Origin of the sequence: Salipaludibacillus neizhouensis, from assembly GCF_002886185.1 — a bacterium.
Lineage (GTDB): Bacteria > Bacillota > Bacilli > Bacillales > Salisediminibacteriaceae > Salipaludibacillus > Salipaludibacillus neizhouensis.
This window is the reverse complement of the sequence record NZ_KZ614147.1, coordinates 637,872-695,542: the sequence shown is the minus strand read 5'-3', so window position 1 is coordinate 695,542 and position 57,671 is coordinate 637,872. Positions and strand designations below refer to the sequence as shown.

47 protein-coding genes (1 of these 47 only partly in view) are annotated in these 57,671 nt (G+C 40.9%); 17 read left to right on the top strand and 30 right to left on the bottom strand.

Features of this window, described 5'->3' with window-relative positions:
- From icmF to CEF18_RS20190, 7 genes are all read right to left on the bottom strand, one after another.
- Positions 1-2,906 carry the 5' portion of a fused isobutyryl-CoA mutase/GTPase IcmF gene (icmF, locus tag CEF18_RS20220; RefSeq protein ID WP_110938312.1) on the bottom strand. The gene continues 349 nt to the left of window position 1, outside the view, so the window shows 2,906 of its 3,255 coding nt (coding positions 1-2,906); the start codon lies at positions 2,904-2,906; its stop codon lies off the left edge, out of view.
- 143 nt (positions 2,907-3,049) lie between these two features.
- On the bottom strand, positions 3,050-4,006 hold the full coding sequence (meaB, locus tag CEF18_RS20215; RefSeq protein ID WP_110938311.1) for a methylmalonyl Co-A mutase-associated GTPase MeaB: 957 nt from the start codon (positions 4,004-4,006) through the stop codon (positions 3,050-3,052).
- Positions 4,007-4,080: 74 nt separating this feature from the next.
- Complete coding sequence (locus tag CEF18_RS20210; protein WP_110938310.1) at positions 4,081-5,220, bottom strand: acyl-CoA dehydrogenase; 1,140 nt, start codon at positions 5,218-5,220, stop codon at positions 4,081-4,083.
- Between the two features lie 456 nt (positions 5,221-5,676).
- Positions 5,677-6,819 (bottom strand): acyl-CoA dehydrogenase, encoded by a 1,143-nt coding sequence (locus CEF18_RS20205; protein ID WP_110938309.1) that lies wholly within the window; start codon positions 6,817-6,819, stop codon positions 5,677-5,679.
- Between the two features lie 19 nt (positions 6,820-6,838).
- On the bottom strand, positions 6,839-7,684 hold the full coding sequence (locus CEF18_RS20200) for a 3-hydroxybutyryl-CoA dehydrogenase (RefSeq protein ID WP_110938308.1): 846 nt from the start codon (positions 7,682-7,684) through the stop codon (positions 6,839-6,841).
- A gap of 58 nt (positions 7,685-7,742) precedes the next feature.
- On the bottom strand, positions 7,743-8,924 hold the full coding sequence (locus CEF18_RS20195) for an acetyl-CoA C-acetyltransferase (protein WP_110938307.1): 1,182 nt from the start codon (positions 8,922-8,924) through the stop codon (positions 7,743-7,745).
- 200 nt (positions 8,925-9,124) lie between these two features.
- Positions 9,125-11,230 (bottom strand): (Fe-S)-binding protein, encoded by a 2,106-nt coding sequence (locus tag CEF18_RS20190; protein ID WP_110938306.1) that lies wholly within the window; start codon positions 11,228-11,230, stop codon positions 9,125-9,127.
- Between the two features lie 422 nt (positions 11,231-11,652).
- Between CEF18_RS20190 and cls the strand changes: the two genes are divergently transcribed.
- On the top strand, positions 11,653-12,846 hold the full coding sequence (cls, locus tag CEF18_RS20185; protein ID WP_110938305.1) for a cardiolipin synthase: 1,194 nt from the start codon (positions 11,653-11,655) through the stop codon (positions 12,844-12,846).
- Positions 12,847-12,875: 29 nt separating this feature from the next.
- Here cls and CEF18_RS20180 read toward each other — a convergent pair whose 3' ends face one another.
- The 7 genes from CEF18_RS20180 to speE form a co-directional block, all read right to left on the bottom strand.
- Complete coding sequence (locus tag CEF18_RS20180; protein WP_183040949.1) at positions 12,876-13,661, bottom strand: alpha/beta fold hydrolase; 786 nt, start codon at positions 13,659-13,661, stop codon at positions 12,876-12,878.
- A gap of 187 nt (positions 13,662-13,848) precedes the next feature.
- The gene (locus CEF18_RS20175; RefSeq protein WP_110938303.1) at positions 13,849-14,019 is read right to left on the bottom strand and encodes a XapX domain-containing protein; all 171 of its coding nucleotides are present in this window, start codon (positions 14,017-14,019) and stop codon (positions 13,849-13,851) included.
- A 233-nt stretch (positions 14,020-14,252) separates the two neighbouring features.
- The gene (locus CEF18_RS20170) at positions 14,253-15,260 is read right to left on the bottom strand and encodes a Gfo/Idh/MocA family protein (RefSeq protein ID WP_110938302.1); all 1,008 of its coding nucleotides are present in this window, start codon (positions 15,258-15,260) and stop codon (positions 14,253-14,255) included.
- Positions 15,261-15,520: 260 nt separating this feature from the next.
- Complete coding sequence (argS, locus tag CEF18_RS20165) at positions 15,521-17,188, bottom strand: arginine--tRNA ligase (RefSeq protein WP_110938301.1); 1,668 nt, start codon at positions 17,186-17,188, stop codon at positions 15,521-15,523.
- Between the two features lie 6 nt (positions 17,189-17,194).
- Positions 17,195-17,632 (bottom strand): YwiB family protein, encoded by a 438-nt coding sequence (locus tag CEF18_RS20160; RefSeq protein ID WP_110938300.1) that lies wholly within the window; start codon positions 17,630-17,632, stop codon positions 17,195-17,197.
- Between the two features lie 132 nt (positions 17,633-17,764).
- Entirely contained in the window at positions 17,765-18,637 is an 873-nt protein-coding gene (gene speB / locus CEF18_RS20155; RefSeq protein ID WP_110938299.1) for an agmatinase, read from the bottom strand.
- Between the two features lie 14 nt (positions 18,638-18,651).
- Positions 18,652-19,479, bottom strand: coding sequence for a spermidine synthase (gene speE / locus CEF18_RS20150; RefSeq protein ID WP_110938298.1), 828 nt, complete (start codon positions 19,477-19,479; stop codon positions 18,652-18,654).
- Positions 19,480-20,007: 528 nt separating this feature from the next.
- On the opposite strand from speE, the gene CEF18_RS20145 reads away from it, so the two are divergent.
- Positions 20,008-20,871 (top strand): STAS domain-containing protein, encoded by an 864-nt coding sequence (locus CEF18_RS20145; RefSeq protein ID WP_183040948.1) that lies wholly within the window; start codon positions 20,008-20,010, stop codon positions 20,869-20,871.
- Positions 20,872-21,122: 251 nt separating this feature from the next.
- Complete coding sequence (locus CEF18_RS20140; protein WP_110938296.1) at positions 21,123-23,225, top strand: transglycosylase domain-containing protein; 2,103 nt, start codon at positions 21,123-21,125, stop codon at positions 23,223-23,225.
- Positions 23,226-23,717: 492 nt separating this feature from the next.
- Here the strand turns inward: CEF18_RS20140 and CEF18_RS20135 are convergent, their stop codons facing one another.
- Positions 23,718-24,254, bottom strand: coding sequence for a YwhD family protein (locus CEF18_RS20135; protein ID WP_110938822.1), 537 nt, complete (start codon positions 24,252-24,254; stop codon positions 23,718-23,720).
- A 253-nt stretch (positions 24,255-24,507) separates the two neighbouring features.
- Between CEF18_RS20135 and CEF18_RS20130 the strand changes: the two genes are divergently transcribed.
- Positions 24,508-24,696, top strand: a complete 189-nt coding sequence (locus CEF18_RS20130) for a 2-hydroxymuconate tautomerase (protein WP_259457900.1) — start codon at positions 24,508-24,510, stop codon at positions 24,694-24,696.
- 40 nt (positions 24,697-24,736) lie between these two features.
- Here CEF18_RS20130 and CEF18_RS20125 read toward each other — a convergent pair whose 3' ends face one another.
- The 3 genes from CEF18_RS20125 to CEF18_RS20115 all read right to left on the bottom strand — a co-directional run bounded on the left by CEF18_RS20125 (position 24,737) and on the right by CEF18_RS20115 (position 27,008).
- A complete protein-coding gene (locus CEF18_RS20125; protein WP_110938294.1) occupies positions 24,737-25,258 on the bottom strand; it encodes a YwgA family protein in 522 nt (173 codons plus the stop codon).
- 2 nt (positions 25,259-25,260) lie between these two features.
- Positions 25,261-26,565 (bottom strand): HD domain-containing protein, encoded by a 1,305-nt coding sequence (locus tag CEF18_RS20120; RefSeq protein ID WP_110938293.1) that lies wholly within the window; start codon positions 26,563-26,565, stop codon positions 25,261-25,263.
- A gap of 221 nt (positions 26,566-26,786) precedes the next feature.
- Positions 26,787-27,008 (bottom strand): YuzB family protein, encoded by a 222-nt coding sequence (locus CEF18_RS20115; protein WP_110938292.1) that lies wholly within the window; start codon positions 27,006-27,008, stop codon positions 26,787-26,789.
- Between the two features lie 149 nt (positions 27,009-27,157).
- Here CEF18_RS20115 and CEF18_RS20110 point away from each other — a divergent pair, with 149 nt between their 5' ends.
- Complete coding sequence (locus CEF18_RS20110; protein WP_110938291.1) at positions 27,158-27,994, top strand: lipoate--protein ligase family protein; 837 nt, start codon at positions 27,158-27,160, stop codon at positions 27,992-27,994.
- Between the two features lie 189 nt (positions 27,995-28,183).
- Here the strand turns inward: CEF18_RS20110 and ku are convergent, their stop codons facing one another.
- On the bottom strand, positions 28,184-29,044 hold the full coding sequence (gene ku, locus CEF18_RS20105) for a non-homologous end joining protein Ku (protein ID WP_110938290.1): 861 nt from the start codon (positions 29,042-29,044) through the stop codon (positions 28,184-28,186).
- Positions 29,045-29,396: 352 nt separating this feature from the next.
- On the opposite strand from ku, the gene CEF18_RS20100 reads away from it, so the two are divergent.
- Positions 29,397-31,217, top strand: a complete 1,821-nt coding sequence (locus CEF18_RS20100) for a DNA ligase D (protein WP_310793568.1) — start codon at positions 29,397-29,399, stop codon at positions 31,215-31,217.
- Positions 31,218-31,519: 302 nt separating this feature from the next.
- On the opposite strand, the gene pta is transcribed toward CEF18_RS20100, so the two are convergent.
- Entirely contained in the window at positions 31,520-32,488 is a 969-nt protein-coding gene (gene pta / locus CEF18_RS20095; RefSeq protein ID WP_407690437.1) for a phosphate acetyltransferase, read from the bottom strand.
- 350 nt (positions 32,489-32,838) lie between these two features.
- Between pta and CEF18_RS20090 the strand changes: the two genes are divergently transcribed.
- The 5 genes from CEF18_RS20090 to gerQ all read left to right on the top strand — a co-directional run bounded on the left by CEF18_RS20090 (position 32,839) and on the right by gerQ (position 38,035).
- Positions 32,839-34,767: an oxidoreductase gene (locus CEF18_RS20090; RefSeq protein ID WP_110938287.1), complete on the top strand. Its 1,929-nt coding sequence runs from the start codon at positions 32,839-32,841 to the stop codon at positions 34,765-34,767.
- Positions 34,768-35,136: 369 nt separating this feature from the next.
- Entirely contained in the window at positions 35,137-35,895 is a 759-nt protein-coding gene (locus CEF18_RS20085; protein WP_110938286.1) for an enoyl-CoA hydratase/isomerase family protein, read from the top strand.
- 184 nt (positions 35,896-36,079) lie between these two features.
- Positions 36,080-36,823: a hydrogen peroxide-dependent heme synthase gene (gene hemQ / locus CEF18_RS20080; RefSeq protein WP_110938285.1), complete on the top strand. Its 744-nt coding sequence runs from the start codon at positions 36,080-36,082 to the stop codon at positions 36,821-36,823.
- A gap of 214 nt (positions 36,824-37,037) precedes the next feature.
- Entirely contained in the window at positions 37,038-37,469 is a 432-nt protein-coding gene (locus CEF18_RS20075; RefSeq protein ID WP_110938284.1) for a cell wall hydrolase, read from the top strand.
- A 53-nt stretch (positions 37,470-37,522) separates the two neighbouring features.
- On the top strand, positions 37,523-38,035 hold the full coding sequence (gerQ, locus tag CEF18_RS20070; protein WP_223292410.1) for a spore coat protein GerQ: 513 nt from the start codon (positions 37,523-37,525) through the stop codon (positions 38,033-38,035).
- 128 nt (positions 38,036-38,163) lie between these two features.
- Here the strand turns inward: gerQ and CEF18_RS20065 are convergent, their stop codons facing one another.
- The 6 genes from CEF18_RS20065 to CEF18_RS20040 all read right to left on the bottom strand — a co-directional run bounded on the left by CEF18_RS20065 (position 38,164) and on the right by CEF18_RS20040 (position 43,952).
- Complete coding sequence (locus tag CEF18_RS20065; protein WP_183040947.1) at positions 38,164-38,535, bottom strand: DUF423 domain-containing protein; 372 nt, start codon at positions 38,533-38,535, stop codon at positions 38,164-38,166.
- A gap of 145 nt (positions 38,536-38,680) precedes the next feature.
- Positions 38,681-38,995 carry a YwdI family protein gene (locus tag CEF18_RS20060; protein ID WP_110938282.1) on the bottom strand — a complete coding sequence of 105 codons (315 nt, stop codon included), beginning with the start codon at positions 38,993-38,995 and terminating at the stop codon, positions 38,681-38,683.
- Positions 38,996-39,210: 215 nt separating this feature from the next.
- Complete coding sequence (locus CEF18_RS20055) at positions 39,211-39,900, bottom strand: NAD-dependent epimerase/dehydratase family protein (RefSeq protein WP_110938281.1); 690 nt, start codon at positions 39,898-39,900, stop codon at positions 39,211-39,213.
- Between the two features lie 89 nt (positions 39,901-39,989).
- Positions 39,990-42,140, bottom strand: a complete 2,151-nt coding sequence (locus CEF18_RS20050) for a sensor histidine kinase (RefSeq protein WP_110938280.1) — start codon at positions 42,138-42,140, stop codon at positions 39,990-39,992.
- 165 nt (positions 42,141-42,305) lie between these two features.
- Positions 42,306-43,175: an NAD(P)-dependent oxidoreductase gene (locus CEF18_RS20045; protein WP_110938279.1), complete on the bottom strand. Its 870-nt coding sequence runs from the start codon at positions 43,173-43,175 to the stop codon at positions 42,306-42,308.
- An 84-nt stretch (positions 43,176-43,259) separates the two neighbouring features.
- Positions 43,260-43,952 carry a uracil-DNA glycosylase gene (locus CEF18_RS20040; RefSeq protein ID WP_110938278.1) on the bottom strand — a complete coding sequence of 231 codons (693 nt, stop codon included), beginning with the start codon at positions 43,950-43,952 and terminating at the stop codon, positions 43,260-43,262.
- A gap of 324 nt (positions 43,953-44,276) precedes the next feature.
- Between CEF18_RS20040 and CEF18_RS20035 the strand changes: the two genes are divergently transcribed.
- Positions 44,277-44,639: a response regulator gene (locus tag CEF18_RS20035; protein WP_110938277.1), complete on the top strand. Its 363-nt coding sequence runs from the start codon at positions 44,277-44,279 to the stop codon at positions 44,637-44,639.
- A gap of 83 nt (positions 44,640-44,722) precedes the next feature.
- Here the strand turns inward: CEF18_RS20035 and CEF18_RS20030 are convergent, their stop codons facing one another.
- Both CEF18_RS20030 and CEF18_RS20025 read right to left on the bottom strand, forming a co-directional pair.
- The gene (locus CEF18_RS20030; protein ID WP_110938276.1) at positions 44,723-45,670 is read right to left on the bottom strand and encodes an aminoimidazole riboside kinase; all 948 of its coding nucleotides are present in this window, start codon (positions 45,668-45,670) and stop codon (positions 44,723-44,725) included.
- A 363-nt stretch (positions 45,671-46,033) separates the two neighbouring features.
- Positions 46,034-48,031, bottom strand: a complete 1,998-nt coding sequence (locus tag CEF18_RS20025) for a methyl-accepting chemotaxis protein (protein ID WP_110938275.1) — start codon at positions 48,029-48,031, stop codon at positions 46,034-46,036.
- A 267-nt stretch (positions 48,032-48,298) separates the two neighbouring features.
- Here CEF18_RS20025 and CEF18_RS20020 point away from each other — a divergent pair, with 267 nt between their 5' ends.
- Entirely contained in the window at positions 48,299-48,649 is a 351-nt protein-coding gene (locus CEF18_RS20020) for a YojF family protein (protein WP_110938274.1), read from the top strand.
- 454 nt (positions 48,650-49,103) lie between these two features.
- Complete coding sequence (gene bshB2, locus CEF18_RS20015; RefSeq protein WP_110938820.1) at positions 49,104-49,775, top strand: bacillithiol biosynthesis deacetylase BshB2; 672 nt, start codon at positions 49,104-49,106, stop codon at positions 49,773-49,775.
- A 226-nt stretch (positions 49,776-50,001) separates the two neighbouring features.
- Here the strand turns inward: bshB2 and CEF18_RS20010 are convergent, their stop codons facing one another.
- Both CEF18_RS20010 and CEF18_RS20005 read right to left on the bottom strand, forming a co-directional pair.
- Positions 50,002-50,520: a hypothetical protein gene (locus tag CEF18_RS20010; protein ID WP_110938273.1), complete on the bottom strand. Its 519-nt coding sequence runs from the start codon at positions 50,518-50,520 to the stop codon at positions 50,002-50,004.
- A gap of 91 nt (positions 50,521-50,611) precedes the next feature.
- Positions 50,612-52,465 (bottom strand): LTA synthase family protein, encoded by a 1,854-nt coding sequence (locus tag CEF18_RS20005; RefSeq protein WP_110938272.1) that lies wholly within the window; start codon positions 52,463-52,465, stop codon positions 50,612-50,614.
- Positions 52,466-52,746: 281 nt separating this feature from the next.
- Here CEF18_RS20005 and CEF18_RS20000 point away from each other — a divergent pair, with 281 nt between their 5' ends.
- From CEF18_RS20000 to CEF18_RS19990, 3 genes are all read left to right on the top strand, one after another.
- Entirely contained in the window at positions 52,747-53,985 is a 1,239-nt protein-coding gene (locus CEF18_RS20000; RefSeq protein WP_110938271.1) for an aminopeptidase, read from the top strand.
- A gap of 327 nt (positions 53,986-54,312) precedes the next feature.
- On the top strand, positions 54,313-55,677 hold the full coding sequence (locus tag CEF18_RS19995; RefSeq protein WP_110938270.1) for an alanine/glycine:cation symporter family protein: 1,365 nt from the start codon (positions 54,313-54,315) through the stop codon (positions 55,675-55,677).
- 301 nt (positions 55,678-55,978) lie between these two features.
- Positions 55,979-57,355, top strand: coding sequence for a YjiH family protein (locus tag CEF18_RS19990; RefSeq protein WP_110938269.1), 1,377 nt, complete (start codon positions 55,979-55,981; stop codon positions 57,353-57,355).
- The last annotated feature ends 316 nt before the right edge of the window (positions 57,356-57,671 follow it).

The following is a 57,671-nucleotide window of genomic DNA, read 5'->3' as shown; positions in this document are numbered from 1 at the left end:
CCACGTTGGTACTGCGTTTCCATCGCTCCTAAAACGCCTCCGCGATCGTTCATTCGATCCAGCTCAAGCAGAACCGCTTCCTCGACCAAACCTGTAAGTTCCTCGATAATAAAGGCTCCTTGCTGCGGGTTCTCATTTTTGACTAAACCCATCTCTTTCGTAATAATCAATTGGATCGCCATTGCCCGGCGAACACTTTCTTCTGTAGGTGTCGTGACTGCTTCGTCATATGCGTTTGTATGAAGCGAGTTACAGTTATCGTATATCGCTAATAATGCTTGGATCGTTGTCCGAATATCATTAAAGTCAATTTCCTGCGCATGCAAGGAACGCCCTGAAGTTTGTATGTGGTACTTTAGTTTCTGACTGCGTTCATTAGCACCGTACTTCTTTTTCATCGCAATCGCCCATATTCTGCGAGCAACACGGCCAATCACGGTATACTCCGGGTCCAATCCGTTACTGAAAAAGAAAGATAGATTCGGTGCAAATTTATTAATATCCATCCCACGGCTTAAATAATATTCCACGTAGGTAAACCCATTTGCCAATGTAAAGGCTAATTGGCTGATAGGATTTGCCCCTGCCTCGGCAATGTGGTAGCCGCTTATCGATACAGAATAATAGTTTCGAACGTCATGATCTATAAAGTATTGCTGAATATCCCCCATCATTCGTAACGCGAATTCTGTAGAGAAAATACATGTGTTCTGTCCTTGATCCTCTTTTAAAATATCTGCCTGAACAGTTCCTCGAACGACTGACAATGTTTTCGCCTTCACATCGTTTTGTTCTGCCTCGGTTGGCTCTCGTTCTTCTGTTTCACGGAATTTTTCCAGCTGCTGGTCAATCGCCGTGTTCATGAACATTGCAAGAATAATCGGAGCTGGTCCATTAATTGTCATCGAAACCGAAGTGGCAAGATCGATTAAATCAAAGCCGTTATATAATGTTTTCATACCCTCCAACGTACAAATACTCACACCACTCTCGCCGACTTTCCCATAAATATCCGGGCGATGGTCCGGGTCCTCTCCATAAAGTGTCACAGAGTCAAAGGCCGTGCTCAATCTTTTCGCCTCATCCCCTTTTGATAAATAGTGAAAACGGCGGTTAGTCCGCTCAGGGCTTCCTTCTCCTGCGAATTGCCGTTTCGGATCCTCGCCTTTTCGTTTAAATGGAAACACGCCCGCGGTAAACGGGAATTCTCCCGGAACATTCTCCTCTCGAATCCAACGACAGATTTCTCCGTAGTCATTAAACTTCGGCAACGACACTTTCGGGAACTCTATCCCCGATAAACTTCTAGTCGTTAAATTCGTGACTATCTCTTTCCCACGAATATTTGTAATAAATTGCTTGTCGGCATACGCCTTTTTCTTGTCTTCCCAGTTTTCCAGTTCTTTTTTCACGTCAGGAATAAGTGTTTGATGATAATGATCCTTAAGCTCTAGTAAAGGACCCCGTTCCACCGCAATTTCTTCATGTTCTTCCAGCGCATTTAAAGTTCCCTCAATTTGGAACCATCGTCTCGCCTTCTTCACTTCTTTCTCTGTTTCTTCATGGTAATTCTTTACCGTCTGGGATATTTCGCGCAAATATTGAATCTGATCCGGTGGAATAATTGCATTTCGCAGTTTGATTTCATCGTCTTTGCCAAGCTCAGTTGCCCATGCAAGACCGCATTTTTTGTTCATGACCTGCACAAGTTCGTAAAAAAGCCGATTCGTCCCCGGATCATTAAATTGACTAGCCATCGTTCCAAATACCGGCATTTTTACTGAATCCTCTTCAAAACGAAGGTGACTCCGCTGAAATGCTTTCCTTACTTCCCTTAATGCATCCTCTGAACCTTTTCGATCAAATTTATTAATCGCAATAACATCTGCAAAATCAATCATATCTATTTTTTCTAATTGTGATGGAGCTCCGAATTCACTTGTCATCACGTACATGGATACATCTGCTACATCGCTAATCGCCGCATCCCCTTGGCCGATTCCACTTGTTTCGATGATGATAAGATCATATCCAGCCTGTTTCACAACTGGGATAGCTTCTGTAATTGCTTTCGATAATTCCTGACGACTATCCCTTGTCGCAAGAGACCGCATATACACGCGCTTGTTATGTATCGCGTTCATTCGAATCCGGTCTCCTAATAAAGCGCCACCCGTCTTTTTTTTCGTTGGATCGACCGAAAGAATCGCGACTTCTTTATTTGGAAATGCTTTCAATAATCTTCTCACTAATTCATCCGTTAATGAACTCTTCCCCGCTCCGCCTGTCCCGGTTATTCCTAAGACTGGTGCATATGGATTTTCCTGATTTAAAACGATCGTTTGAAATGCTTCTTCTTCCTTGGGACTTAATGCTTCTTTAAACGCTCGTTTCTCTGCAATCGTCACAAATCTCGCGACAGCAGCCCGATCTTTACTTAGAAGCTTTTCTTTCGAGAGTTCTTTTTCTTGAATTGTTGAAAAGTCACAGGCTTCCATCATTTCATTAATCATTCCTTGCAAACCAGATTGACGACCGTCTTCCGGAGAAAAGATTTTCCGAATCCCATAGTCATGAAGCTGTTTCATTTCAGAAGGAATAATCACTCCTCCACCGCCACCAAATAGTTGAATATGACCTGCACCTCGTGTTTTCAGCTCGTCGTACAAGTATTTAAAATACTCTACGTGTCCACCTTGGTAAGAAGAAATCGCCACCCCTTGGACATCTTCTTGAATGGCGGCTTCCGCTACCTCCTCCACCGATCGATTGTGTCCCAGATGGATCACTTCAGCTCCTGACGCCTGCAGCATTCGACGCATAATATTTATCGATGCGTCGTGTCCATCAAACAAACTAGATGCGGTAATAAAACGTATGGGGCACGTGGATGAATAAATGGTCATTGTCGCTCCCTCACCTTCAGCAAATATTTTTGTGCATTTGCGTATCAAAGTCAGTTGATTTCGAGCTTTTATATAGTAGGTTACTTTTAACGTCATGTTGTTTTTTGCGGGTGGTGGACCAAGTCTCAAAGCCTTTGTCCTTTCTACTCACTCCTTGCCAAGTTTTTAATCCAACGATTGTAAATTTTCTCAGCTATATCGTAAGGATCATCACTTTGAGTTTCTTTATTTTGTTCTTTTGTATTCAAAGTTTCTTCAATATAAGGAATAAACTGTTCTTTCAGTCGTTCTGCGAGACGTCGTTCGATTTCAACCGCTTTTTGATCTCGTCGTCTTTCTCTTTTTTCCCCAGAAGCAACGAGGTGGTGATGATGGTTTTCCATCGCCTGAATCACATCTACCATCCCCGACTTTTCCGTAGATACCGTCATTAAAACAGGCGGGTCCCATGAATTTGGCTTGGAAGTAATATGAATCAGGTCCTCGAGCTCTCCCTTTAATTGTTCGACTCCTGGAAGATCTGACTTATTAATAATAAATAAATCCGCTATTTCCATAATCCCGGCTTTAAAGGCTTGGATAACATCGCCGCCCGAAGGATATAAAACAAGTGCAATCGAGTCTGCTGTTTTCATGATATCGAGTTCAGATTGGCCAACACCGACAGTTTCGATGACAATACGGTCAAACCCTGCTGCTTCCATTAATCGAACAGTGTCTTGGCAAGCTTCTGACAGCCCTCCAAGACTCCCTCTCGTGCCCATACTTCGAATAAACACACCAAGGTCCTCTTCATGGTCTTTCATTCGGATGCGGTCCCCTAACAACGCTCCTCCCGAAAAAGGGCTGGTTGGATCCACTGCAATAATCGCAACAGTATCCCCTGCTCTTCGCCATTCCCGTACCAGACCATTTACGAGCGTGCTTTTCCCTGCCCCCGGTGAGCCGGTCACGCCGATAATATGAGCATTTCCTGTTCTCGGATAGATCTCTCTCATCAGTTCACGATGCTCTGGCTTTCGATCCTCCACGAGCGAAATCGCTTGTGCCAACGCCCTCTGGTTCCCAAGTAACAGCGCATCTATCTTGTTTTTATCCAACGAGAAACCCCCTTTCTATCTAGTTAATGCTAGTGAATGGCGGCAACTATGAACTGCGTGTTGGAGAGGCGTTTCTATTTCAGTAGCATTTTCGCTATTACGAGCCTTTGTATTTCATTGGTTCCTTCATATATTTGGGTGATTTTCGCATCACGCATATAACGTTCGACCGGATAATCCTTCGTATAACCATAGCCTCCGAATACTTGCACTGCTTCGGTTGTCACTTCCATCGCTGAATCCCCGGCAAACAATTTTGACATTGCTGATTCTTTTCCATAGGACAATCCTTCACTTTCCCGCCAAGCTGCTTGATACGTAAGCAAACGTGATGCCTCAATTTTTGTTGCCATTTCGGCTATCTTAAAACCAATTCCTTGCTGGGAACCAATCGATTTCCCGAATTGCTTCCGCTCTTTTGCATAATCAATTGAAGAGTCCAATGCGCCCTGAGCAATCCCAACTGCTTGGGCAGAAATACCGTTTCTACCTCCATCAAGCGTTCTCATTGCTATTTTAAAACCTTCTCCTTCTTCACCTAACCTGTTTTCTTTCGGTACCCTTACCCCTTCGAAAATAATTTCCAACGTAGGAGAGGAACGGATCCCCAGCTTTCTTTCTTTTTTCCCCATAGAGAAACCTTCCATGCCTTTTTCAACAATGAAGGCTGTGCACCCGTTATGTTTTTTATCGTGATCTGTCATTGCAAAAACAACATAAATATCTGCTTCGCCACCATTTGTTATAAAGATTTTTGCGCCATCGAGAATATAATCATCCCCATCCCGCTTTGCAGTCGTCTTCATCGCAGCTGCGTCACTCCCAGAACCTGACTCAGTTAGTCCGTAAGCACCCATCTTCTTTCCTTCTGCCATTGGACGTAAAAACTTTTGTTTCTGTTCTTCGTTTCCGAACGTATAGATGGGCCACCCCGCCAAGGAAACATGGGCTGACAACGTCACACCAGTAGATGCACATACGCGCGACAGCTCCTCTACAGCAATGACGTAACTCATATAGTCAGCACCAATTCCACCATACTCTTCCGGCCAGGGAATTCCTGTTAGACCAAGCTCGCCCATTTGATCAAAAATTTGACGATCGAAGCGCTCTTCCTCGTCTCGCTCCGCTGCCGTCGGTTCTACTTCATTTCTAGCAAAATCACGTACCATTTTCCGAATCATATTCTGTTCATCTGTCAATTCAAAATTCATCGTTCATTTCCCCCTATGCCTAGTCTGTTTTCGTAAAGGTTGTTTGGAAGAATTACCGCTCGCTTTCCGTGGATGATCCGCGAGCCTCCTCGAGCAAACGAACGCTCTGCGGGGTCTCGCTTGGCTCATTCTTCCACAGGAGTCTCGCGGATTCTTCCAAACAATAATTTTTTATAAAGGCAGTATACGTAACTGTTATTCTCTCTGGACTTGAAAAAGCAATTAAACACCAACCTTTTAGAAAGGCTGTCTGGATTGATGAAGTTTCTTTTTTTGAACAAATAACTCGAAGAAGCGAAGGCGGCGACTCCTGCGGGAAAAGCAATAGCTGAAGACCCTGCAGGGACGAACTTTCCCAAGGAGGCTGAAGCATTGCCCGCGGAAAGCGTCCGCCTAGAGCGGATTCGAGCACCTCTCGTTCGAATTAAACTACAAGCTATAGTCTTTATTTATCAATTAGTCTTTCAACAACTGATTTCCAATCACAATTCGTTGAATTTCATTCGTTCCCTCGTATATCTGCGTTACTTTTGCATCACGAAAAAATCGTTCGACTGGATAATCTTTTGTGTACCCATAGCCACCAAAGATCTGAACTGCATCAGTACTGACTTTCATCGCCGTATCGGAAGCAAACAATTTAGCCATCGCGGCCTCTTTAATAGGAGACAAACCTCTGGAACGCATATTTGCTGCTTGATAGACTAAGAGTTTCGCCGCTTCCACACTCGTTGCCATTTCCGCAAGCTTAAAGGCCACTCCCTGCATTTCGCCAATTGGCTTTCCAAATTGCTTTCGTTCCTTCGCATACTTTACCGCTAAATCCAGCGCTCCTTCAGCAATACCAAGAGCTTGAGCCGCGATGCCGATTCGACCCGCATTTAAGTTCGCCATCGCTATCGAAAATCCGTCACCTTCTTCACCAAGCAAGTTTTCCACTGGTACTTGGCAGTCTTCAAAGGAAAGTGGGGTCGTATTTGAACCATGCAGGCCCATCTTTTTCTCTTTAGGAAGAACGATCAGTCCAGGACTTGATTTTTCAATCACAAACGCACTAATGCCCTTGCTCCCTTTGGAAACATCTGTTTTAGCAAAAACGATGTATGTATCTGCTACACCACCATTTGTAATAAATACTTTGGAACCATTTAAATTATAATGAGCTCCTTTTTTCACAGCCGTTGTTTTTAACCGGGACACATCGCTTCCTGCCCCTGGTTCAGTCAGTGCGAAAGCACCTAAATACTCTCCCGATGCAAGCTTAGGAATAAATCGTTGCTTTTGCTCTTCTGTACCAAAATAAAGAATCGGATTTGTCCCTACCGATGTGTGGACAGAGAGGATGACACCGACCGATGCATTTACGCGTGAAAGTTCATGGATGACAGAAATATACGACGTGAAGTCCATTTCTGAACCCCCATATTTTTCAGGAACAGGAATTCCCATCAATCCCAGTTGTCCCATCTCTTTCACAAGTTCTAGCGGAAACTCATCTGTTTTTTCCATCTGATCCGTCGCTTTTGCAACCTTGTCCTCTGCAAACTGCCTGACCATACGTTGAAGCATCAGCTGTTCTTCCGTCCATGCCAGATTCATCGATGTCACCTCTTCTATGTCATTTGCTGTAACGATAGAAACCTCTGCCAGACTTTTTACCGAGCCAACCTGCCTTCACATATTTACGAAGTAGCGGACACGGCCTGTATTTATCATCACCGAACCCTTCATGAAGCGTCTCCATGATGGCTAAACACGTATCTAATCCTATGAAATCAGCTAATGTAAGTGGCCCCATTGGGTGATTCATGCCTAATTTCATCACTTCATCCACGTCTTCCGGTGTAGCCACTCCTTCAAAAACAGTGTAAATTGCTTCATTGATCATCGGCATTAAAATTCGATTGGACACAAACCCCGGAAAATCGTTAACTTCAACTGCTGTCTTTTTCAATGATTCAGCAAGACTGTAAACCTTGTCGAATGTTTCTTGACTAGTCGCCAGTCCGCGAATCACCTCGACTAGCTTCATGACCGGAACAGGATTCATAAAGTGCATGCCAATCACTTTATCTGCCCGATTCGTTGCGGCGGCAATTTCTGTAATCGGAAGTGACGATGTATTCGTTGCTAGAATCGCATGCGCTGGTGCATAGCTATCCAGCTTGGTGAAAAGATTCTTCTTCACCTCCATGTTTTCTACTGCCGCTTCGATAATAATATCGGCATTCTTTGCATTCCTAAGTTCCGTTGAGGTTTGAATTCTTTGTAAAAATCGGTCAGCATCCTGTTCTGTCAGCCGTTCTTTCTCTATTTGCCGTTGGAGCTGCTTCTTTATCCCGTTCCGTCCCTTTTCCACTAATTCTAATGTTAGATCATGTAAAAACACTTCGTAGCCATTCATGGCACAAACCTGGGCAATTCCCGATCCCATTTGTCCAGCACCAATGATCATTATTTTCATAGTAGGTTGACCTCCTGACATAGTTGCGACACGGAAAAACGTGATTACACCTAAGGAGTTACTTCACTTCGATCATGATTGCGTCACCTTGCCCGCCTCCGCTGCAAATTGCTGCGATACCGATGCCGCCACCGCGACGTTTTAATTCATACGCAAGTGTCAGGATAATTCGAGTGCCACTCGCTCCGATCGGATGACCTAGTGCGACTGCTCCTCCATTAACGTTGATCTTTTCAGGATCCAAACCAGCTATTTGTCCACTTGCGAGAGAAACTGCGGCAAATGCTTCATTTATTTCAAATAAATCAATATCGGCAACGGTCTTCCCAGCTTTTTTTAAGAGTTTATTAATGACAAGCCCTGGCGTTTTCGGAAAACCTTCAGGCTCAATAGCTAACTGTGTGTGAGCGACAATCGTTGCCAATGGTATAAGACCTTTTTCCTTGGCTTTTTCTTCTGACATTAATACAAGCGCTGCTGCACCGTCGTTTACCCCGGGAGCATTCCCTGCCGTAATGGTTCCTTCTGCCCCAAAAGCCGGCTTCAGTTTTGCCAGACGCTCGACCGTCGAATCTAATCGTGGTGATTCATCATGTTCGACTAGAAGTGGGTCACCCTTTCGTTGTGGTACCACTATCGGAACGATCTCTTCCGCAAATTTCCCTGCGTTCATTGCTTCGCCTACTTTTTGATGACTCCGATACGACCATTCATCTTGTGCTGCTCGTGACAGATTGTGTTCCTCGGCTACCCCGTTTCCGTAATTGCCCATATGAACTCCTGTAAAAGAACACGTTAAACCGTCGTGCGTCATCATATCGTAGAATTTTTGGTCCCCCATTTTAAAACCAAATCGAGCCCCCTTCACAAAAAAAGGAGCCTGACTCATCGACTCCATTCCGCCTGCCACGATGATGTCCTGTTCTTCTGAACGAATCAGAATATCAGCGAGGGTAACACTTCTCATGCCTGAAGCACATACTTTATTAATCGTTTCCGTTTCTGTTTCCCATGGTATTCCTGCTTCATGCATCGCTTGTCTGGAAGGAAGTTGTCCTTGCCCTCCTTGTAACACGTTTCCCATGATGACATGTCCAACGTCCTTTGCCTCGACTCCGGCTCTCGTCAACGCTTCTTTCATCGCCTTGCCGCCGAGCTGAGAAGCTGTAAAGGTTGCTAATCCCCCACCAAGTTTTCCAACTGGCGTCCTTGCTCCTCCAACAATGACTGTCTTTCCCATATATCTGTTCCTCCTTTAACTTCATTTTCCGGTTCACATATTCGTCCGCTCAATCAGCCCGCACGTCACCTATAAAGCGCTTACATTGGCTATCTATTTTCTAGTATAAAACATCAAGTTAGAGAAGTCTCCAACTTATTATGAAAAATCAGTATGATGGGTGTGCCTAAAGATTACATTCTTTAGGCACACCCGTTTAATTAAGCACTTACTGTTTCTTCTTTTTTCACTAATGATTTTTCCAATAATTCAACGATGTCCATTGTTTTTACATCTTCATCTACTTCTTTCGACTTCGTTCCATCCGTCATCATTGTTAGGCAATATGGACAAGCGCTGCCAATGACACTAGCTTGCGTTGAAATTGCTTGTTCCGTCCTCGCTTCATTCACACGTGTTCCAGTATCTTCTTCCATCCACATCATTCCGCCGCCGGCTCCACAGCACATGCCGTTTTCACGGTTACGTTCCATTTCCACGAGCTCAATTCCCGGTATTGCTTTCAATATTTCGCGAGGTGGATCGTATACATCATTGTAGCGGCCAAGATAACAGGAATCATGGTAAACAACCTTTTCTTTTACCTCAATCGTCGGTTTAATTCGCCCTTCCTGAATCCACTGGAACAACAGCTCTGAGTGATGATAGACTTCGGCTTCCAATCCAAAATCCTGATACTCATTTTTAAATGTATTATATGCGTGAGGATCGAGTGTAACGATCTTTTTCACATCATTTTTCTTGAATTCTTCAATGTTGGCGGTAGCTAACTCTTGAAACAGGAATTCATTGCCGATCCGTCTTGGCGTATCGCCCGAATTCTTTTCCTTGTTTCCTAGAATCGCAAACTTGATACCCGCTTCATTCATGATTTTCGCAAAGGATTGAGCAACCTTTTGACTTCTCTTGTCATATGAGCCCATGGACCCTACAAAGAAAAGATACTCAAATTCTTCCTCACGTTTTTTAAGTTCTTTAACGGTTGGAACCTCAATATCCTCGCGTCCTTCACGCCAAATTTCACGCTCTTTCCGGTTAATACCCCAAGGATTTCCTTGACGTTCGATATTCGTCATCGCCCGCTGTGCCTCGGGATCCATCTTGCCTTCTGTTAGAACAAGATAACGGCGCATATCAATAATTTTATCGACATGTTCGTTCATCACCGGACATTGATCCTCACAGTTTCTGCAGGTCGTACAGGCCCAGATCTCTTCCTCTGTAATCACATCACCGATAAGATTCACATCATACGGATTAAAGTCTAATGCATTCGAACCGTCCGTTCCGCCAGCCGCGATTTGGTTTCCACGGGTGTTTTGGAAAGCAAAACCTGGCATCCAAGGATTTCTAGAAGTAACTGCCGCACCTTTATCCGTTAAATGGTCCCGCATTTTCATAATCAAGTCCATTGGCGAAAGCATCTTCCCTGTTCCAGTTGCCGGACACATATTCGTACAGCGCCCACACTCAACACAGGCATATAGATCAATTAATTGCTTTTGATCAAAGTCTTCAATTTGGTTTTTTCCGAATTTCTCCACATCTTCCTCTTCGAAATTTATAGCTTGTAACTGCCCACGCTTATGTGTTGGACCAAGCCAAACATTCGCAGGTCCAGCAATTAAGTGAGCATGCTTTGATTGCGGAATATAAACGAGGAAAGTTAATAGAAACATCAAATGCATCCACCAGAAAACAAAGAATCCCGCTCCAGCCACTGTCGGTCCTAATCCTGCAAAAACAGTTGCAATTGTTGAAGCAATCGGTTCCGCCGCCCATGATACTGATTTATCTAACCAAATAATTTCCATCCCTTTGGCTAAAAGTTTGGAAATCATTAATCCCCCAATGAAAATTAGGACTAATCCAGCTTTGAAATTACGTTTTAGTCGAACTAACTTTTCAACATACCGACGATGAAACGCCCATACGACCGCAACTAAAATCATCACAACAACGATTTCCTGGAAAAACGTAAAGAACGGATACAACGGTCCTAACGGTAAGTGGTTCCCAGGAGCCAGACCTTTGATTATGACGTCAATGGCACTGAACTGAACGAGAAGAAATCCGTAGAAAAACATCACATGAATAATCCCACTCTTCTTATCCTTTAATAATTTCTTCTGACCGAAGACCATCGTCATCATGGCCTCCTTGCGTTCTTTCATCGTTAAGATAAATTCTGCTTTTTTTCCAAGCTTGATGTATTCCATCCGAGTCTTAACCAGTGATGCGAATAAGTACAACGCGTAACCGGTTACAAGAATGAACATGAGCCAATTAATCATAATCGGATTCATAAAAGCAACTCCTTTCAAATCAATCTATTTTTTGGCATCGAGAAGGAATGATGTCGATCATTTAAGGCTGACAGAGAGCTTTTCTTCTCAATAATTTCTTCACTAAACCTGCATTATTATAATTTTGATTATAGCATAGAAACTCATGAATGAATACTCATTCATAAATTAAATTTAATTTTTTTCTGCCCTTTGTTACTCTATACGTTTCCTGAGAATGACTTAAATTAATTCATTTTGGGAAACCTAAGAAAAACGCGTAGCGTCTTTTATTAACTACAGCGTCAGCTTCCACCGCCCCGAGTAGCACCTACGTAGTGCGTGTAGGTGCTACTCGATAGGAGGGTGGGCTTTCCTTGATACGCGCGGTGTGAAGGTAGCTGCCAATTATATAAATTATCTTTTAAAAAAGGGGCAATCTTATGAAACTTCTCTTGATACCATTCTTACTCATTGTTTGGATTTGTTTGGATCTCTTTTTCGGGTTGAAACGGCATCGTTCCAAAATAACGCCAATGGAAAACACTTTATATAAACAAAGCAATGTACAGTTTTTTACGCAAGGTGACAAATGGCTTGATCACCTTTTGCAGCAAACTGAAAAAGCTACCGATCATATTCATATGCAATTTTATATTTTCCGCGATGATAATATTGGGAAAAAACTAATTCATGAATTAAAAGAAAGTGCCAAGAAAGGTGTCACGGTTCGACTAACTGTCGATTGGTTGGCCCATAGCATTTCAAGAAAGGAACAAAAATCACTTAAAAAAGCGGGAGTTCAATTTGAAAAGTTAAACGCTCCCTCTTTTCCTTTCTTGTTCTACTCTATCAATGAGAGAAATCACCGAAAAATTGTCGTTATTGATGGGAAATATGGTTACGTTGGCGGTTATAATGTTGGAGATGAATATTTAGGGCGTGATCCCAAAAAGGGACGATGGCGAGATTATCACATGTTTCTCGAGGGAGCAGGTGTAGCAGACTTGCAACAATGTTTTTTTGCTGACTGGAACGAGGCTTCCGGTGAATCCGTTGATTTTGAAAAGACACTTTACCTTACTTCCCCTGAAGACACAATTCCGATGCGGATATTTTCCACGAATGGCGCCCATCTAGAACACATCATAGATGATGTCCTTGAAGACGCTCAATTTTCTGTGTTTATAGGGACGCCTTACTTTATTCCAGGAGAAAGGCTAAAGAACAAACTTGTCTCACTTGCAAAAAGAGGCGTGAAAATTCAAATTCTTATTCCTAAATATCCGGATCATCCTCTTGTAAAAGATGCCGCCTTTCCTTATATGCCGGAGCTTTTAGATGTTGGAGTAGAGTTTCGTCAATTTTATGAGGGATTTTATCATGCAAAAGTTGTCACCGTAGATGAACGCCTCATGTTTATCGGCACGGCTAATATCGATAAACGAAGCTTTCATATAAATAAGGAAATAAACACTGTGATATCGGATAAAGATTGGATCAAACCAGTTAAAGAAGAAATTGAAAAGGATTATTATGAAAGTGCAGAACCGATTACGATGAATACTATCAATAAGAGAACGTTGTTCGAGCGTTTGAAAGAAAAAATCGCTTCCGCAGTCTCCCTCTATTTATAACTATATGAAATGCCCAGGCGCTGAAACACCTAGGCATTTTTTTCGTGCGTACCAATGAATGTTTTGATAATTTCGTGCACAGCAGAAGATTTTTTTGTAGGCAATTGATGACCAACATCGTCAATTAGAACGACTTCCACCTCTCCGGTTACGTTTTCCGTAAACAAGTGTCGATAGTGGTGAACATAATCATCTCTCGTCCCATACATCAGAAGCAGCGGACAGGTGATTTTATGTAACCTCTTTGTTGCTGTGTATTCTAGCCCGATACGGTAATATTTTTCCAATACCGAGGCAGGAGTCAGGCGAACGTAATTCGATAGCTCCCGTTTATTTCGTTGATTTCGCTCGTGTGCAACCGCCAGTACATTGGAAACTACATTCATTTGTTTTGCCCTTGTTGCTAAAATACCAAGCTTGAATTCATTTCTTAAGAGAAAACTATTTACTTCGGGGAAGCCTCCCAATAATATGATGCCTCGTACTCGATTCGGGTATCTTATTGCTGCTTCTTGCACGATAGACCCTCCATTTGAGTATCCACAAAGATACGCCGAATTTACATTGGCCTCATCAAGCACACGAATGACATCATCCGCTAGAACAGACATTGTTAAAGGTTGTTCATCAATGCCACTTCGTCCATTTCCACGACAGTCCATCGTTATTACTTGATAAGATTCCGAAAGCCGATTCTTCTGGCGTCGGAATGTAACGTGGCCCATCGATGGCGGATGTACAAATAGGAGAGGAATTCCCTCCCCCTCCTTTTCAAAATATATGGCTGCTTTCTGTGACTGTTGTGTCCAACTCATGCGATCATCTCCTATCATCTCGTTCTTACAGTAATGATGGTAGGATATGTGCATTTTAACTTTTTATCCAACATTTCAAATCATATTTGCAGAGGGAATAGATCAAAACACCGTTTCATTGTTCTACTCCCGCTACAGACGACCGGACCTTCGTCCGTCACCCTCTAATGCTCTGTCATTTTTAAAACTATCCAAAAAAGGACACGGATACCCATTGGAATAATTTAAATCCCATATAGATACCGACAATACCCATAATACCCGGTAATGCAGGCGGAGCAGGGATCGGCAATTTGATCCACGCAAAAAGAAACCCTACTATCAGTCCAGCTATTATCGCTAATAGAATATCTTGCACTCTTCTCACCTTCTTTTGCTAGTCAGTTGATAAAACTAGGTTATGTATACTAACCAATTCTATCCTAACAGAAAGAGGTACGTACAACAATCATAGGAACAATCATAGGGACGGTTCTCTGCTTCATTAATTACTGGCAAGATACCGTTAACTGGCCTTGAAATAGATAAAGTTGCAAAAAGAACACTGTAAAAGTAGAATTCTACTTTTACAGTGTTCTTCACATTAAGTAATTAATTTTTTAGCGAGACGGGCTTTCCTTCGTCTATGGATTGATATAGAGATTCGATTACGGTCATATTCAATATTGTTTGCTCTGGAGTATAGGAAGGCTGTTTATTATCCAGGATTGCCTGTGAAAAGTGATCAATTTGCACTGTATATTGGTTCGCATCAAACGTTTCGACAGCTACGGTTTTCCCTGCACTATCCTTTAATATTACTTCACCTAGTCCATTGTTGGGATTTCCATCCGGACGAAAAGCATAAGGAACTTCGATGGAACCTTTTGTACCAACTACTTCATAACGATTCACATTTGCTTGTTCGAAGCTGCAGTCGATCACTGCTTGCTTGTTTTCAAAAGTTAGAATTCCCGTTGTTGACAGATCAACTTTTTTCTCAGGATGATGGTTGGCATGTCCAAATACTTGCACAGGCTCCTCTTCAAAAATAAAGCGGCTCGCATGAACGCAATAACAGCCGACATCAAATAAACTTCCGCCTCCAAGTTCAGAGTTCAAACGGATATTACCACTATTTACGTCCATTGAAAAAGAGAATGAGCCTCGGAACAGCTTTACCTCACCAATTTCCCCCTCGCCCAACCATTTCTTCACTTGGCTGTGTTGAGGATGAAACTGATACATAAAGGCTTCCATCCAAACTACGCCATTTTCTTTCGCCGCTGCATTCATTTCTTTCACTTCATCACTAGTAAGTGCTGCTGGTTTCTCCACGAGTACATGTTTTTTAGCTTGTACTGCTTCAATCAACCATTTTTTGTGTAAGCTGTTCGGTAAAGGAATATAAATTGCATCGATAGTTGGATCTTGAAGCAATTCTTTATACGAATCATACGACGTGTCAATTCCCCATCGTTTCGCTGTATCCGCTGCCTTTCCACTTTCACTTGCCACTGCTTTTAGCTCTGCTTGTTTTGCAAGTTTGATTGCTGGAACAAAGGCTGTCTCAGCTATTTTAGCAGAACTCAAAATTCCCCATTTTATCTTATTAGCCATAAATAATTCCTCCTTCTATTTTTAACTCTTTCTCCATTATACTTGAATCCTTAAAAAATGCAGAAAATGAAACCCCTTACTTTTTAGGTTAGAAGGTTTCCTCTTCTACATTCTTAAATTTTTGATACGCATTTATCACCGATTATCGCGTATCCTCCCATGTACCTCGCGCATTTCTCAGCCGCAATCGCTCATTACCATCTACCAAAACAAAAAATTGGGGGAAGGTCAAAAACGACCTTCCCCCGAACATCTATTTATTACATTTTCTCCGGTGCTTCAACACCCAGAATTTTGAGAGCATTTTGAAGCGTCATACGGACAGCATCCATTAGCGCAAGGCGCGCTTTTGTTAAGGATACGTCTTCACTAATTACTTTTTCAGCATTGTAGAAGCTGTGTAACGCTTGTGCCAATTCGTGCACATAGTTTGTCATTCGGTGTGGCGAACGGCGTTTTGCCGCATCCGCAATTGCTTCAGGGTATTCACCTAGTTTTTTCATTAAATCTTGTTCTTTTACTGCTACTAATCCCGTTAAGTCCACTTCCCTGTCAACTGTGATTCCTTTTTCTTCCGCCTGTCGCAGCATACTGCAAATTCTTGCATGAGCGTATTGCACATAGTAAACAGGGTTGTCATTGGACTGTGATTTAGCCAGGCTCAAGTCGAAATCAAGATGAGAATCCGCTGCTCTCATCGCAAAGAAATAACGGGTCGCATCGATGCCGACTTCTTCCATGAGTTCGCGCATCGTTACAGCCTTCCCGGTACGTTTACTCATTTTCACCTTTTCACCATTCTCGAAAAGGTTCACCATCTGAATGATTTGAACATCCAATTGATCTTTTTCATACCCAAGAGCTTGGATTGCCGCTCTCATTCGTGGAATATAACCGTGATGGTCTGCTCCCCAAATGTTAATCAATTCCTCAAAACCTCGAGCAAATTTATTTTTATGATAGGAAATATCTGGCATTAAATACGTGTAGGAACCATCGCTTTTTACGAGAACGCGATTTTTGTCATCCCCGTACTCCGTCGAACGGAACCATGTTGCTCCATCTTGATCAAATGTTTCGCCACGCTTCTTAAGATCCTCTAAGGCATCTGTTACTTTTCCATCTGTATAAAGAGACGTTTCAGAAAACCAGTTGTCAAAATGAACACGATAGTCGGCCAAGTCTGATTTAAGCTTATCCAGTTCCCGTTTTAACCCGTATTCCCGGAAGAAACCTCGTCGTTCCTCTTGATCAGAATCCTTGAAACGGTCCCCATAATTTTCAACGATCTCTTTGGCAAAACCAATGATATCCTTTCCTTGGTAACCATTCTCAGGCATCGCCGCCTCTTCCCCTATTTCTTGCAAGTATCTCGCTTCCAAGGAAAGGGTAAGGTTATCAATCTGGTTCCCAGCATCGTTGATATAATATTCACGAGCAACGTCATATCCTGCCTTTTCAAGAATATGGCACAAGGAGTCTCCTACCGCTGCCCCTCTTGCGTGTCCCAAATGAAGCGTGCCAGTTGGGTTTGCCGAAACAAACTCGACTTGGATTTTCTTTCCCTTGCCTATGTTTGTATTTCCGAATTTTTCTTTTTGCTCAAGAACCGTATGGACGATCTCCGTTAAATAGTCTTTTTTCATTACAAAGTTAATAAATCCCGGACCGGCAATATCAACCTTTTCTACTTTTGCAGCTTGATAATTAAAATTCGCTTCTATATCTTCTGCTATCATTTTTGGTGCCTTTTTAGCTATTTTTGCCAGTTGCATGGCCAGATTTGTTGCAAAATCTCCGTGTGTCTTATCTTTTGGTGTCTCGATGACGACATTCGGGATCTGATCTGCCGATGCTAAACCAGCCTTTACTGCGGATGCAATAAGTTCATTTTTTAAATTTTCTTTGAGTTGTTCTACTTGGCTCATCGTGCGTTAGACCTCCTTTATAGATACGTGCATATGATAGTTTCCTGTATTCGAGCTTTGCATGATTAGCTTGTACCGCAAATCAATATAGCCTTCCAGTTCCTGTTCATCCCAATGATAATCGAATTCCTTTGTGTCTGTGCTCATACTCATTGGACCAAAAGGGCTGTGATAGATTCCTTCTGTTTTTTGACCTGGAATAAAACGTTGATTCATTGAAATACCACCCTTGCGAAGGACGGACATTTCTCCTTTATGTAGTTTCACCGTTTGAACGGTTTGCTTATCTTTCTCTTCTTCTTTCGGTTCGTTAAAACGAAGGACTGTCTGCTGCCCGCGTTGAAACAACTGACCTTCTGCAGCCATCTGGTGAACTTCCTTTGCTTTTCCGTCACGAATGGTTGTCTTTACATTTACAGTAACATTGACTCCGTTTGAAGACATCGTTTTGTCATCCCCTATCCTTACCTTCCATACCTATAACCCCCTTAGTATATCGAACCAAGAGGGACAGGATCAAGCACTAGCTCTAAGTGGAAGGATGAGAGGGGTCGACGAGAGGGGTCAGACCCCCCATTATTTTACAAATCCCAGCAGCATCTCACGAATGAACTTACTTGCAGCTATCGCTGTCTGTTCAGAGGGATCATATGCAGGTACTACCTCGACGAGATCACACCCGACAACATTTATTTCTGAACCAGCAATCGCATGAATCGCTTCTAATAACTCCTTAGAAGCGATTCCGCCTGCTTCTGCCGTGCCTGTTCCAGGAGCAAATGCAGGATCTAGTACATCGATATCGATGGTGACATAAACAGGCCTGCCTGCTAATTCCGGTAACATCTTTTTTAATGGTTCTGCCACGTCAAATTTACTCATATGCATTCCTGATTCTTTTGCATATTGAAACTCTTCGCGCATGCCTGATCGTATTCCGAACGAGTAAACATTTTTAGGACCGATCAGCTCACATGCTTTACGAATCGGTGTCGAGTGCGAAAGAACTTCTCCCTCGTATTCCTCTCGCAGATCAGCATGAGCATCTATATGTATGACCGCTAACTCAGCATACTTTTTAAACATCGATCGAATCACCGGCCATGAAACAAGATGCTCCCCACCAAGACCAACAGGGAATTTCCCGTCTTTTAGCAGCTGCTCTGTATACGTTTCAATCATCTCGATACTTTTTCCGGCATTACCGAATGGTAAAAGCATATCTCCTGCATCGTGTACGTTTAAATCTTCCAAGTGTCTGTCCAAGTACACACTGTACTCTTCTAAACCAATCGATGCCTCCCTTATTCGGTTTGGTCCGAAGCGTGAGCCTGGACGGAAACTAACCGTATAATCCATTGGCATGCCGAATATGACGATATCACCATCGTTATAGGATTTATCGGCCATAATATACTTTCTTCCTGAATACCCCTCGTCAAAAAACATGGGCAATACCTCCTTTATTTCACTAAATCCGAGACAAACTTAGGCAGCGCAAAAGCAGCAAAGTGAATCTCATTCGTGTAATACTTCGTTTTTATATCATGGAAACGATTCGCTTTGACTTTCAATGGATCGTGTTTTTTAGACCCAATTGTAAATGTCCATAATCCACTTGGATATGTTGGGATATTCGCCGTGTAAAGTCGAGTAATTGGAAAGGTTTCACTTACATCTCGGTATGCATTCTGAATGATCTCCTGGTGAAACCAAGGGTTATCGGTTTGTGCGACAAGAATACCGTCTTTTTTCAATGCTTTGGAGATTCCTTCGTAAAAACCCTTTGAAAACAAGTTTACAGCAGGTCCCACCGGCTCTGTGGAATCAACCATAATGACGTCGTACTCGTTCTCACTTTCGGCAATATGCATGAAGCCATCTGCCACTTTGACTTCTACACGAGGGTCATCAAGACTGCCGGCAATAGAAGGTAAGTACTGCTTCGAATACTCAATTACTTTCCCATCGATATCTACTAATGTTGCTTTTTTTACTTCCGGATGCTTTAAAATCTCGCGGATCACTCCGCCGTCTCCCCCGCCAACTACAAGAACATCCTTTGGGTTCGGATGCGTGTGGAGTGGCACATGTGCAATCATTTCATGGTATACGAACTCATCTTTTTCCGTTGTCATGACCATGCCGTCAAGTAAAAGCATGTTTCCGAATTCCTCGGTTTCTACCATGTCCAACTGTTGAAAATCTGTCTTTTCACTCACATACGTTTGCTTAACCTTTGCTGTAATACCAAAGTTCTCTGTCTGTTTTTCTGTAAACCATATTCCCATTAACTTTCACCTCATTATATTGTTAGCTCTGTTAGTTTCGTTTTTATAGTTGGCCTGACGCTGAAAGTCTATGGACTGTCCGTCTATTGGCTACCGCTTTCGGTCGTATAAGTTACCGTTTTGAAAAAATGTACGTTAACAGAGATTTATGGCCTTGACTATTTCATTGATTTTGCAGGAAACGATACTCATTCACATTGTTCAAGATCTTATTATACGCTCTTAAATGATCTTCATTATGGTGCTGTTCACTTTCACTTTTTAAAAGATAAGAATTTTAAAATTGGCGGCTATGCCGTTTTTCTTATATGCTATCCTTCACTAAAGTCATGTATAATAGTATTGATTCAAAAAATTGATCGCTTTCCTAATTAAAAACCAACAGAAAAAGTATACTGCATGAAGTCAAAAATAGAAACTACTTTATCACGTATTTGTACTTGTTTAAAAGAATCCGTGCCTATTTTTATCTCAAAGCTTTCTAAAGTGCTTCAAATAACATATAAAAAAAGATTAGAAGAGGTGACTATGAGAAATTATAATATTACTAATCCTGCCGTTTTAGATGAGCTCGAAAAAATTAGTGTAGAAATAAATGCTAAACGAGAAGAGATTGTTCACTCTATTGCTCTTTTGGCGAATGATAAAGAAAATTACGATGTTAACGGAATTGTAACGAATGAGGAGCTTTTCAATATAAGACTTGAGTTTGTAGACCTTGCTGTCAAAACTTTTTATGGTGCGGAGAGCAAACTTTTGCTTGAAGAGTGGGCAAATAAACTGGGCGAATATGCGATTGTCCGAGGCGCAACCTTGCCTGCTATACTCCCCGTTACCAATCAGTATCGAAGAGTTATTTGGGAGCTGATTGAAAAAATGTCTGAAGAAAATGGACTATTGCCTGAAACTATCTTCAAGTCTTCTCTCATCTTAAATGGTATCGTAGACCGAGCGGCTAATACCTTTTCCGTCGCTTTTGTTAAACATCACGAGAAAAAAATTAATGAAACAAATGATTTCATCAAAGAAATGTCTGCCCCGATCGTTCCAATTTCCAAAGGAATTGCTGTCCTTCCTTTAGTCGGTCATTTGGATGAAGAGCGTTCTGCAGTGTTAATGGACACAACCGTAAATCAAATCGTTGATCATCAACTAGATGTTATCTTTATCGATCTTTCCGGTGTTTCTGTCATTGATACTTACGTTGCCAGAAGGTTATCTGACGTTATGAAGTTATTAAAAATCCTGGGGATTACCCCTATTCTAAGTGGTCTTCGCCCCGAGATGTCACAAACTATCGTTTCTTTAGGAATTGACCTTAAAGCTTTTAAAGTAGTTAGTAATCTTAAACAAGCGTTAATTGATTACGGAGTATGTAAAGACATCCGCTAATTTCGCGGATTCATGCTCCTATACGTTTCTAACCCCCTTGGGATCAAGGGGGTTTTTCTATGTCGTAACAACAAGAAATTATTTCCCCAAAAGCTCGTGTATAAGTCACCCCTATTTTAGGAAAACTATGGAAAAGGGGTCTGACCCCCCATATTTTGGAATTTAACTTGTACTTATAATAACTTTTTGACATACATATTCCGTTTTGGAAATAAATGGGGGGTCTGACCCCGAAAAGGAGGTGGGCGGCGATGGAATTGGCCACGAGGAAATCATATATGAAACGGAGACGTTTGATTCGTAAGTTTGTTTGGGGTTGCGTTTTATCCGTGTTTGGCGGTTTTATGGCGTTGAGTGCTCTTGTCATCTATGCCTATCAGATGGAGGCACCTTCTTTAAGTGTTCCGGAAACGACCGTCGTCTACGATGCAAATGGCGCAACGATCGGAGAATATCATAAAGGTGAGCAGCGTTACTGGGTACCTATAGACCATATGTCCGAGTCTATTGTAGAAGCGACACTCGCGATCGAGGACAGACGTTTTTACGATCATTATGGCTTTGATCCTATCCGAATTACCCGAGCAGTTATTGCTAACTTGCAAACCGGAACGAAGGGGCAAGGGGCAAGTACAATTACGCAGCAATATGCGCGAAACTTATTTTTGACACATGATAAAACATGGATGCGTAAATGGCAAGAGGCGCTGTACGCATTGCGGCTTGAACTTCATTATTCGAAAGAAGAAATATTGGAAGGTTACTTAAATACGATTTATTACGGCCATGGTGCCTACGGTGTAGAGGCTGCTTCCCTGCTTTACTTCCAAAAAAACGCAGAGGATCTCAGCTATAGTGAGGCCGCTCTTCTTGCCGGGATACCAAAAGGACCAAGTGTCTATTCCCCATATTTAAATGAGGATATGTCGATTGAACGCCAGCATGTTGTTCTAAACGCCATGGATGATGCAGAATATATCTCAGATGCACAAGCCACCAAGTATGAAAACGAAGTAATTTCTTTTTCTAAAGATATGGAAATCCACGGCACTCGTATCGCACCCTATTTTCAAGATGCTGTGCGAATGTGGCTTATAGAAGATCTCGGAATGGATGAATCAATGATTGACGGTGGTGGTCTAGATATTTATACGACCCTTGATTCCTCGATGCAGGAGAAAGCTGATGCTATTGTCGCTGAAGAAATGGCTCCCGACCATGCTTTGGAAACAGCCTTTGTAGCAATGGATCCACGGACAGGTAAAGTCAAGGCGCTTGTGGGTGGGAAAAATTACAAGGAAAGCTCCTTTAATCGGGCGACACAAGCTCGACGACATCCGGGTTCAGCAATGAAACCTTTTCTTTATTATGCTGCACTCGAACATGGTTTGAGTCCTAATTCCATGCTGAAAAGTGAAGAAACAACCTTTGTTTTTGATGAAGGACGCGAGGAGTATTCTCCTAGTAATTTTAATCATTCGTACGCAAATGATTACATTACAATGCTTCAGGCATTAGCTATTTCTGATAATATTTATGCGATGAAAACTCACTTTTTGTTAGGTTTCGAAGATTTAATTCATACTGCGAAAAGGTTCGGAATAGATAGCCCTTTGAAGCCAGCTCCTTCGTTAGCACTTGGTTCTGTTGACCTTGGCGTGCTGGAAATAACGAAAAGTTACAGTCCTTTGGCAAATGGAGGGTACGTGGTCAATCCTCAATTTGTTGAAAAAGTGATCGATCGAGATGAAAATGTGCTTTATGAAGCTAATGAAGAACCCGTTCTGGAATTAAATCCCGCCTACACGGCAGTGATGACGAATATGATGGAAGGAATGTTCGAACCCGAGCTAAGTACTAGCTATGGTGCAGTAACAGGAGGAAGCATTTCTGAAAGCTTTGATCGACCTGTAGCCGGAAAAAGTGGTTCTACTGATAAGGATAGCTGGATGATTGGATATGCACCACAGTTGTTAACCGGAGTATGGGTTGGATATGACGAGGCAATTCCATTAGAATCAGGAGATGCCAAACACTCCAAACAAATTTGGGCAAAATTTATGAAAGAATCGCTTGATGGAGAATTAAAATTAACCTTTCCTATTCCCGAAAACGTCGTGGAAGTGGAGATCAATCCATTTAATGGGCTGTTAGCAAACGAACATTGCCCATTAACAAGAAAAACACTGTTCTTTCATGGAACGGAACCAACAGAATATTGTCAGGCACCTGAGCAAGGATTAGACGAAACGGAACTGGAAGAAACTGATGACAAAATGGATGAAGAATACAAAAAAGACGAAGAAGAGAAAAAAGAAAAATGGCTCGATCGAATTTTTGATTGGTCGAGTTGATGAATAAAAATATAAGAAAAACGGCATAGCCGTCTTTTATTAAATACAGTGTGATCTTTAAAGCCACCATCATTTAAGCATCAGGGGCGAACTTCCCTTGATGCGTGTGGCGTAAAGATAGCTGTCAATTTTATAAATTTTTATCTCTATAAAAACAGACGAAGTGGGAATTGGGGTCCCTCCTCGTCTGCTTTTTTGTCTTAGCACTTCTGTGGGTGCGTGGCTTAAGTTTACAAAATAGTGGAAGCGGTAGCAATCTTATTTCGAATTGTTCACATTTTGTTCACAATATTTTTTACCCCTCACCGTGACTTCAGCGGGAAAAGACGATTCGAGCATCTCTGTTCGAAACGAAACAACAATTTCTAAAAAACAAGGCCACAACACAGAATCTCCCTTTCTCTGTGTTGTAGACCTTGTTTTAAAATTCCCTTTACTTGAAATGACACTACTTCTACTATCTAAAATCTCGTTTAAACGTTAGTTTCATACTTAAGAGCTAGTCAAATCCTCATTAAGTTGAGCATCTGCCCGCTCCCACATGCCTTCATCAAACGTCTGTAAAAAGTCTTTTAAAATAGCTTTTCCTTTATCATCCATTTGTGAGACGACAATTTTCCGTTTCAACGATTTATCCATGTTATTTACATGCTCCGGCATGCTTTTATAGCCTCGGCGAATTTCCCGGTCAACAATCATTTCACAAGCAGTTACACCAACATATGCCGGTCCACCTTCCATAGGTTCTACGGTCACCCACACAAGCCAGAACAAGTTTCCATTAGGGACTGCTTCTTTTTCTTTTAAAAACTTGATTCTTTTTTCTACAGCGCTCCGGGCATGTAATGCTCCCATATCAACAAATGCTTCTCCGCCTTCGACATCAACAAACACAGGAGTAATATTATTTAAGTTCAACGTCCCAACACCATAGCCGCCATGGCCATCGGTCGAATCGCCACTTAGAATATTAAAACTGGTGGACATCTTTTTTATCTTCTCATTTTTCTCTTTATCCTTTTCATTCATCAATAATCCCTCGCCTTCAATCATTCATTGAAACCTATTTCTAGTCTATCATACAACGTTTTTTCCATGTTTCAATAGCAAAGCGCATTCAGAGCACTGAGCGTAACGCGAAAGTACAAGTGACGCAAAAGTCAGACCGGTAAATTAAGAAAAACGGCATAGCCGTCTTTTATTAAAAGATTTAAACCGTCCTTCTAGAATGTTATCCTTTAGTGGGCTATACTAATCATCTAAAGAGAAAAGGAGAGATCAAATTATGCCAATCGTAACCGTTCAAATGTTAGAAGGTCGTTCGGACGATCAGAAACGTGACCTTGTAGAACAAGTGACAGAAGCTGTGTCGAATACTACAAAGGCACCTAAAGAAAAAATATCCGTAGTTATTGAAGAAATGTCTCCAGCAAACTATGGCGTCGCAGGCAAACGAGCAAGCGATCAATAAACCTTGCCAGTAGCACCTGACCAAAGCCAGATCGCAGGTGCTACACTCTATTCAACACCGCAAAAGTATTATTCCTTAGTCTTCCTATGTAAGCATAGGCTTTATCCACATCTTCCTGTGTATAATTCAGCTTTGCTTTCCAATTTGAAACCTTAGCTGTTACTTCCTCTCGAGACAACTCCTCGAAATAAAGCACTGTCGATACAAGCTCGAGAAACCGGATAGAATAACCGTTCATCTCTTGAAGAATTTCCGTTTCTTCGGGAAACCCCTCCGCCATAACCGAAAGAAATTCCCGCCCTTTATCCGATAGCTCATAGCGGTAATGCTGATATCCAGTCTGTTGCTCTTTCACTTCCGTTACGAATTCTAATTCACACATTTCCTCCACGCGAAGCGTAAGCTCTTCAGAATACGGACCATACATGTGGAACTGATATTTCTCATAAAAAGGGAAATCCATCTTTTTTGCTATATAAACGATCTTCTGCAGTTTCTTCCGTCCTTCAATTTCACCAGTTTGATTGATTAAAGCCATAATTTTGGCATGTTCATGTAACAAAGCTACCCCTCCTGATTTACCAGCAAAGCCATAATTCGTTGTTTCTCCTCGGGAAATTCCGTTTGATCCATTAACAAATCCTTAGGGTAATACAGCTTATGATCCGTCCGCTTTTTACCCGAAATCGATTCAACAAGATCCGATTCACGCGATAGTTCCCGCAGCTTTCCATCCGGCATTAATAAATGAATCGGCACCCGCTCGTCCTTCTCCCCTGCCCGATAAAAATCGTACGGCAAATCCGAGGATGAATCGATTACCAAATAATAATCCGGGTCGAGCCCGATTTTTTGATAAAGATCCCGTAACTCTTGCCAAATGACCATTTGCTTACTAGGATCACATTCCACATATTTAAATAAATGACGGTGCATGAAACGACTGCACAAATCCTTAAGAATGGAGTCTTCCTCTTCTTCCCATTCCTGAAAATAAAATAAAATGACCGATTCATCCATTTTCAAATAATCCCTTAATGTAACCTTTCCATTGAACATCGATAAAAAATGATGTGGCGTCAGTTTAAAAGCATAATCCTGAGCTAACAGCTCTTTCGCCCGATGCAGGATCTTACTCAAAATAACCTCCGCACTTCTTGTCACTGGATGAAAATACACCTGCCAGTACATCTGATAGCGACTCATGATGTAATCCTCTACAGCATGCATTCCGCTATGCTTAAATACCGCCTGGTCCTCATCCGCTCTCATTACCCGAAGAATTCGCTCCATATCAAACTGACCATAACTCACTCCCGTGTAAAACGCATCACGCAGCAAATAATCCATACGATCCGCATCAATCTGACTCGAAATAAGACTGACTAGCAGCTTATTATCATACGTTTTCGCAATCACATCCGCCACCTTTAACGGAAAATCATCATCCATTCTTCGCAGCACGCTATTTATTTCCGTGTCACCCAGGATAATTTCACGCGTCCACTTTTCATGATCCATATGAAAAATCTTCTCGAAAGAATGGGAAAATGGACCATGGCCAACATCATGCAGCAACGCCGATGCTAAACAAACCAACCGTTCATCCGCATCCCACTTTCCTTTTTTCTCCAAATTTTCAACCATCCTGCGCATAATCTCATACACACCAAGCGAATGATTAAAACGTGTATGCTCAGCACCATGAAAAGTCACATAAGTCGTTCCCAGCTGACGAATCCTCCGCAGCCGTTGGAATTCCTTCGTACCAATCAAGTCCCAAATCAACTCATCCCTCACATGAATATAACGGTGAACCGGATCCTTAAAAACCTTTTCTTCCTCAAGTTCTCCATCAGGTCTTCTCATATTATTTCGTTCCCCCCTCCGTAAAGACTGTTTATGTATTAAATACGTTGATTCAATTATACGTTACAGTGCTTGGGAAAATAAGGTTTAATTGTTTTAGTTCCTAAATCTTTTTGCCTTGCAAGGCTCATTCCGTTTATGTTTTTCTAATTTGTCTGCTGTTTTTCCCGCCCGCTACCGCAAGTTTTTCTCTTTGCGCATTCATTAAAATAAGCCAAACATTACCTCATTCGTTTTTTCACTTTTTCCAGCAATAGATCCTCATCGATGGCTGCAACTGGGCGATCGTTGACAAAAGTGAAAACTTTTTTTCTCCCAGGGCCACAATAGGATTGGCAACCTATCTCGATTTCAGCATCTGGATCTAGCTTTTTAAGCTTCGGGACTAATGTTTTAATGTTTGTGGCATCACAATCATCACAAATTAAAAATTTATTTGCCAAATTCTCCACGTCCTTTGAATACTACTGTTATCCTTAAATCATTTTACAGTCTCTATTGAGCCGATTGCAACGGCTATAGCGATAAATTATGTGAAGAAAATGTGATATAATTTTTCCATATGCGTTTAGCTTGTAGAGGAGTTTAGGAAATGGAAAATATTCAACCGTTACTTACCCGAAAAAACTGGCTTGTTCTCGATCAATCGGTCTCTGGTCTTGCAATGAATCCGATGTATTCTTTTGCCATGGATGATACATTGTGCCGCCGGATTTCAGAAATGCCCGAGACAGGAATTGCTCGGACGTGGGTGCACAATAAAACGATCGTGTTAGGGATTCAGGACAGTAGACTACCTTTTATAAACGAAGGAATTGCCTTTTTGAAAAAGCTAGGATACGAAGTTATTGTTCGTAATTCCGGCGGGTTGGCTGTTGTTCTTGATCCCGAGGTATTTAATTTATCCTTGATTTTTAAAGAGGATAGAGAGCTTACCATAGATCGCGGATATGATCTGATGGTGGCATTTACCCGCGCGTTACTCCATGAAGTTGCTGATGAAATTTTGGATGGGGAAATTAAAGAATCCTACTGTCCCGGGAGGTATGATTTAAGTATCGGAGGACGGAAATTCGCTGGTATTTCTCAACGGCGTTTACGTGGAGGTGTTGCGGTACAAATTTATCTTGCGGTTAGTGGAAGTGGTTTTGATCGGGCAGCTCTTATTCGAGAGTTTTATGATCGAAGTGTGCAAGATACAACGACCAAGTTTGACTATCCAAAAATTGAACCCGCTAAAATGGCTTCTCTTGAGGAGTTATCCAGTGCTCAGTATTCGATTGAATCGATCACCCATCGAATGCTGCTCCAACTAAAAGACTTAAGTTCCCACTTGGCTATGTACGAGCTTGATGAAAAAGGCTGGCAATTGTATGAAGAAAATATTGCGCGAATGTTAAAACGAAATGAAAAGCTTGCGGAGGACTAACGAAAGCTTCTGCTCATAGTTAGGGGTGTCTCAACGGTTAAATAACCTTTTGAGACACCCCTTTTTTTAAGAAATAATGTATGACTGCTATCTTTACGCCGCGCGTGTCAAGGGAAACCCACCCTTGACACTTAAATGATGGTGGCGAAAGATAACGATGTATTTAAGAAAAGACGCTACGCGTTTTTCTTAAGAAACACCCTTACTTTTACCGGTTTTTGGCTTAGGCGTTGCAGGTGCTCTTTTCTTCGCTGTCGTTTTGCCTGGCTTCTTCCTCGTTTTGTCTACCGAAGCCTGAAGTGCTGACATTAAATCGGTAACATTTGATTTAGCTGCCGGCTTCTTTGCATCGGTTGCTTCGACAGTGTCTTTACCAGCACGCTTCTCTTCAATTAATTCCAGTAAAGCAGAACGATACTCATCATGATACTTATCTGCTTCAAATGGAGTCGTTAATTGTTTGATCAACATAAGAGCCGTATCCAATTCTTTTTTACTGACGTTCTGATCATCTGGAAGCTGTAATTCTCCCGTTCCTCTTACTTCATCCGGGAAGTGAATCGTCTCCATAAGAAGGGTATTTTCATAAACACGGACAACGGCAAGCTGTTCTTTTGAACGAATGATAATTTTAGCTACACCAATCTTTCCCGAGTCTTTCAGAGCTTCTCTTAACAAGGCATATGCCTTGCCTCCACCATCGTTCGGCGCAAGAAAATAGCTTTTTTCAAAATATATAGGGTCGATTTCCTCAAGCTTTACAAAATCAATAATTTCCACGGACTTATCATCGTTTTCTTTCTTCAGCTTTTCTAAATCTTCGTCATCCAAGACGACAAATTTATTTTTTTCATACTCATACGCCTTCACGATATCATCGTTTGTTATTTCCTTTTCACAGCCAGGACAAACTTTTTCATATGAAATTGGCGTGTGACACTCTTTATGAAGCTGTCTCAATTTTAGATCTTTATTTTCTGTTGCAGCGTGGAGTTTCACCGGTATACTCACTAATCCGAAGCTGATGCTTCCTTTCCACATTGTATGCATGTACATTCACCTGCTTTTTATATTTTTATGCTGGTTTCTAACAAGCTGTTATTTACTTCCCACAGAGGTGCTGGAATTAGCAAATTCGAATTTCACGACCAGCTTTGATGTTCAAAGTGGTTACGCTTTTATAAAGAGAGAATTTATAAAATTGACAGCTACCTTCACACCGCAAGTATCAAGGGTAACCCACCCTTGATACTAAGATAGCGGTGGAAGCTGACGCTGTATTTAATAAAAGACGGCTATACCGTTTTTCTTATTAACTTGCAGGTTTTTGCTGTTTTTTATGCATGGTTGCTTATGAAATTGTTAAAAATAATCATGCTAAAGGAGGTTTTTCGTGAAACCAATGTTATTAACACCTGTCGAGGAGTTTCCTGAAACATCAGGGTGGATTTATGAAGCGAAGTATGATGGATTTCGATGTTTGCTGCATTGGCGTGAAAAAACACCTGAATTATCTAGCCGTAATGGTAAAAACTTAAATGCTAATTTCCCTGAGATTGTTCAGTTTTGTGAAAAAATGTATGAAGAAGTGAAGCCCTTCCTCCCTCTTTCGCTCGATGGCGAAATTGTATTTCTCCTTAATCCATGGCGCAGCAAATTCTCCGAGGTGCAACGCCGTGGCCGGATGAAAAGTAAAGATGTCATTTCAAAACATGCCGCTTCCTTTCCCTGCAAATATATTGCGTTCGATGTCTTAACTCTTAAGGGAGAATCTCTAAGGAATAAAACGTTACCATCCCGAAAAAAGCAGATGTCTTCTTTTTTTAAAAAAACTCATCTTCCTCATAAGGTTGATGCGCAGGATTCTCGCAGTTTGCAAGCAATCGAAGTTTTTAAAAACTGGGAAGAACTGTGGCATAATATTGTCGTCTATCATGGCGAAGGTGCAATCGCAAAAAGAAAAACGAGTACTTGGGAAAGTGGAAAACGTACAACACAGTGGCTGAAAAAAAAGCACTGGCGGATGATTACGGTAGCGCTGTCCACTTATAACCCTAAAAACGGATACTTTGATGGCGGCGTTTATGACGGTGAAAAATTTCTGGTCATTGTCCAGTTTAAACACGGTTTGGCTGAGGAAGAGGAAAAAACATTACGTACTTTATTTCAGAAAAACGGGGTGAAACAATCAGACGGTAGTTTCCACATCCCCCCATCTGTGTGTGCAAATATTGCCTGCATTGATTTTGACGGAAAGCATCTTCGCGAGCCAAGATTCCATTCCTTTCAATTTGAAACAGAACCTTCCTCCTGTTCTCGTAAGCAAATGGAGAAACAGCTTTTTGCGCTTCCGGAAACGGTTCCCATTACTAGTCCCGACAAACCTGTCTGGCCTGAACAAGAGATCCATAAAGATGACTATTTATTGTATTTACAACACATGTCACCTTATCTTTTACCATTTTTAAAGGATCGTCTCTTAACTGTTATACGATACCCTCATGGTGCCGATGGAGAGCTATTTTATCAAAAAAATTCTCCTGATTATGCGCCTGATTTTGTACAAACCGAAACGATAGACGAGATTGATTATATTATTTGTAACGAGTTAGAAACATTGTTGTGGCTAGGCAACCAGCTAGCGTTGGAATTTCATACGCCGTTTGAAACGATTGGTACTAGTTATCCGACTGAAATCGTCTTGGATTTGGATCCGCCTTCTATGAAGGAATTTTCCTTGGCTGTCGAAGCCGCAGTGAGGATGAAAGAGATATTTGATGAATTTCAGCTTGAATCATTCGTAAAAACTTCGGGCAGAAAGGGGCTTCAGCTTTACATTCCATTACCTGAAAGTGTTTTCAGCTATGAAGACACACGCATATTTACCTCGTTCGTCTGCAAATTTTTATGTGAACAGGAAGCCGATTGGTTTACGATCGAGCGAATGAAAAAGAACCGTGGTAATAGACTGTACTTGGATTACATTCAACATGATAAAGGAAAGACAATCATTACTCCTTATTCCCCACGAGGACATGAAGCCGGACTCATTGCTACACCCCTCTTCTGGCCTGAAGTGGATTCGGGATTAACTCCCTATTCGTTTACCCTCCCTGCAGTCATTGAGCGAGTTGCGATTGAAGGGGATCCTTTCCGATTGATGCGCCATGTTGATAACGAAGTAGCATTTAAGGAGGTTTTAGAAAAGTTGAGGGAGTTTTAGAAGATCGGCGAAAAACGCCTTCTCAAACTCCCTCATCCTCGCTTATACTCCCGTTTTCTTCCTGCTACTTTTGTAGGTGCTACGCCGGTAGCACCTACCGAATTTTCCGCTTCTCAAACTCCTTCATCCTCGCTTATACTCTCGTTTTCTTCCTGCTACTTTTGTAGGTGCTACGCCGGTAGCAATGTTTTCTGCGACGAGTAACCGCAGGAGCACCTACCACCTACAAATGACGAACGCCCACCACAAAAAGACAAATAACCCCCGCCGGCCTCTCGCCGACGGGGGTTATTTGTCTCTATTTACTCTGTCACACCTTGCATTGCTGTAATAAGTGCAAGCTTGTACACATCTTCTTCATTACAACCTCTGGAAAGGTCATTTACCGGTTGGTTTAACCCTTGGAGGATTGGACCAATTGCTTCGAACTCTCCTAATCGTTGGGCGATTTTATAGCCAATGTTGCCAGATTCCAAATTCGGGAAGATAAATGTATTTGCTTCTCCTTTAAGCGGAGAATCCGGTGCTTTTTTCATCGCAACAGATGGCACAAATGCAGCGTCGAATTGGAATTCACCATCTACGGTAAGATGAGGTGCTTTTTCTTGAACGATCTTGGTTGCCTCGATAACTTTTTCTGTTTCAGGACTAACAGCAGAACCTTTTGTTGAAAAACTAAGCATTGCTATTTTCGGATCGATACCAAATACTTTTGCCGTTTTTGCGGCTTCGACAGCGATCTCAGCAAGGTCATTACTATCTGGCGAAATATTAATCGCACAATCACCAAATATATAACGCTGATCTCCTTTAACCATGACGAACACGCCAGACGTCTTTTTCACGCCTTCTTTTGTTTTAATAATTTGAAGTGCCGGACGGACCGTATCGCCCGTTGAGTGAGCAGCCCCACTAACTAACCCAAGTGCTTTACCAACGTAAACAAGCATTGTTCCGAAATAATTTGGAGTTTTCAAGATTTTTTCTGCCTCTTCTTTTGTAGCTTTGCCTTTTCTACGTTTCACAAATGCTTCCACAAGTTCATCAAATTCCTCGTACGTTTCAGGGTCAATGACAGTAAGTGTGTCTGCTTCAAGATTCAAACTTGCAGCTTTCGAGAAAATTTCTTCTTTGTTACCAATCAGAATGGGTTTCAAGATTCCTTCCGCTTGCAACCGCACCGTTGCCTTTAATATTCTCTCATCTGTTCCCTCGGGAAAAACGATTGCTGGATTCTTGTCTTTTACATCCTCTGCTATTCCTTTAAACATATCGCTCACAGGAAAACCTCCTTTAATACTCTCTACCTTTTAGCATACTCTTTCTTTAGGTAAAAATAAATTATTCATGCGCTTCAAATTAAAGTTCTAATTTTCCAAAAAGTGTAATCGTTTCCTTCAATCATAAGGAAAATGATCCGTTTTAAAAAGGAGCTTTTATTAATATACCCTTCCTTCTCCAATCTTAAAAATCCTGATTGTTTCAAATCGATACTTCCTTCTCATTGCAATCTTCTTCCTTTTTTCAGTATAATGAATGAATAGTCACTCATTTTATTCGAACGTAATAAAAGGAAAGAATCAACTATTTCTTTACCTTGTCAAAATCTAAGGGGGATTTTATGCATTGCGAATCGTTATTTAAGCCGATTTCTATCAATGGTTTAGCTTTGAGAAGCAGAGTTATTATGGGTTCGATGCACGTTGGAATTGAAGGTCTTGAGAACGGGATTGAAAAGCTGACTGAGTTTTACAAGCTCCGGGCTAAACATGATGTTGGTCTGATTGTCACGGGTGGTGCTGCTGTGAATGCAGAAGGCAGCGGTGGCCATGACTTCATGACGATTTATGAAGAAGAGGATGTTCAACGATGGAAACCGTTGACGCAAGGCGTTCATGACGAAGGTGGCGCCATTGCCCTGCAATTATTTCATGCTGGCCGATATGCGTATAAAGCGAGTACTCAACTGGATCCGGTTGCCCCCTCTCCTCTTCAATCACCAATCAACCCTGATCAACCGAGGGAAATGACCGAGGAAGACATCAAACGAACGATTGAAGACTTTGCCCAAGGCGCACGCCGAGCGAAAGACGCCGGCTTTGATGCCGTGGAAATCATGGGTTCGGAAGGATATCTTATTAATCAATTCCTCTCCCCCGTTACCAATAAACGGACCGACAACTGGGGTGGCTCATTTGAAAATAGACTTCAATTTGCCTTGAAAATCACCGAAGCTGTCCGTCGCACGGTTGGACCCGACTATCCTGTTTTGTTTCGCATGTCAGGACTTGATTTAATTGAAGGAAGCACAACTGAAATGGAAACGCTTCACTTTGCAAAAAGAGTGGAGAAAGCTGGGGCAGATCTGCTCAACATCGGGATTGGCTGGCACGAATCTCGCGTACCTACTATTTCAATGAAAGTACCACGGATGAAATTCGTACCTGTTGCTGAGAAAATTGCTCAAGAAGTCGATATTCCCGTGGTAGCAAGCAATCGCATTAATGATCCGCAGGATGCAAATGACATTCTTGAGAAAGGAACAGTTCAATTAGTGTCGATGGCCCGTCCATTTTTAGCTGATCCTGCGATTGTCACAAAAGGAAGGGAAGGTCGTTTTGACGAGGTAAATACTTGTATTGCCTGTAACCAAGCCTGTCTTGACCATGTTTTTGAAGGAAAAGCTGCGACTTGCCTCGTAAACCCAGAGGCAGGACGTGAAACTGAACTTCTCATGATTCCAGCAAAAACGAAGAAGAACATTCTTATCATTGGTGCAGGGCCTGCAGGATTAGAAACAGCACGAGTTTCTGCTGAACGCGGACATTCTGTCACTATTGTAGATGAAAAAGATGAAATTGGCGGTCAACTCAATTATTCAAAACGAATTCCGGGAAAACAGGAATTCTACGAAACGTTACGTTATTACCGCATCCAATTAAAGCTACTAGGTGTCACCGTTAAGCTAGGAACACACCTTACTGGAGAAGACCCACTAATTAACCAAGCGGATGAAATTATTCTTTCTACAGGTATCGTTCCCCGTGTACCCGAAATTGATGGGGTGAATGATCCTAATATTATTTCCTACCGTCAAGTTTTTGAAGGAACTGCGAAGACTGGTGACAATGTTGTGATTATTGGTGGCGGCGGTATTGCATGCGATTTAGCGTTATTTTTAAAAGAAAAAGGCGTCTCATCGATCACGCTTTTACAACGAAGCAAGTCGTTTGCAAAAGGAATTGGCAAAACAACCCGGTGGGCAACGATCATGGAAATGAAGCAGAATGGCGTCCAAATGATTGGTGGAATCGACCATTATCACTGTATAGATGCCCATTCCGTTACGTATACGCTTGATGGCGAAAAGAAAATGATAAAAGCAGATACCGTTGTTCTCGCAGCTGGACAGCTGACTAATAATGATTTGGTTGAGAAACTTACTCAGCTAGGTAAACCGGTGCATATTATCGGCGGTGCCAAGGATGCACTTGGATTAGATGCGAAAAAAGCAATATACGACGGCGCTGTATTAGCACGAGCTTTATAAAAAATGCGTAGCGTCTTTGTTGATTTTCATTTATCGAAGAAATAACTCGAAAGAGCGTAGGCGGCGACTCCAGCGGGAAAAGCAATAGCTGAAGACCCCGGAGGATGGTCTTTGTCCGAGGGTAAGAAAGTATAAGATGACAGCTATCTTTACGCCACAAGTATCAAGGGAAACCCACCCTTGATACTTAAATGATGGTGGCTAAAAGATCACGCTGTATTTAATAAAAGACGGCTATGCCGTTTTTCTTAGAGGAGGCTGAAGCATTGCCCGCGGAAAGCGTCCGCCTAGAGTGGATTCGAGCTCCTCTGTTCGAAAGGAAACAACAGTCTCTAAAACTATAATTTTATAATCAAGGAGGAACTAATCATGAGTTTGAAACAAACTACCGTCCTTTATAATGTACAAGATGGTGTGGCGACGATTACTATGAATCGTCCACACGTAAAAAATGCGATAAACACAGAAATGCATGAGGAATTATACGAGGCCTTTTTAGCTGCCCGGAAAGATGGGGATGTAAAAGTCATTCTCCTCACTGGTATCGAAGGCTCCTTTTCTAGTGGTGCTGATCTAAAAAGTATTCCTGTAAAAGAGATGAAATCCTTTGATTACGGTGCGTATTTAGAAAGCACCTATAACAAACTCATCATGCTTATCGACAGCATAGAGAAACCAACCGTAGCTCACATGAACGGTACTGCTGTGGGGGCTGGTCTCAGTCTTGCCCTTGCCTGTGATTTCCGATTTGCCGATCCTGGTATTAAAATTGCCTTGAGTTTTCTGCATATAGGATTAACTCCTGATGCTGGTGCCTCCTATTTCTTACCGAGAATTATCGGGTTTGCTAAAGCTCTTGAATTAGCACTCGGTGACACAATCGATTCAGAAGAAGCCCTCCGCATTGGACTGATTCAGGACATAGGTCATCCGGAGAAACTTATTCATGCATTGACGCGTGTCCCTATGCCTGCCTACTCTTCCATGAAACAGAATATGAAAGCAGGAACAGTTTTGCCTCTAAGACAAGTGCTGGACGCTGAAGTAACCGCCCAACGTGCTGCCGGCAAATCAAAGGATCATCATCGTGCAATTCAAGCATTCCTAAAACGGTCGGTAACAAAATAAACCATTAAACTCTTAAAAGGAAAGTTTCTTTGCCTATGCCCCCATTTTGAATGTTGATATTCTTTCAGCACACCTTTTAAAGGCGTGCTGTTTGTTTTTCCAGTGTGTCCTAGTATAATAGGAGTTGTGATGAAATGAATGACGAGTGATCTTACATACATACTAAGAAATGGAGTGAATAAATATGGCAGAACCAGCAAAAACGTTAGATGGATGGTATTGCTTGCATGATTGCCGGAAGATGAATTGGACAGAGTGGAAAAAACTTTCCTCTGACAAGCGTGAATCGATCATGTCAGAATTTATGAAGCTGCTTGAAAAGTGGGATAAAACGCAAGCAAAGTTCGAAGGAAGTCATGGACTATATTCGATTCTTGGTCAAAAGGCCGACTTTATGATTTTTCTTTTAAGACCAACAATGGACGAGTTAATTGAACTGGAAACTGCTTTTAACAAAACACAATTGGCGGAATATACTGTTCCTACCTATTCCTATGTTTCTGTCGTGGAACTAAGTAATTATCTTCCTGCCGATAAGGATCCTGATCAAGACCCTGAAATTCAGGCTCGTTTGAAACCTATTTTACCAAAATGGAAATATGTTTGTTTCTATCCTATGGACAAGCGTCGTCAAGGAAATGATAATTGGTACATGCTGCCGATGGAAGAACGCCAAACAATGATGAGAAGCCATGGTATGATTGGTCGAAGCTATGCTGGAAAGGTACGCCAAATCATCTCTGGATCGGTTGGGTTAGACGACTGGGAGTGGGGAGTTACTTTGTTTGCACATGATGTATTGCAATTCAAGAAACTCGTATATGAAATGCGCTTTGACGAAGTGAGCGCTCGCTACAGTGAGTTTGGTTCCTTCTATGTTGGAACTATGTTAGATGACGATAAAATTAAACAGTTTTTGCATATATAAAAATTACAGCAAGTCTTTAATACGATAAGTTCGGTAACATCTTTTGTGGTACAAAAAATAAACTCTTTTAAAACCCGATTGCGAAACAATGCGCTCGGGTTTTTTATGTGCAATCTCACCGAAAGCTCTTTTTTGGGGACTTTTTTTTATGTCATAACTTGGGTGTCAGCACATACAATGTCTTTAGCATGGTTGTATTAAGGAGGTGTTGAAAATGGCTGTTATTAAAACACGTGAACGTGATATTGAACTGCTTGGTCGCTTAATGCGAGCAGAGGCAGAAGGCGAAGGGGAACTTGGGATGCTACAGGCGGGAAATACGATGGTAAACCGAGTTCGCGTTCCTTGTTTGGATTTTGAAAATATTACAGATGTTACAAAAATGGTATACCAGTCTCCTGGTGGGTTTGAAGCAACTCATAAAAGTTACTTTTATCAGCATGCACGAGAAAGAGATAAGCGTCTTGCTCGCAGACTGGTTCAAGGGGAACGATTCCATCCTGCTGAGTTTTCACTTTGGTTTTTCAGACCTGAAGGTGACTGCCCTGCTGAATGGTGGGGCCAGCCTAATACCGGGAGATATAAATTGCATTGTTTTTACTCCCCTCGAGTCGAAGATTGTGAGGATGTGTACAACGTCTACTAGAGTATGGTCAGGAAGAATTGTAAGTGAAAAAATAACAAAGAGGGAGTGACGATATGTATCCACAAGGAGGTTCTCCATATATGTCGAATGGGGCTTACAATGGATATCAAGGGGGTGGTTATCAAGCTGATAAGGCTTCTACTGCCGGTCAACAATATCCGCAACAGCAACAACAGCCTTACCTACCAGGTACACCGATGCCACCGCCACCAGCTTTCGCTCAACAGCAACCACAGCAGCAACAACCGTTTTCACCTGTTATAGATGTTCCGGGTCAACTTCCTCCTGAGCAGTCCTATATCGAAAATATACTACGCTTAAATCGCGGTAAAGTCGGTACTTTTTATATGACTTTCGAAAATAACGACAGATGGAACGCAAAAATTTTCAAGGGTGTCGTTGAAGCTGCTGGTCGTGACCATATCATTTTGAGCGATCCAGAAACGGGTAAACGATACTTACTCTTAATGGTGAACTTTGATTATGCCACGTTTGATGAGGAATTAGATTACGACTATCCTTTTAACGGAGCACAACAAGGCTTGTCGGCCTATCCACCGAGGTAAGATATAACTTTTTCACTAGCATTCTCGTTAGCACCTCGCTAGTAGTAGCACCTACACTAGTAGCACCTACGAATTTCGTGTAGGTGCTACTAGAAATGGTGCTACTAGAAATGGTGCTATTATTTAATTTATTCCATCCATGCGGCTGCGAATAAGAGCGCCCACCCGACTAGGAATGCTAAACCTCCAAGTGGCGTAATTGCTCCGAGAATTTTAATTCCTGTTAAACTTAGGGCATAAAGACTCCCCGAAAAAAGAATGATTCCAATCAAAAATGCCCAACCCGCTCCATGGACAAGCCCTGTAGCAGACAAATACTTTGTGAGGATGGCTACTGCAATTAAAGCCACCGCATGAATCATATGGTATTGGACGCCTGTTTCAAATGTTTTAAGGTAACCTGTCGCTTCGAGTTTGTCCTTCAAGGCATGTGCACCGAATGCACCCAGTGCAACGAATAAAAATGCATTTGCACTTCCTAATAGTAAAAATAACTTCATCATTCATTCTCCTTTTTACCACGCTTTATGCTGGATAATTTCTGTGTTTATTTCCCAAGAAAAGCATACCATATCTATTTATCAAATCGTAATTTTCATCATACTGTCTTTAATTTTTTCAAAAGCAACCACATTTAAAAAGCCTTTAAAAATCAAACAAACTGTCACTTTCCGGGTTATCTCCTCCGTCATATACAGTGCCGCTTTTCTTAGCGGAATGACTTTCCGGTGTTTGCTGATGTTCGGTTCTCTCCCCTTTTCGGCCATGAACATCGTTTACGGTTGCATGCTGAACCTTTGGGGCCGGTGCTTCTGTTTTCGTGTCGAGAAGAAGATCACAATACGTTTTTAGCACTTGAGCATGTTCTCGATATGTATTTTCGGAGGCGTTAACGGAAACCTTTAGCTTATCCAGCTCCTCTTCCATCTTTCTAATGACTACACTAGCAGGAATGTCCACAGACCTAGCCCCTTTCGTTTTATATTAGGTTAATTATACAACAATAATCGATAGTCAGAAAATCCTACCGGGTTTTGATGTACTAATTCATATGTATATTTCAACGAAACTTTACCATGTTTTTTTCAAGAATAAAAGAAAAAACCGACGAGTGCCGGTTTTAAGAAAAGCTTTACTTTATTTTCTTAAATCAATAAAAAGTATCGGTTCATTCATTATTTTTTCAAAACCTCTCCCAATCGGTGGATAAGATTAGATTCATACACATGAATTCCTTTACTGTCTACTTGTGCCACTTCTACCATAACCGAGGCTACGGAGGCACCTCTTACAGGTACATACTTTTCCAGCTTCCCTTTAAAAATGAAAGAAAGGGGTTTACTAACCACTTCAGCAGCTCTTTCCCCCGGTCGATTTTCGAATCTTTCTCCTGTAAGGAGCGATGGACGGAAAATATGTACCGATGGATGGTTAAGCATAAGGATCTGATCCTCCAGCGTGCCTTTAACTCGGCTGTAAAAGAAGCGTGAATTACGGGATGCTCCCATCGAAGAAACGAGAAGTATTTTATCTGCGCCTGCTTCCGTTGCATATTCTGCAATTCTCAGTGGATACGTATAGTCAACTTTTATAAATTGTTCTTGTGATTTTACCTTTTTCATCGTTGTCCCAATGGCAATAAAGACATCCGATACTTGGTCAAACAAATGCTTTTTTAGATCCAAGAAGTCAAAATCGATAATATGTTCCTTTACCTTGGGATGATCAGAAAATAATGATTTTGATCTAGTAAGAAGATGAATTTCTTCATACTTATTGCTTTTAATCAACTCTTTGACAATATGTCTGCCTACAAGTCCTGTAGCACCTACAACTAATGCCTGTTTCATATCCATCTCCTCCATTCTGTTACCTCCAATGTATCATGAACTGTCTGAAAAATGAAGAATACTATCCGAGGGGTCAGACCACCCATTATTTGGAAGTTGCCTTTTTATTTCATTTCCAATGGGATATAAACGGTGAATGTGGTGCCACCTTGCTCGATTGATTGAACGGTGATCGTACCACCCATTTCCTCGATAATACGATAACTTGTCGTAAGTCCTAAGCCTGTACCCGATTCCTTTGTTGTAAAAAATGGCGTACCTAGTTTTTGGAGCGTTTCACAACTCATCCCCGAACCACTATCTTTCACTGAGACCACTATTTGTTTCAGTTGATCGTCTAGACTGGAGCGAATTATCAAGTTACCTCCATCAGGCATTGCTTGAATAGCATTATTAAAAAGATTCATGAAAACTTGCTGTAACTTGTTCCTGTCGGCAAGAAGCTCTGGTAAATCCTTTTCAAAAAATACTTCTAGCTCGATATGATTATCATTCATATCTGACTGATGCAATGTCAAACAATTATTTAACAATTTCTCTATATCAATCGTTTCAAATTTCTTGATAGACTTCGGATTTGAGAGTTCCAAAAGTTCATTCATCAGTTTATTTACTCGATCAATTTCATCCCCAACGAGTTCGTAAAACTGTTCATTTCTCGAATTATCTCGTTCATTAAACAGTTGTATAAAACCTTTTATTGTCGTAAGAGGATTTTTGATTTCATGAGCAAATCCTGCAGCCATCTCTCCAACTACTTTTAGCCTTTCAGACCGAACCAACTCAAGTTCCATTTTCCGTTTTTCCGTCAGATCATTAAATATGATAAGCATTTCATCGTGTGCCTCACTATCTGGACCTGGCAAGCTAGTTATACTCAACAAATATGTTTGCATTTCTCCAGTATCTTCAGAGATAAAATCTATTTCATACTTGTCTTTCACTTCTCCATGCTCACTTAACTGATGAATATTCCCCTTTTCAACGATGTTTTTCATAGTTGGTGATTGCTCTATAAGAATGTCCAGTTCAACCCCAATCGCTTGTTCTTTTGAAAGAAGAAATGTCTTTTCACATTTTCTATTAAACAACGTTATTTTCTTGGTTTTCCGATTGATTGCTAGAACTCCACTATCTGTTGATTCCAAAACCACAGTTGATTTTTTATTCTTTTTTTCTCTTTCCTCTAACTGCTCTGTCATATGATCGAACGTTGCATTTAAATAATTGACTTCTTCATAGGCAGATACGTATTTTTGATTCTTTTTATTACCCTCTGCTAAGTTCTTCGTTGTCTCGACAAGTTGGTGAATAGGCAAAACAAGATATTGTGACAATTTATAAACGGCAAGTGTAATGACAATCAACATGATACTGAAAAACACCAAGTATTGGATAAGCAAGCTTCTTAATGGGGCATAGAGCTCTTCCCCATCTACTGCTACTCCTACATACCATTCATTATTAAAACCCGAAAATGTCTCTATTCTCGAGAAAGAGTGTACTTCCCCTCCTGCCACATTGACCATTCCCCTTTGATCGATAAGATCATTAACAGTCCCTTTCGATATTCCTTCCTGCTGAAAATAATTTGCATGGAAAATTTCCTCTGTATCGGGATGAGAAATAAAATTTCCATCATTGTTTAGTAAAAATGCATAGCCACCCCACCTTGTATCTTGCTGCTGATCTGTATGTTCTTCCAGCACTTGATAAAGGGAACCTAAATCGAATATAGGTGCGAGCACACTATGTAAATTTTGGTCCATATCGTAAACAGGTGATGCCATTGCAAGGGCGGGGGAGTCAATAAGTGAAGAATAATAAATATCTGAAATAACGATATTACCTTTCAGCGCCTCTTCAAACCAAGGACGTTCACTCAAGTCCTCTCCCAGCACACCTAATTCTGTTTCAACCGCTACCGTCCCATCTGTAGTTATATAAAGAGAATCAAAATATATGTTATGTATCATCAAGAATTTATACATCTGTTCCCTTATGTCCAGAGCCTCACTGTCCTGATCCATTAATACAGGATTATTGGCTAAAGTCTGTATGTCCTTCAATCGTTCCTCTAAAAACCTCGTTATCTCCACCGATAAACTTGTACTTTGAATCGCTAAAGACCGTTCAGCACTATTTGTTATTTCTTGTTTTTGAGCGTTATAACTAATGACCCCAACGATGATCATCGGAATAAAGGCTACTAGAATTAAAAATATCAGTAATTTTGACCGCAGTGTATGAAACATTTGAACTTCTCCTCGGTATTTCTTTTTGTCTCAAACACCATTATAAATTAAAAAAAGCGAGAATTGTGCAGAAAATTCGACATTTATCGCACTACCTATTTCTCTACCACAGCGATTCCCAATATATGGGGGGTCTGACCCCAAAAAGACCCCGCAAAGCGGGTGCTATTCGTGATCGTAATATTTATATAGGGCTTGAGTTCCTGAATTTCCCTCTCCGTCTTCTGCCAGTTGTTCATATAATTTCTTTGCCTGAATCAGACCTGGAGTATCCATTCCTAACTCTTTTGCTGAATCAATGGCGATTCCCATGTCCTTGATAAAGTGCTTAATATAAAAACCGGGTGCAAAGTCTCCAGCTATCATTCGTGGTGCTAATTTTGAAAGCGAAAAACTTCCCGCTGCTCCTGTTTGAATTGATGACAAGACTTTTTCTTGATCCAATCCAGCTTTTTTAGCATAAGCCATGGATTCACTTACACCCATCATCGTGCTAGCAATCGCTATTTGATTGGCCATTTTTGTGAATTGTCCAGCTCCTGCTTCACCTTGCAAAACAACATTTTCTCCCATTAATTTAAAAATAGGTTGCATATAGTCAAATACCACTTGTTCTCCACCGGCCATTATCGTTAGCTTTGCATCTCTCGCACCAATATCCCCACCGGAGACAGGAGCATCTAAACTATACATTCCTTTTTGTTTTGCTTCTTCAAATATCTCCTTTGCAAGAGCAGGGCTTGACGTCGTCATATCGATTATATACGTACCTTGCGAAGCATTCTCTAAAATCCCTTGAAGACCTAAGTATACTTCCCGGACATCAGTTGGATATCCCACCATTGTAATGACGACATCCACACTTTTCGCAAGCTCTGACACCGTTTCGCACCACTTGGCACCATTTTCAAGCAAGCCATTAGCCTTTGATTTTGTACGCGTATAAATAAAAAGTTCGTGACCACCTTTCATGAGATGATTGGCCATACTTTCTCCCATGACGCCTGTTCCAATAAATCCAATCCTTTGCTTCATAATGTACCGACTCCCTTTTCCAGAAAATTATAATTATCTTCCATAACCATGTAAGTCAATTCATCTTTTCTATCTTAAGCTATCTCATTTCTCTTCTACTAGGTGCACAGGTAATTTCCAGTCGATTTCCTCTTCTCCGATCTGCTGGAGAAATTTATTCGCTGTTGAAAATGGACGACTTCCGAAAAAACCACGACGTGCAGAAAAAGGACTAGGATGAGGACTTTTTATGACTAAATGATGATCATTTGTAATCCATTCTCCTTTTTTCTGTGCGTGTTTCCCCCATAAAATAAATACCACGGGTTTCTTTCGCTCGTTCAACCGTTGAATCACCTGATCTGTAAACAATTTCCACCCTTTCCCTTGGTGAGAATTCGGTGTTTGTTCTCTTACTGTCAATACATTGTTTAATAAAAGGATTCCCTCCCCTGCCCACTTTTGTAAATATCCATGCTGAGGGACAGGATACCCTAGATCATCATGAAGTTCTTTAAATATATTTTTCAGTGAGGGAGGAACTTTAACTCCCGCCTGCACAGAAAAACTCAATCCGTGAGCTTGACCAAAGCCATGGTACGGATCCTGACCAATAATAACCACCTTCGTGTTTTCAAACGACGTACTATGTAATGCATTGAAAATGTCATCCATCTGTGGAAAGATATTGTGAATTGCGTATTCCGCGTTTAAAAATTCCCTTAATTCAAGATAATAGCTTTTCTTAAACTCTTCACTTAATTGCTGCTTCCAATCATTTTTAAATGGGTTAGCCATGAGGATTCCCTCCTTTGTAATTGCGTTTGAACACCAAGACTTTTTATAGAGATCGTTATTTCAATCAAACCCGAGTTGCTTTAAGCTGAGTCCTATTTTATTATTTACCTATTAGGTATTCTTCTGCTACAAATAGTTAAATAGACCCAATTATACAAATGGAATTATCTCTACACCTTTATTTTACACTATTCCCCTTTAATTTTCTAGATAACTACATATACGAAAGGACTTTAGAAGTAATAAATCCGTTGACAATCCACCTCTTTCGTACTATATTTAGAACAACGATAGTGCTTTGAACCGAAGAGGAGGATCATAATAATGGCGAGATTATTAATAACTGATGATGCTGCGTTTATGAGAATGACATTAAAAAAAATGGTCACTGATGCTGGTTATGAAGTTGTTGCAGAAGCTGAAAATGGGCAACAAGCGATTGATTTATACCTAGAACATAAACCCGACTTAGTCACAATGGATATAACGATGCCCGAAATGAACGGCATTCAAGCTTTAGAAAAAATTAAAGCTTTGGATCCAAATGCTAAAGTTGTTATGTGCTCGGCAATGGGACAACAAAACATGGTTGTCGATGCGATTCAAAAAGGAGCCGTTGACTTTATTGTGAAGCCGTTTGATGAGCCTCGCATTAAGGAAGCCATTGAAAAAGCTCTAAAACGATAAATAGACGGATAAACTTAGATTAAGATGACTCCAAAAGATCTCTCTGATCTTTGGAGTCATCTTTTTACATTTATAAAACTCTGCTAATCCGCCAATTGATTTTTCACTTCATTCAAGGTTGGTAAGGCTGTCATCGCACCTTTTGTGGCTGCGGCAAGTCCACCGGAAACAGCAGCGAATCGCGTCATTTGTTCCAGATTATCCAACGTCAATTCTGAAACTGCCTTGTCGGTCTCATGAAGTTGATAGAGAATTGCCGAAACGAAAGCGTCTCCTGCGCCTGTTGTATCAACAGCTTTTACTTTCATCGCATTTACATGAACTTGATTCCCTTTTGCAAATATAAAGCTTCCTTCGGCTCCAAGTGTAATAAAGATAATTGGAATTTGATAGTCCTCCAGTTTTTTAACTCCTGCAACGATGTCATGTTCTCCAGTGATAAATTCTAATTCTTCTTCAGAAATTTTTAAAACATTTGCGTACCCTAACATGCTTTTAATTTCTCCACGCGCATGGTCTTCATTTTTCCATAGTCCTAAGCGTAGATTGGGATCATAAGAGACAATCAAGCCTTTTTCTTTTGCAAGTTTTACTGCTTTTATAGTGGCTGATTTCGCCGGTTCACTTATCAAACTAATCGACCCAAAATGAAGAAGGTTATGTGTTTCAAACAATGCTCTGTCCACATCTTCTTCTGTTAGAAAGCGATCTGCACTTGGATCTATGTAAAATTCAAAACTTCGCTCGCCCCCTTCTCCCAGAGTCACAAATACAACTCCTGTCCGAGCATCCTTCGTGAAAGTCATGTGAGAAGTATCCACACCATAACCGTTCAATGTATCCTTTAAAAACCGACCTAGCACATCGTCACCTATTTTACCTAAAAAAGTTGTTTTTGCGCCAAGTCGTGCTAGGCCTACCGCAACGTTTGCAGGTGCTCCACCGGGGCTTTTCTGAAAGATTTCATTCTTATCATCTAACGGGATGAAATCAATTAATGCTTCACCTAAACTTATAATACCTTTCCCCATTAAATTTCCTCCTTATTATTATCAAGTGTATCCACTTAGAATTTCTTCCATGTCTTCTCTTCATTATACTTATCCACACCTTTATCAACAACGGTAAAAACTATAATATAAATGCTGATTTCTTAGCGCCTATTTCTTTAACGATCGGAAGGGACTCCAATTCTATCGAGGAGGCTTGCGGATCATCCAAGGGAAGCTAATCGTAATTTTACAAACAACCTCTAATGATAACAATCCAACCAGATGGGTAATGATAGGCACTAAGTCATTTTTTTCTTTAGAACAGAGTTTACGAAAACAGCCAAAATAAAAGAGAGTATGTCAAAGTCAAAGACCTGACACCCCTCTAATTTTATGCTTCTCTTATCCGTTATTTATTTTAAAACGGTTTGTTTTCTCCTGAAGCTCTGTACTAAGATCATTGAGCTGTTCAGATGTTTTACCTACCGTCTCGATAGCTTTGGTTTGCTCTGCAGCTGATGCAGACACTTCCTCTGCGGTTGCAGCCGCCCCTTCGGAAACTAGTGCAATACTAGCCATCGCTTCAACTATCTGACTTTTTTGATCATTTACCCCGTTTAAATCCTTCGTTAGTTCTTCAAGAGATTGAGACAGCGTTTCAATATATTTAACGATCGATTGAAGAGATGCACCTGTATCTTCCACTGCTTGTTTTTGATCATTACTCATTCCATTAGCAGTGGTCATTGCATCTACGACTCTTTTCGTTTCTCCTTCGACTTCATCAAGAGTTCCACGGATTCTCCCTGTCGCGCTCATGGATTGTTCTGCTAGCTTTCTTACTTCATCTGCCACTACCGCAAATCCTTTTCCATGCTCTCCTGCTCTTGCCGCTTCAATACTGGCATTTAAAGCTAAAAGGTTGGTCTGATCAGCGAAGTCAGAGATAGTGTCGACAACAGAACCAATATCACTTACTTTTTTCATTAGCTGGTCAACTGCTTGATCAACATTAGAAAATACTTGACGAGTTGCCGACGTTCGATCTGTTAGCACATTCATTTGCGTTAGACCTTTTTCATTTGCCTTTCTGATATCCATCGATACTTTGTTCATTTGGTTCGTTTGTTCCGTTGCCCTTCCTACCTGACCAGACAAATGTTGCATTTGCTGATTCGCTTCTTCCATATCCTCGGCCTGTTTTGAAGCCCCTACAGCAACTTCGTTCACAGCAGAAGACATATCATCACTTGTCGCTAACGTCTCCTCGGAGACAGCACTTAGCTCCTCAGCCATTACTTTACAGTCACTAGCCGATCCTTGAATCGAGCCTACAAGATGTCTAAGCTCTTTACTCATTTCATTCACAGACACTCCAAGTTGACTAATTTCGTCTTTTCCTTTTACGTTAAGATCCTTGGAAAAATCCCCTTGCGCCATTTTTTTCACTTGATCATTTAAATGTTGTATCGGTTTGGTTAACTTATTTGCTACATAAAATGAAGCAATAAAAGCAAATATAACCGCTATGATAGACACAATAATAAATGTATTCCTCGTATTATCTAGCTCTGCGTACAGAAGATCATCGTTATATATAGACATGACTTTCCAGCCATAGCCGTCAATTTCATCGTAATAAATTGTTTCCCCATTATTTTTCAAAGAGCCTTTCGTATCGGTTGACTCCACTATTGCATTCAGTTGCGAATCTTCGGCCAAATTATTTCCAACTTGTGAGGGATCTCCATGAGCAATAATAACCCCTTCTGTATCAATAAGGGCTAATTGACCGCCATAACCAACCTCCTTAGATTCCAATAACGAAACCATTTCATCGAGTGACAAATCAACTGCCATAACCCCTAACACCTGATCAGAATCGGGGGTTGGTGTAATAGATTTTGCTGCCGTAATAACAAGCTCTTCAGTATCTGCATCTATATATGGAGATGTCCAAATAACTTCCCCAACGTTTGTGACTGCTTCCTCATACCATGGTCTCGTTCTCGGGTCATAATCTGCAGGCAATTCCAACATTGGTGTAGTCCTCATATCACCTTCTGCCGTACCATAGTATGTAGCCTGTGCCCCTTGCTCCTGATTCATAAAACTAGTATGAGCAGCTGTCAAACTAGTCCACAACTCTTCGTCTCCCTCTGTAATACTTCCTATTGTTCTATCATCCTCAGCCATCATCGCTATTATTGTATTAAATCTATGTAAGTAAGCTTGAATAAACTGATCAGCATCCTCCGTCGTTGCTGTCGCACTCTCTTCCACTGATGTTTCAATTCCTTCACCCAACTGATTATAAATAACGAAAGAAGTAACTAGCATCGTAAAAATTATAAGACCACCAGTAAAACTAATAAGTTTCCCTTTTACCGAACCCATCATGAAATACACCCCTATTTTCACATTACTTTATGACTACTTTTTATATTATGGATTACCTATCTTAATATAGCAAGACTTATTTTCGTCGGGTAAGAGTGATCTTTTGCATCCACCGTCATAGCTGATACAATGGGAATAGTGACGTTAAAGGATAGTAGGAAATGAACAAAATTCAAGATAACGAAACAAATTCTCCACTTCTATCATTCGTAATACTGAACATTATAAAAGATCTAACTAATGCTAATAAAGGGGTTGAACATAAAGATGAAACCAATTGATCCACAGCTCGTCCAAAACAATTTATCAAAACTAATAGGAAAAAACTTGTATATTCACCTTGAAACGACAAATGGTGCTTATGCTTCTCATCGTGATCAAAACTTTTTTTCAGCAGGAGCTTTTATTCGTAACGTTGAATTAACATTTACACAAGCGAAAATATCGGGAAATGGTCCTTATCGTATTGGTTTGGAACTCGAACAAGGTTGGGTTTACTCAGAAGGGTTAACTGATTGGGTAATTGATGATGAAAACCGACTGCTTTTTGCCGGGCATGATTCAGAGGGGAAATTAGCAATAGCTTTAGAATTAAGTGAAACACCATTTCCAAAATAAGAATAACTGCATTGCAGTCTTTTTTATTTAATTAGTTGTCTTGTTATCATCGAAGGTTGTTTGGAAGAATTACCGCTCACTTTCCGTGGATGATCCGCGAGCCTCCTCGAGCTAACAAACGCTCTGCGGGGTCTCGCTTGGATCATTCTTCCACAGGAGGCTCGCGGATTCTTCCAAACAAATTGTTGTAAAAGCAGTTTACATAACTGTTATTGTTTCTAAAAAGATCGAAGTAGCGAAGGCGGCGACTCCTGCGGGAAAGCAATAGCTGAAGACCCCCGCAGGGACCAACTTTCCCGAGGAGGCTGAAGCATTGCCCGCGGAAAGCGTCCGCCTAGAGCCGATTCGAGCCTCTCTGTACGATAGAAAACAACAGTTTGTTAAAAATACAATGATCGTCTTAGTTGCAACCAGCAAACAAATAGATAATATTATTTTAAAAGGAGTGTCACCCATGGAAAATCATGTTCTTGTAATCTTTCCACACCCTGATGACGAAGCATTTGGAGTAGCCGGAACTATTATCTCCCACACCAAAGCGGGGACACCTGTTACTTATGTGTGTTTAACCCTTGGTGAAATGGGCAGAAATATGGGGCGACCGCTAATTGCAAATAGAGAAACATTACCCGAAATACGAAAAAAGGAATTGGATGAGGCTTGTCGCCTTCTTGGTGTAACAGATTTGCGAAGACTCGGTATGCGTGATAAAACCGTGGAATTTGCTGATCAAATTGCTCTGGAAAACAGACTGTTTGATATCATCAAAGATGTCGATCCTTCCCTTGTCATTACTTTTTACCCAGGTTATGCTGTTCACCCCGATCACGATGCTACCGGAGCTGCAGTCATTCAAGCCATTCGAAGACTCTCTAAAGAGGAACGACCAACCGTCCATGCAATCGCCTTTTCAGAAGGTTCCGAGGAAGTGATTGGCGCGCCTGATGTTCGCTTGGATATCTCTGCCTACCTGGAGCAAAAAATGAAAGTAATCGACGCTCACCGATCTCAAACGGCAGGAGTAGTGGATGCAATGAAAGAGCAATTTTCTTCAGAGGACGAAACGATAAAACAACGATTAAACAGTGAGTATTTTTGGACGTACCCAATCAACGAAGACAATTAAGCATTGTAGTCTTTAATAAAACTTAGTGTCTTTTTTTCTATTTTGTTGCTATATTATCACGGAAAGTTGTTTGGCAGAATTACCGCTCCCCTTTCCGTGGATGATCTACGAGCCTCTCCGTTCGACGAAAAAAACATTTTCTGAAAAACGGTAATTTTATAAAATTACCTTATAAAAAAAGGGTGTCATAAAAGGTCAAGAAAACCTTCTATGACACCCTCTCTCATTATAACGAGTTATTTTTCTTCATCTTATCGTACTTATATGGAAGTGATTTTCCACTTTTCTTTAAAAGTAACGCTTCGACTTTCACCGGAGAAGAAACATAGAACTGGAACATCCGATGTTTATTAGGAAACTTCACCGTTAACTCTAATATTTGCCCATCAAATTCATGACGCACAATTTTATTTGTGTCAATTACCGTCTTAATGTTGCTTAATAAAGGAACAAAGATTAGAAAGGTCTTCGTAACTACCAGAAATCCTTTTTGATCTCTCCCATATCGTAACGCATCCAGTACTAATTCTGCATTTTCCTTCGCTATACTTTTCGCTTTACTCTTTACAATTTCTCTCACGATTAAATCATATCCAACCGTGAATAAAAGTGCTAACACAATGCTTATCGTCGTAAGTAGCATATCGCCAGGCCATAATACTAATGGACCCAACAGTCCTAAGAAGAGCCAAGCCATAATATAACGAGTATATTTACCTGCAAATGGTCTTGTATGCTTTACCATTTATAATCACCCCTTCATTTTGATAGTCGAATTCACCCACTCCTTCTTCCTGTTGTTATTAGTATGATTTTCCTAGCTTATTATGAGTAGATTATTCAGAGTTCTCATGAAATCGGATCAGGTCTCCGTAAATGATTTTATCGGAATAAATAAGTTCATTTTGCCCTCGATCATAAGCACTGGTGCAACTTTCCATTGCCAGAACTGAACCGTCCACAGCATCAAAACAAGTATCCTTCGTATAGATGATCTCATCTGTGATGACGGATCCATCTCGCTGGACAACGAAATCATCACGTTTTTCGGCCAGAAGATCCCTGCCAAACATCACATGCTCGTCCTCGGATATCCCCAGTAAATTTACTAACGTTGGCATCACATCAATTTGTCCACCAACGGTATCAATTGTTTTGCCTTCTAAGCCTGGAACGTGAATAATAACTGGCACTCGATCTAATTTCCGTGCTTTATCATCTGTTATTTCATATCCTACAAATTCCGACAATTCCTCATAATGACTCTCGGCTATCCCGTAATGATCCCCATATATCACGAAAATTGTATTTTCGTAAAGACCCGTTTCCTTCATTTCTTCAAACATTACACGCATTGCTTCATCGGTATACCTGACCGTAGGAAAATAGCGGCTAACAATGTCACTCTCTGATTCAAAAGGATCTATATATTGGTCTTCAGGATCCAATTCATAAGGAAAATGATTTGTCAGCGTTAATAATGTAGCGAAAAATGGTTGTGGTGCCTGTTTTAAGTATTTCATGGACTGTTCAATAAAATCAATGTCTTTTAAGCCCCATCCCACCGAGTTTTCCTCTGTCACATCGTAAGAGTCAATATCATAGTAGCGTTCATATCCTAAGTTTTGGTACATCACATTTCGATTATAGAAGGTCTCATCATTTGCATGATAGGAAGCTGTAAAATAACCTTTGTCATTCAGACCACGTTGCAGAGGTGCATACTCATTTTCTGCGTGTGTATGGAAAACTGCGCCCCTTCCGAGGGGATACATGGAGTTACTCATCATAAATTCTGTATCTGATGTTTTTCCTTGGCCACTCTGGTCATATATATTTTCAAAGTAAAAGCTGTCTTCGATGAGGTCATTTAAAAATGGGGTTATTTCATCGCCATTCTCCATTGTTTCATTAATCACAAAGCTCTCCACGGATTCCATCGATACCATCACCACATTCATACCTTCGGCTACACCAGATAACTCCGCATTAGGTTCAACATGATACTTATCTAAATGGTCTTCAATCAAGTCCCAGTCATCACGATCAGCAAATGCTGTTTGACTATTCGTCGTTAAGTGCAGATAGGCATCATACACATAGAAATTATAAACACCTAAATTTTTAATAATTTGGTCTCGATTAAATGTATCGGTTTCTTTATTAGTGCTGTCCAATTGGCCGCCTGCAATAATCGTCGCCACCACTAAAGCGATGAGCGCATATTTTGATTTGCTTTTTTTGAATATTGCCTTATTAACAGGTAAGAAGTTTGGCTTTTTCACCATAAATATTCCTATTACAACGAGATCAAGAAAAAATAACATATCATAGCCATTTACTAATTCCAAAACACTTGTACTTAAGTCTCCTGCATTTCCACTCATGACGAGCATAGGAAGTGTAATAATATCGGTAAATTCACGGTAATAAACAGCGTTGGAATACAAAATAATCGTCAGGAATAAACTAACGATAAAATAATATGGCCTCTGGCGGCTCGTCTTCAGAAGTAAGCCAAGGCTAAATACCACTAGAAGAAATGCAAGGGGATTTACTGCAAAAATAAGCGCTTCTAAAAATTGATTTATCGTCAAATCAAAAGTAAGACTTGAAACAACAAATGTTTTTAGCCAGAGGATCCCAAGGCAAAACCACATGAATTTATGTTGTTGATAAAAATTAATCATGTTTGCCAATCCTCTCACATTTTCATTAGTATAAATAAATAAGTAATTCCATATAACTGGATATAGATATTACTATTATATGGCAATACGGCTCCTTACTCAATAATAATGAACGATCTTACAAGGTTTTAGAGAATTAAATGCTTCCCTTTATATACCCTTCTTTTCGGACAATAACACCTTGTTTTTCAAATCATTTTATTTCGGATCTCTAAGTTTCAATCTATTCTCAAAGCTGTTAAACTATTCGTGATACGAAAGAAAGAAAGGAAGATGACGATATGACAACACAAAATTTCGATGAAAAATTAGAAAAATACGCCGAACTAACTGTTAAAGTTGGGGTAAATATTCAAGAAGGTCAAACATTGGTCATAAACGGACCAGTAGGAGGTGCAGAATTTGTTCGTCTAGTTGCTAAAAAAGCCTATGAAGCCGGTGCAAAGCACGTTCATGTTGAATGGAACGATGATGATCTTGCTCGACTTCGCTATGACCTCGCTCCATTTGAAGCTTTCAAAGAATTTCCTGTATGGAAAGCTAAAGGATTTGAGGAAATGGCCGAGAATGGTGCAGCTTTCATGACCATTAAATCAACTGATCCGGATTTATTAAAAGGAGTAGATGGCGAAAAAATCGCAGCTGCAAACAAAGCTTCAGGCCAAGCAATGAACACGTTCCGGAGCTACATACAATCTGATAAAGTCAGCTGGCTCGTTGTCTCCGCCCCCTCTAAACCGTGGGCAGCAAAAGTCTTCCCGGATACACCTGAAGAAGAACAGGTACCAAAGCTTTGGGAAGCAATATTTGAGACGGTACGTATAAACACAGCTGATCCTGTTGCCGAATGGAAAAAACATGATAAAACATTACAGGATCGGGCCATATTTTTAAACGAGAAAAATTATAAAAAACTTCATTATAAAGCACCGGGAACAGATTTAACTATTGAACTACCTGAAAACCATATTTGGTTAGGTGGCGGAGGTCCTAGTCAAGACGGGGTTCACTTTGTTGCTAATATGCCAACAGAAGAAGTCTTTACTGCTCCGAAAAGAGACGGGGTTCATGGTACGATTAAAAATACAAAACCTTTGAATTTCGGCGGAAATGTGATCGATAACTTTACACTTACATTTAAAGACGGTAAGGTCGTTGATTTTTCAGCAGAAGAAGGCGAAGAAACACTCAAACATTTACTGGATACTGATGAGGGAGCATCACGATTAGGTGAAGTAGCTCTTGTCCCGCACAGCTCCCCTATCTCCCAATCAGGTATTCTTTTCTATAATACATTATATGACGAGAATGCCTCGAACCACATTGCGTTCGGAAGTGCGTATTCCACGTGTTTGAAAGACGGTGCACAAATGACGAGCGAGGAACTGAAAAACGCTGGGTTAAATACAAGCATTACACACGTTGATTTCATGGTCGGTTCCGACGACATGGATATTGACGGTGAATCAGCAGATGGAACGACTGAACCGGTTTTCCGCAAAGGCGAATGGACAATATAACAAGAAATTTCCTAATCTTTCGTTTAAATTTGAAAATTCCTAAAGTAGAATTTTGTAAGAAAATCTAACTCGGAAATTTTCTGAGTTAGATTTTTTTCTTTTCACCTCTATTAGATATTTTCTGACAAACTAATGTTGATATATGGCGGTTTCTATCACTTTGAATCTGACGATTTAGCCGCATGCTTCGTTTTTTCTTCAATAGTTATCATAATAGTCTAAAAAATTTGTTTCTTTTTATGTCTTTTTTTGAATATAATGGGTTTAAGACTAGCCTTCCTGGTTAATACCGAAGCATGTCTTTAGAAAACAAAAGGGGGTATTCATTTGCAGGATTGGTTAACAGAAACAATAGGAGCAATTAGTAATATTGTTTGGGGCGTCCCCACACTTATTTTAATTGTAGGTACAGGGCTCTATTTAACACTCCGGCTCGGTTTTTTACAATTTCGGACTTTACCGTATGCGCTAAAGCTCGCCTTCAGTCCAGAAAAGAAGGATGAAAAATCTGAAGGAGATATCTCTCACTATCAGGCACTCACAACCGCTTTAGCCGCAACCATCGGAACAGGAAACATTGCTGGTGTTGCTACCGCAGTTGTATTGGGTGGACCTGGTGCAGTCTTTTGGATGTGGATTTCCGCACTTTTGGGAATGGCAACAAAGTATGCTGAAGCCATTCTTGCTGTGAAATATCGTGTAAAAAACAAGCACGGAGAGTATTCCGGCGGACCGATGTACTACATTGAAAAAGGACTTAAATTAAAATGGTTAGCCGTTATCTTTGCTATTTTTGGTGCGGTTGCAGCTTTTGGAATTGGAAACATGGTTCAATCCAATTCCGTCTCAGGGGCATTGTCCGAAACATTTAACATCAATCCGTGGATTACAGGAATTATTCTTACAGTTTTATCGGCATTCGTAATACTTGGAGGAATTAAAGCAATAGGTAGAGTTACTGCGTATGTCGTTCCAGCAATGGCCTTATTTTATGTAATAGCAGGTCTTATTATTATGATTCTTAACTGGGACCTCGTTCCTTCAGCTGTTGGCCTCATTTTTTCTGATGCTTTTACAGGTCAAGCCGTCGCTGGTGGTGCTATCGGAGCCGTCATCCGTTGGGGTGTCGCTCGTGGTGTCTTCTCAAACGAAGCTGGTCTTGGTTCTGCACCAATTGCAGCTGCTGCTGCTAGAACAGACTATCCTGGCCGACAAGCGCTCGTTTCGATGACACAAGTATTTATTGATACAATTATTGTTTGTTCGATCACAGGAATTACGATTGTTATGGGGAACATGTACTTGGATGGTATTGAGGGAGCTGCGCTTACCTCGGCTACCTTTGAGTTCTTCCTAGGACCTATCGGTGGTATTATTGTTGCGATCGGGTTAACATTCTTCGCATTCTCCACGATCCTTGGTTGGTCTTATTACGGAGAGAAATGTTTCAGCTATCTGTTTAGTGATGATTTCATTAAGTACTATCGTATTGCTTTTGTTCTTGCAATATTCGTAGGTGCAGTAGCTCAACTAGACCTCGTTTGGGGTATTGCCGATGTCATGAACGGACTTATGGCAATTCCGAACTTAATTGGACTTATTGGTCTATCAGGTGTTGTTGTATCCGAAACGAATAAATTCTTGAAAGTAGCACGAGAGGAAAAACAAAGAAAGCTTTCTTCTGGAAGCTAAGTAAAAGGCTCCCAGATTTGTTGAGGGGCACTGAAAAGTTGGTTTTAAACTTTTCAGTGCCCCTTTTTCATGAAAGATTAATGCCTAAGCATCTTTTAAGAAGCCTTTCTTATCCTTACAGAGATATAGAGAAAGGAAACCACTTCCAAATAAATTTCCACACATTCCCACCCTCCTTTTAATATTTCAATTCTTTAACAACATTCAGTTGTTATTCGACTCAAAATGCTGTATTTTAATTAGAGGAGACGGTTATTTATTCACCGTTCTACTAATTACTTAAGTATTGAGGCGATGTAACATGACAGAGAAACACCCATCACAACAACACTCTTCCTATGCCGCTTGGAAATTCATCATTCCTTCCATTATTGGTATCGGTCTTTTTATGGCTCCAATCCCAGTAGATGAGGGGATCACAATTCCAATCGCTCTATTGGCAGGCGCATTGGAATCGGCATTAGTCAATTTTCTGCCTGCAATTATCACTGCAATTATCTTAATCAGTTTTATAGGTTCTATTATTCATAAAGGATTTCGACCGCATTTTTTAGATAGCCGATCTTTCTTCAAGAACTTATTTGATGTGTCTCATTTTTGGGTTATTGTCAGGTTTCTCGCGAGTATCTTTGCGACCATGACACTGTTCCAAATTGGACCGGAATTTATCTATTCCGATGTTACCGGCGGATTGTTATTACGTGATCTTCTTCCGTTATTATTCACCATCTTTTTCTTTGCAGGACTTTTCCTCCCACTTCTATTAAACTTCGGTCTATTAGAGTTTTTCGGAACTTTGCTGCAAAAAATTATGCGACCTTTATTCACATTGCCGGGTCGCTCCTCTATTGATTCCCTGACCTCCTGGCTTGGAGATGGAACGATAGGTGTTATATTAACGAACAAACAGTACGAAGAAGGATTTTATTCTAAACGTGAAGCTGCGATTATAGGTACAACCTTTTCCGTTGTTTCCATCACGTTCTCATTAGCTGTAATTGAACAAGTTCGTTTAGAGCATATGTTTATTCCGTTTTATTTAACGGTCATTTTTGCTGGAATTGTCACTGCACTAATCATGCCAAGAATTCCACCACTATCACGGAAGCCACAAACCTATGCAAATGGTCAATCAAACCAGTTAGACGAATCACTTCCTGAAGAATATAAAAAGAAAAGCTTCCCTTCCATCCGCTATGGTTTTGCGAATGCAAAAAAACGAGCGGATCAAAACGCAGGCCCGGGTAAGTTTCTTCAGGACGGTATAAAGAATATTCTTGATATGTGGTTAGGTGTTGCACCTGTCGTCATGGCATTCGGAACGATCGCTGTCATTATTGCTGAATTTACTCCCGTGTTCACATGGCTCGGAACACCGTTTGTACCAATTCTCGAGCTAATGCAAATTCCTGAAGCTCAAGCTGCTTCGGAGACGCTCATTGTCGGATTCGCAGATATGTTCCTCCCTGCGATCTTTGCAACTGATATCGAAAGTGAAATGACGAGATTCATTATTGCCTGCGTTTCCGTGACACAGCTCATCTATTTGTCCGAGGTCGGCGGCGTGCTTCTCGGCTCAAAGATACCAATCAATTTAAAAGATTTATTTATAATATTCTTAGAAAGAACCATCATTTCCTTACCAATAATCACGGTCATTGCTCATATTATTTTTTAATAGGGTTATTTTAAAACTTTGATTGAATGTAGAAACGATCGAAAAAGCGAAGACTCTAGGAAAACAAAAAAGGGTACTGAAAAAGTCGGTTTTTACTTTTTCAGTACCCTTTTGATGCAATGATGGAAGCTTCCGCAGTTTTTTAAGCCTATTTATTATGAGCACCTTTCTCCTAATGGGTGCTCGGAAAGCGAAGCCCTCAAGCGGATCTCAAATACATCTTGCCTTGGGTTTATAAACAATCTCTATGAAAACAAACCCTAATATACCCCAAGCAAAACCTATTCTGAACTTGAAATAATGGATATTTCTACTT

Coding starts and splice junctions, on each gene's coding strand:
- CEF18_RS20010 (WP_110938273.1), bottom strand. CDS start 50,520: ATGGTAAAGCATACAAGACCATTTGCAGGTAAATATACTCGTTATATT.
- speB (WP_110938299.1), bottom strand. CDS start 18,637: ATGTTTTTTGACGAGGGGTATTCAGGAAGAAAGTATATTATGGCCGAT.
- CEF18_RS20040 (WP_110938278.1), bottom strand. CDS start 43,952: ATGGCTAACCCATTTAAAAATGATTGGAAGCAGCAATTAAGTGAAGAG.
- CEF18_RS20145 (WP_183040948.1), top strand. CDS start 20,008: ATGAGAAATTATAATATTACTAATCCTGCCGTTTTAGATGAGCTCGAA.
- CEF18_RS20160 (WP_110938300.1), bottom strand. CDS start 17,632: ATGTCTTCAAACGGAGTCAATGTTACTGTAAATGTAAAGACAACCATT.
- bshB2 (WP_110938820.1), top strand. CDS start 49,104: ATGGAAAATCATGTTCTTGTAATCTTTCCACACCCTGATGACGAAGCA.
- CEF18_RS20055 (WP_110938281.1), bottom strand. CDS start 39,900: ATGGAGGAGATGGATATGAAACAGGCATTAGTTGTAGGTGCTACAGGA.
- cls (WP_110938305.1), top strand. CDS start 11,653: ATGAAACTTCTCTTGATACCATTCTTACTCATTGTTTGGATTTGTTTG.
- CEF18_RS20120 (WP_110938293.1), bottom strand. CDS start 26,565: ATGAGAAGACCTGATGGAGAACTTGAGGAAGAAAAGGTTTTTAAGGAT.
- CEF18_RS20190 (WP_110938306.1), bottom strand. CDS start 11,230: ATGAATCCGATTATGATTAATTGGCTCATGTTCATTCTTGTAACCGGT.
- ku (WP_110938290.1), bottom strand. CDS start 29,044: ATGCATACAATGTGGAAAGGAAGCATCAGCTTCGGATTAGTGAGTATA.
- CEF18_RS20030 (WP_110938276.1), bottom strand. CDS start 45,670: ATGGGGAAAGGTATTATAAGTTTAGGTGAAGCATTAATTGATTTCATC.
- CEF18_RS20110 (WP_110938291.1), top strand. CDS start 27,158: ATGGAAAATATTCAACCGTTACTTACCCGAAAAAACTGGCTTGTTCTC.
- CEF18_RS20180 (WP_183040949.1), bottom strand. CDS start 13,661: ATGAGTTGGACACAACAGTCACAGAAAGCAGCCATATATTTTGAAAAG.
- CEF18_RS20200 (WP_110938308.1), bottom strand. CDS start 7,684: ATGAAAATAATGATCATTGGTGCTGGACAAATGGGATCGGGAATTGCC.
- CEF18_RS19990 (WP_110938269.1), top strand. CDS start 55,979: ATGACAGAGAAACACCCATCACAACAACACTCTTCCTATGCCGCTTGG.
- CEF18_RS20045 (WP_110938279.1), bottom strand. CDS start 43,175: ATGAAGCAAAGGATTGGATTTATTGGAACAGGCGTCATGGGAGAAAGT.
- CEF18_RS20085 (WP_110938286.1), top strand. CDS start 35,137: ATGAGTTTGAAACAAACTACCGTCCTTTATAATGTACAAGATGGTGTG.
- argS (WP_110938301.1), bottom strand. CDS start 17,188: ATGAGCCAAGTAGAACAACTCAAAGAAAATTTAAAAAATGAACTTATT.
- CEF18_RS20025 (WP_110938275.1), bottom strand. CDS start 48,031: ATGATGGGTTCGGTAAAAGGGAAACTTATTAGTTTTACTGGTGGTCTT.
- CEF18_RS20135 (WP_110938822.1), bottom strand. CDS start 24,254: ATGAATGAAAAGGATAAAGAGAAAAATGAGAAGATAAAAAAGATGTCC.
- CEF18_RS20140 (WP_110938296.1), top strand. CDS start 21,123: ATGGAATTGGCCACGAGGAAATCATATATGAAACGGAGACGTTTGATT.
- CEF18_RS20065 (WP_183040947.1), bottom strand. CDS start 38,535: ATGAAGTTATTTTTACTATTAGGAAGTGCAAATGCATTTTTATTCGTT.
- CEF18_RS20020 (WP_110938274.1), top strand. CDS start 48,299: ATGAAACCAATTGATCCACAGCTCGTCCAAAACAATTTATCAAAACTA.
- CEF18_RS20050 (WP_110938280.1), bottom strand. CDS start 42,140: ATGTTTCATACACTGCGGTCAAAATTACTGATATTTTTAATTCTAGTA.
- CEF18_RS20000 (WP_110938271.1), top strand. CDS start 52,747: ATGACAACACAAAATTTCGATGAAAAATTAGAAAAATACGCCGAACTA.
- CEF18_RS20210 (WP_110938310.1), bottom strand. CDS start 5,220: ATGAATTTTGAATTGACAGATGAACAGAATATGATTCGGAAAATGGTA.
- gerQ (WP_223292410.1), top strand. CDS start 37,523: ATGTATCCACAAGGAGGTTCTCCATATATGTCGAATGGGGCTTACAAT.
- CEF18_RS20035 (WP_110938277.1), top strand. CDS start 44,277: ATGGCGAGATTATTAATAACTGATGATGCTGCGTTTATGAGAATGACA.
- CEF18_RS20090 (WP_110938287.1), top strand. CDS start 32,839: ATGCATTGCGAATCGTTATTTAAGCCGATTTCTATCAATGGTTTAGCT.
- pta (WP_407690437.1), bottom strand. CDS start 32,488: ATGTTTAAAGGAATAGCAGAGGATGTAAAAGACAAGAATCCAGCAATC.
- CEF18_RS20170 (WP_110938302.1), bottom strand. CDS start 15,260: ATGGCTAATAAGATAAAATGGGGAATTTTGAGTTCTGCTAAAATAGCT.
- CEF18_RS20005 (WP_110938272.1), bottom strand. CDS start 52,465: ATGATTAATTTTTATCAACAACATAAATTCATGTGGTTTTGCCTTGGG.
- CEF18_RS20195 (WP_110938307.1), bottom strand. CDS start 8,924: ATGGGAAAGACAGTCATTGTTGGAGGAGCAAGGACGCCAGTTGGAAAA.
- CEF18_RS20075 (WP_110938284.1), top strand. CDS start 37,038: ATGGCTGTTATTAAAACACGTGAACGTGATATTGAACTGCTTGGTCGC.
- CEF18_RS20205 (WP_110938309.1), bottom strand. CDS start 6,819: ATGAATCTGGCATGGACGGAAGAACAGCTGATGCTTCAACGTATGGTC.
- speE (WP_110938298.1), bottom strand. CDS start 19,479: ATGGGAATATGGTTTACAGAAAAACAGACAGAGAACTTTGGTATTACA.
- hemQ (WP_110938285.1), top strand. CDS start 36,080: ATGGCAGAACCAGCAAAAACGTTAGATGGATGGTATTGCTTGCATGAT.
- CEF18_RS20100 (WP_310793568.1), top strand. CDS start 29,397: ATGTTATTAACACCTGTCGAGGAGTTTCCTGAAACATCAGGGTGGATT.